Genomic DNA, 40,593 nt, shown 5'->3' on the forward strand with positions numbered 1-40,593 from the left:
ACGCTTGACGACCCGGCGTACGAGATCCGTCAACTCCTCGTCATCAGAGAGGAGCAGCAAAAGGGGCGCGAGGCGTACATCTCTAAAATCGGTGTTCACTTTCAATTGAGACCGTTCCTGGCCGCGTGGCATACACGAAAAATCGTGATACTGTTAGGCAGCCTTACTTGCTATGCGAGAGCAGCAATTGTGCCAAGGCTGCCGCCCGTTTTACTTAGCACGGGAAGAACAAAAGGAGGCAATTTAGCCTGTATGTCTCCATCGGAAACACCGGAAAAGAGCCAATTGATTAAAACCCAAGCTCCCGAGCGTGGACCTCGACACTACCACCTGCTGTGGGACGAGGAGCTCGAGGCGCTGCAGCCGATCCTCAGACTGGTGCTCGAGCATCTGGAGCAAGTCGTAGAGCATTGGTATCAGCTCTACTTTCTTCACTTCGGCGATCGGCGGAGCCTGTCGGAGCCAGAGTTTCGCGACCTCTTCTTCAACGCGCTTTCGCGAAACACGAAGGACCTGCTTGAAGGAGACATGGATCGTTACGCGATCAATACGATCCGGACGGGCGAGATGTTGTGCGAGCGCAACGTGCCGTTTGCGGAGATCGTCGCGTCGCTGCATCTGTACGAGGAAAGCGCCTACACGGCGTTTCCCACCGATCCGCCGCCGCCGCTGGAGATCTACACGGCTTTCGACAAGCTGAGCCACATTCGCATGATCCTGCTGGCCGACGCGTACTTCCGCTCCGCTTCGGCAAGCGCGGGCGCGCGCATCCAGGCGCTCGAACGTCAGGCAACCTTGCTGTCGCGAGAAAAGCGGAGCATCTTTCACGGCTTGGTTGGTTCCAGCCCCATAATGCGCCGCCTCTACGACCGGATTGAGGCCGCGGCGGGGACGCGAGGAACGATCCTGATTGTCGGCGAAAGCGGGACCGGGAAGGAACTGGTGGCGCGCGCGATTCACGAATGTGGCGTGGATTCCACCGCCCCCTTCGTCGCGCTCAATTGTGCCGCGATTCCGAAAGACCTCATCGAGAGCGAGCTGTTCGGCTACCGGAAGGGCGCGTTCAGCGGTGCAAATGCCGATTACCTGGGACTCTTCCGGGCGGCCGAGGGAGGCACGCTGTTTCTCGACGAAGTTACCGAGATGGCGCCCGAGACGCAGAGCAAGCTCTTGCGCGCGGTGCAGGAACGGACTGTGCGGCCGGTCGGTTCGACAAAAGAGATGCCCGTAAATGTGCGCCTGGTTGCATCGACCAATCGCGATCCCGAGGAGGCTGTCCGCGCCGGCAACCTGCGTCAGGATCTCTACTACCGATTGCAGGCCGGAGTCCTCAGCGTGCCGCCCCTCCGAGAACGCTCCGATGATATCTCGCTTCTGGTCGAACACTTCATTGAGTTTTTCAATGAGAAGCTTCAACCGCGGATTCCGGTGCGGGGTATTGAGGAAGCTGCGATCGCCGCGATGGTGGAATATTCCTGGCCGGGGAATGTCCGCGAACTGTCCAACGCTCTCGAAGGGGCATTTACTTTTGGCCGCGCACCAATGATCCGGCCGCAAGACCTTCCAGTCGGGGTCGCCGCGAGTCGGCTTGACAGGCCTTCGCTTCAGTCGGATATGCCGCCGCCGGATATGCCACCGCCGGAGCCTGAACCATCGATTGGCACTTTTGCCGACGCCGAGCGCGAACTTATAGCTCGAGCGCTCAACGCTACCGAGGGCAACAAGGTGCAAGCCGCGATCCTGCTTCGAATCTCCCGCAAGAAGCTTTACGCAAAGATCGAAAAGTACGGCCTGTAGCAAACGCCGGGCACGCTCGCGTGCCCAGTGTGCATCCTTTTAGGCTTCCGCCAGCCATCGCGCTGGCGCTTTACGATACAATCTGCGCGGGCCCAAACCCCTCGACATAGCTTTCATCCGCGTTGTTTGGCCGGGCCCGCCGTGGCACAGGTGATGCTGCCTAACAACTGAAACCTCCGGAGAGCACAATGAACGAGAAATCTTTTGTGCGTGAAGTCGCCACGCTGGCGGACTGCGATGAGCGCCGGGCCGAAACCCTGATTTTTGCTGTCTTCCAGGAGTTGCGCGATCGACTCACCCCCAACGAGGCCGCCAAGGTTGCCGCGCAGCTTCCGATCTCGCTGAAAATGCTCTGGATGTCATTTGATCGGCCCGATCGGCAGGTCCGGCGCATTCATGAGCCCCAGTTCCTCGGCGACGTGGCGCGAATGACCGGACTCGGCTCCGAGGGTGAAGCCAAGCAAGCGGTGGTCGCGGTATTCAGCGCGCTTCAGGATGCTTTGGGAAGTTCGACCGGGACTACTGGCTTGGCGGGACATCTTATGGGCCAACTTCCTACCGATCTTAAGCAACTATGGCTGGCCACCGGCGGCGAATTTTAGATCAGTTAGTACAGTTTGGAGACGGTTCGACTACATTTCGTTTTCCCCGAAGAAGTTTCCGACCAAGAGTAAAAGCCTGCTCGCGACGCGTGCTCCCAAAAACTGCCGAATTCAACCGGAGGCAGGAGTTTTATGCCCAGTTCATATTCCAATCGGTGGGGACTCGTTCTCGCGGGCGGCGACGGATCGAGACTCAAGTCGTTCACGAAGAGAATCGCCGGCTACGAACTGCCGAAGCAGTTCTGCCCGATACTCAGCTCTAAGCCTCTGCTCGAGGAAACTATCGATCGGGTCAGCCGAATGATTCCACGCGATCGGACCCTGGTTTCGTTGAATCGCGAGCACCGGCGCTTTTACGCCCCGATGTTTCAGGGAGCGGTGAATTCACTGGTAGAGGAGCCACGCAACCGGGGAACTGCTCCGGCAATCCTGCACGCTTTGATGCAAATCTGCGAACGATCGCCCTCTGCGATCGTTGGACTGTTTCCTTCCGATCATTACTTCGGTAATGAAGCTCGATTTATCGAGTATGTAGGTTCCGCCTTCGACGCCGCCGGTGATTCGGACGACGCGGTAGTGCTGCTGGGAGCGGAAGCTACCGGTCCCGAACAGGCGTACGGGTGGATCGAGCCAGAGATCTCGCTGACCTCGGCTCAACCGCGTCTGCTCTCTGTGCGGAGCTTTGTCGAAAAGCCCGACGCCCGACTCGCGAACGACTTATGGCGTAGCGGCGCCCTGTGGAACACCTTCGTACTGGTGGCCCGCGCGTCGGCGCTGATGCAGATGTTCATCCGCGCGATGCCTCGACTGTACAGTTCTTTCAGCACTGTCCGTCCTGTGCTGGGAACCATGTTCGAGGCCGAGGTGCTGACGCGCCTGTACAACGAGCTTCCGACATCGTGCTTCAGCGAGGTTGTACTGCAGCGATGCGCCGCGAATTTGATGGTCATGCCGATGCGTGGTGTCGAATGGTGCGATCTTGGCGAGCCCGCGCGAGTAACGAAGGTCGCCCGGCAGATAGGAGTCTCTCCCCAGTGGGCGGTCGCGTAATATCGCTAATCGATTATCGCGGGCTTCGCCTCGCGAGGAATGGGCAAACGGCGAGAGAGCCGTCTCTCGGCGTCCGCTTGAAGAAGCCGCATCCACGTCCGCCGAAGGCACGCCAGCGGCTGTTGGGTTCGTACGTCGACTCAATCGATCGAGTCGAGATGAGTCTCACGTTCCCACGGACGAAAGTCAGTCCGAAGTGGTGGGACTCCGGATTTATTGTTCCGGTCCTTGCTCTTCTCTGCTGCGTTGCGGTCGTAGCAATCGTGCTGTGAGGATCAGCGAACTTCGAAGTAGAGCCGGTAAAGGGTCTATTTTTTGCGCCCAGGCGTCGGGGTTTTCCGCGCCGACTTGCGCTTCGCCTGGTTCTCAGGCTCCCCCGGCGGAAGGGGCTGACGAGCAGAGATCGTCAACTGTTCTTCGGGATCGGTGGACTGATATAGGCGATCCGTCGGGACCTCCATTTCTTCAGGCAGGGTCCATTGGTGATCGAACGGCGCAATTGTGGTTCCTTGACCCCAGCCGCCTCTCGCGCGATGGAGCTCTTTTTGGCAATCGACGCAGTACGACGCGAACGGAATCGCCATCAGACGCTCAATCGGAATTGCGCCGCCGCATTTGAGGCATCGGCCATACTTGCCCGCGTCAAGCCGTGCGAACGCTTCATCGAGGTACCTGAGTTTCTCTTCCGCACGCGCGATCAGTCCTGCGTGAGTTTCGATCTCTTCGGTGGTGCTCGCCGAATCCATCTCGTCGGCCGGCCCTGCGTCGGACTCTTGCTCCTGGTCTCTTCGGAGATCTATTATTCGCTGCTGGGCTTCTTTGCGAAGCCGGGTCAGCAATTCTCGAAGCATCTCGCCACCCTCGATCGGGTCGGTCTTTAGATCGGAACTCATTTTAGCATTCTCCTCGCCCTTGGCTGGGTCTCGTTCATTCCGGAAGCGCAGTGCCGCGCTGATTTTTTTCCTCTCGCACTTCCGTCAGGGTCGCTTCGCTGAGCAACAGGAGCGTCGCGGCCGAGGCTGCATTCTCGAGTGCGAGGCGAACCACCTTGGTCGGATCGATCACACCGGCCTCGACCAGATCGACGTACTTTCTCTCAGCGGCGTCGTAACCCCAGTTGCCCTGGTGTGCCAGCATCTCATGGATGACCACGCCGCCGTCTTCGCCTGAATTCTCGGCGAGCTGACGCGCGGGCTCCCTCAGCGCATGCTTGAGGATTTGCAAGCCGGTGCGTTCGTCGCCTGCGCACTTGTCTTCTTCGCGCTCGACCGCATCGATTGCTCGGAGCAGGGCCAGTCCGCCGCCGGGCACGATCCCTTCGGCAATCGCGGCGCGGGTCGAGCTGATCGCGTCGTCCAGCGCCTCCTTGCGGCTCTTCATCTCTGATTCCGACGGCGCGCCAACGCGGATGACCGCGACACCGCCGGCGAGCTTCCCGAGCCGCTCTTTCAGCTTGTCGCGGTCGTAATCGCTGGTGGTCTTGTCGATCTGCTGGCGAAGCTGCTTCTTGCGCGCCTCGATCAATTCCTTCTGGCCGCGACCGCCGATAATTTTGGAATTCTCCCGGTCGACGACCACCCTCCGCGCGCGCCCGAGTTCCGCCATCTCCACCTTCTCAAGCTTTATCCCGACATCCTCAGAGATCACGCGCCCGCCGGTCAGAATCGCGATGTCTTCAAGCATCTCCTTGCGGCGATCCCCGAACCCAGGCGCCTTGACCGCGATGCACTTCAGAGCACCGCGGAGCTTGTTGACCACCAGCGTAGCCAACGCCTCGCCATCAATGTCCTCAGCGATAATCACGAGAGCCTGTCCGGCGCGAACGATCTGTTCCAGCAACGGAACCAGATCCTTCATCACGCTGATCTTCTTGTCGGTGATAAGGATTACCGCATCTTCCAGTACCGCCTCCATTTTTTCGGGATCGGTAACAAAGTAGGGCGACATATATCCTCGGTCGAAGGCGAGCCCTTCAACGATCTCGAGTTGGGTCTCGGTGGTCTTGGATTCTTCGAGCGAGACGACCCCCTCGGCTCCGACCTTCTCGAACGCATCGGCGACCAGTTCACCGATCGTTAGATCATTGTGCGCGGAGATGGCTGCTATCTGAGCCTTCTCCCGGCGGCTCTGCACCGCCTTCGATAAGCCGCGCAAAGACTCGACGGCGATCTTGATTCCGCGGTCGATACCGCGCTTCAGATCGATCGCGCTCGCGCCCGCAGCTACGTTGCGAACGCCCTCTGCAAAGATCGCGTAAGCGAGAATCGTGGCGGTGCTGGTACCATCACCAACCGCATCGCCGGTGCGCTCGGCGGCTTGCCGGATCATCTGGGCGCCGAGATTCTCGCAAGGATCCTTGAGCTCGACTTCCCTGGCGATCGTGACGCCGTCGTTGCAGACTACCGGCACCCCGAAACTCCTCTGGATGAGGACGCACTTGGACTTTGGCCCCAGCGTGATTCTGACGGCGTCAGTCAACGCTTTTGCACCACGGAGGAGGCGTTCCCGAGCCTCCGACTGAAAATGCAGTTCTTTATACGCCATCTGGCACCCTCGCAACTTAGCTAGTGCGCGCTCCCCGGATAATCCACGGATGTGGAATTATCCGGGGAAGCAACGCTAGTCGTTTGAATACCTGACGGTCAGTCGATTCTCGACCTCGGCCACGCCCGGTGCGGCCCAAGCCGCCGTCTCCGCCTCGTGTAGTTCGGCCCAGGAGCGGACGGTTCCGCGAAGAATGACCTTGTCGTCGTGAGCCTCGACCGAGATCTGGCGTGCGTCAATCTGGGCGCTCCGCTTAAAAGCCTGTTCAATCTGACTGCGGACCTCTATCGGTATCACCTTGGGCGCTATGACTATCGCATTTCTGACCCCTTTTACGCCCGCAAGATGCCGGACTACACGTTCGGCTGACGATTTCTGATAGTACCAGTCAACCTTTCCCTCTAGGGTGATCCAACCTTGCTTCACGATGACTTTAACGTGGTCCGGAGGTATGGTTGCATCGACTTTAAGTGCTAATGCCGCGGCCTGAGCGATATCGGTGTCAGTCCGTTCGTTGCTGAGCCTTACCTCAATGTCGTTGGCCAATCCCACTACGCCTGCGACGCGCTTTGCAATCCGCTCTGCTCGCCACTTTTCGCTGTAGTTGGACACTTGGCCAGTCAGGGTAACTACGCCATTCTTTCCGGAAACGCCAATGTCGCGGGCGTCAATGCTCGGATCCCACTGAAGTTCCATCTCTACGTCGCGACGCAGTTCGTTGTCAGTTTTCATGTTCATCCGCTCCTTCATGGAAGAAGACCTGCTCGAGCCTCAACCAGGAAATGCGGTCCTCTGTCCACCATTTTGCCATCTCACAAGCCTGACTAAATAGGCCGCGGCTACTACGCGGCCCAAGCCTGAATGATGCGGTGGACGTAGAGCGCAGACCGCTGCCCGAACGCCTGTGATTTCGGCGTCGCTGACCTAGCACGCGGTTCTCATCTCCGCCTCTCGATCCAGAATCACCAAACTCGCGGCCGGTAGCTACTTCCTGGAAATCTCGACGTTCTTTTCTGCTTCGGCCTCGATCGGCACCTTCGTCGCCACAGTCTCCTTCGCCAGCGGAACAGTGATCTCGAGAACTCCGTTCTTGAAACTGGCTTTGACCTGGTCGGCGGCTGCTCCTTCGGGCAGGCTCATCCGGCGCTCGAAGGCGCCGTAAGAAACCTCGCGCCGCAGGTAATCTTCCTTTTTCACCTCTTGCTCGCTCTTGCGTTCGCCCTTGACGCTGAGGATGTTGCCCAGAATGGTGACCTCGATGTCTTTGAGCTCCAGGCCCGGCACATCCGCGCGCACGACGAGATTGCCTTCCTTCACGAAGCTCTCGATGGCCGGCGTGAAGACCTCATCGTAGTTATCCTCGAAGTCCTCGAAGATGCGCGGGAAAGTCGATTCCCAGCGTCGCGCCATCCGTTGAAGATCCCGAAACGGTCTCGCAAGGAATAGTGCTCCCATTCTTCTGTCCTCCATATTTGATTTTTTTGTGTGACGGGAATGGTTCAGTCGTCACTAGCTTCAGCAAGCAACGCGCCATCCAAATTCAGGCGACTGGAAACGAAGCATCGCCAAGCGATGTAGCCGATCGCATCACCGCGCCAGGACCCGCTGCTGCCAATGGACCCAGCGACCGCCGCAAGGGGCACTCGCGCGCTTGTCAGCCACGGCTGCCCGACTAGGGTCATGCATCGAAACTCTTGCCACAGAGGCGCGTATTGGGGGAGCACGATCCGCCATGCTGGGTTGGCATGGCAGTAGCTAGAGGTTCAGGAGGATTCATGAGATGCCCGTGAATGTGGTTAGAACGCGCGAGGAGGAGATCGCGTGGGAGCGCGCAAAGGCTCGCGCTCGCGAAGAATATCCCGACGCTACGGGCGAACGCTTCTATCGAATCGTGATGGCCATCTACAAGAAAATGGCCCATTACCAGCCCCAATCCGCGCGCCATCACCGGAGTGCGCGCTAGCCGAGCGGTCTGGGAAGATACAAGGGGGAAGAGAATGTCCAAGGCATCTGATGACGACGGCACCCTCCTGGCGACGGTGAGAATCGCGTCGAGCCAGGCGGAAGCGAAAAAATCGAAATGATCGAATGGACATTTGGGCGGCGCGTCTTAAACTCGGCGGCATCTGGTCCGCGGCGAAAAAGAAGCCTCGCAGCGCTTTTTCTCGTCGCCGCGGCTCTCTGGTGGGCTCGGCCGCCAATCCGGGCGGCTTCAAACGCTGCCTCAGAGGCGGTCTGCGATGTCAGCGCTGACTACGCCCTTGGTAATGAAGACTACCCTGAGGCAATCCGCCTGCATGAAGAGGTCCTACGCCACGATCCGAACGATGCCCTTGCCCGATATCACTTGGGTTTCGCGTATGCAATGAACCACGATGCGCCGGGGGAGTTACGCGAATATCGCCGCGCCGAAGACTTGGGCCTGCGCCAATGGGATCTCTTCCTGAACCTTGGCCTTCTTTACCTGGAGCGTCACGAGCTCCGCGCCGCACTAAACGCTCTGACGGCGGCGACGAAGCTCGGTCCGCAGCATGCGGAAACGCACTTGAACCTGGCTCTCGCGTATGAGCGCGCGGCGCTGCTCCCTCAGGCGCTGAGAGAAATTTTGGCGTCGCTGGAGCTTGGCCCCGATCAACCGGATGCGCAGAACACGCTCGCGGTAATCGATGCGGAGATGGGCAATTATGAAGGTGCGCGCGCGGTCTGGGTGAAACTGGTTCGAATCGATCCGGATTATCAACCTGCGCGCGTGAACCTGGCCGTCCTCGAGCGAGTAGCTACAGACGGTGCGTCGCCACCTCGCCTGAGCTGGATCTCTGAATCGCCGGGAAGTTCGCGGTGAGTGGAGGATATAGCAAGATGTCCGCAGGTCTGCATCACATAGTCTGGTTCTCCGATCCGGAGTCCTCCGACGTAACGCAGATGGGAGGGAAGAACGCCTCACTCGGGGAAATGACGAGGAACATGCGCCAAGCGGGCATCCCGGTGCCTGAAGGCTTCGCGATCACCGCCGCGGGTTACTGGGCTTTTCTCGACGCAAACGGCCTCAGGCCGAAGATCGCGGCACTCCTTCAGGATTTGAAGAAGGAAAAAATCACCCTTGGTCGTGCGGGGCGCTCGATCCGCGCGCTGATTGCCACGGCAAAGTTTCCGGCGGAAATGGAAGACGCGATCAAAAAGGCGTACCAGGAGCTGTCTGCGAAGGCCCGTCGCCAAAATCTCGACGTCGCCGTCAGGAGCAGCGCGACCGCCGAGGACCTGCCCGATGCGAGTTTCGCGGGCCAGCACGAGACCTATCTCAATGTGCGGGGCGAACGCGATCTGCTCGACGCCTGCCGGCGCTGCTTCGCCTCGCTCTTCAAGGATCGTGCGATCGTCTATCGAGAAACCCACCACTTCGAGCACATGAAAGTCGGGCTGTCAGTCGGCGTTCAGCGGATGGTTCGCTCCGACCTCGGCAGCGCGGGCGTAATGTTCTCGATCGACACGGACAGCGGCTTTCCGAGGACGATACTGATCGATGCCGCATGGGGATTGGGCGAAGCAGTGGTTCAGGGCCAAGTCGATCCCGACGAGTACATGATCTTCAAGCCACTGTTGGCGGAGCCGGAGCTGCATCCGATTATCGAAAAGAATCTGGGCACCAAGGAAGAGAAGATTGTTTACGGCGGGCGTGGCGGCAGTAATCCCACGCGCACGGTTCGTACTTCATCGAGGGAGCGATTATCCTTCGTTCTGAAGGACGAGCAGATCCTCAAGCTTGCGCGGTGGGCAGTGGCGATCGAGGAACACTACCATCGCGCGATGGATATTGAATGGGCGAAGGACGGCAAGACCGGCGAGCTTTTCATCGTGCAAGCTCGGCCGGAGACCGTCCAATCGCGCAGAGAAGGCGCAGCAACCAAGACCTATACCCTGAAAGGCAAGGGCCGCCGGTTGGTAACCGGACTCAGCATCGGCGAGGCGATCGCTTCCGGTAAAGTTTGCAAACTCAAGAGTCCTGCAGAGATCGCGCGATTCGAGAAAGGAGCAATCCTGGTAACCGCAACCACCGATCCGGACTGGATGCCGATCATGAAGCGCGCCGCCGCGATCGTCACGGACCACGGCGGGCGCACCTCGCACGCAGCGATTGTGAGCCGTGAGCTCGGCTTGTCGGCGATTGTCGGGACTGGCAATGCGACATCAATACTTCACACCGGCCAGACCGTCACAGTCTCGTGCGCAGAGGGTGAAGCGGGGTACGTTTACGACGGTGCAATTCCGTTCGAGGTTCGTGACCTCGCCTTCGACGATATAGCTCAGACGCACACCAAGGTCATGCTTAACATGGCCAATCCGGCCGCGGCGCTCCGGTGGTGGCGGCTGCCGGCCGACGGGATCGGTCTTGCGCGAATGGAATTCATCATCGGCAACATCATCAAGATTCATCCGATGGCGCTGGTGTCATTTGCAAAACTCAAGGATCCGAAAGCGCGGCGGCAGATCGCCCAATTGACCCGTGGCTATCGGGACAAGTCGAACTATTTTGTCGACAAACTGGCTTTCGGTATCGCGCAAATTGCCGCATCCCGCTATCCCGATCCGGTGATCGTGCGCCTGAGCGATTTCAAGACCAACGAGTACGCGCGCCTCATCGGTGGTGCGCAGTTCGAACCGACTGAGGAGAACCCCATGCTGGGATGGCGGGGTGCGAGCAGGTACTACAGCGACGGCTATCGCAAAGGGTTCGCACTCGAATGTCGCGCCATCCGAAAAGTCCGTGACGAGATCGGGCTGCGCAATGTGATCGTAATGATTCCATTTTGCCGCACCCTCGATGAAGCCGACAAGACGCTTCAGACCATGGCCGACTACGGTCTCAGGCGAGGGCACAACGAACTCGAGGTGTACGTGATGTGCGAGATTCCATCGAACGTGATCCTGGCGGAGAAATTCGCCGAGAGGTTCGACGGTTTCTCGATCGGCAGCAACGATCTGACGCAGCTCACTCTGGGAGTTGATCGTGACTCCGAGCGGCTGGCCCCACTCTTCGACGAACAGAACGAAGCGGTAACCACCCTAATCAGCAATGTGATCCGATCTGCGCACAAGCTTCGGCGCAAGGTCGGCCTGTGCGGAGAGGCGCCGAGCAACCATCCGGAGTTCGCGCGCTTCCTCGTGCGCGCCGGGATCGATTCAATCTCCGTGAGTCCGGGTAGCTTTGACCGCGTGAAGCGAACGGTCGCTTCAGCAGAGTCCGAGGAACTGGCTACCGCCGCGGCAAAATGAAGGCCCAATGGGAGGCCCAGTCATGCTTGACCTGGCAAACGAACGCCTTCGGATGGTCAAAGATCAGATCGCCGCGCGCGGAGTGCACAATCCGGCAGTGCTCGAGGCGATGCGACGTGTCCCTCGCGAGGCTTTCCTGCCGGATCAACTCGCCGAGTTCGCATACCAGGATACGCCCTTGCCGATCGAGGCCGACCAGACCATTTCGCAGCCCTACATCGTCGCCCTGATGATCGAGAGCGTCGCGCCGCGCGCGAGTGATCGCGCGCTGGAGATAGGAACCGGCTCCGGATACGCGGCGGCGGTGCTATCGGAGGTCGTTGGCGAGGTCTATACCGTCGAGCGCCACGAGCAACTGGCCAAACTGGCAACGAGACGTTTGGACAGTTTGGCATACTCGAACGTAAAGGTTCTTCATGGCGACGGCACCCTCGGCTGGCCCGAGCATGCTCCCTACGACGTGATCCTGGTGACCGCCGGCGGTCCGCAGGTGCCCAAGGCGTTGCTGCAACAACTGGCGATCGGCGGCCGCCTGATCATCCCGGTAGGCGATACCTCGCGACTGCAACGTTTGGTTCGAGTTACCCGGACTAGCGAGGACCAGTTCGATGACGAGGATCTTGGCGAGGTCCAATTCGTCCCATTGATCGGTGCCGAGGGCTGGGACGCCGGCCTCGCCAAAGGCGAGCGCCCGTCTACTCAGCGCAGCCGTCCAGTGACGATCGCCAAGCTGATCCGCGAGACGGCCGAGCCTATCACAGACATCGAGCAGGCCGACGTGAGCTCCTTGATTGACCGGATAGGCGATGCTCGAATCGTTCTGCTCGGCGAGGCGACCCACGGAACCTCGGAGTTCTACCGCATGCGCGCTCGCATCACCAAAGAACTGATCTTGCGCCACGGCTTCAACTTCGTCGCCGTTGAGGCTGATTGGCCCGATGCCGCGCGAGTCAACCAGTATGTGCGCCATGCTCCGGTGCGCCAGGAACAATGGAAGGCCTTCACCCGGTTCCCGACCTGGATGTGGCGAAACCATGAAGCGTTGGACCTGATCGAGTGGCTTCGCGCCTGGAACGCAGAGGTGCAAGAACCGGAGCACCGTGCAAGCTTCTACGGGCTGGATCTATACAGCCTCTTCACTTCGATCGATGCGGTTATCACCTATCTGAGCGGCGTCGATCCGGCGATGGCCGAGGTCGCGAGGCGCCGGTACGGATGCCTCAGTCCCTGGGAACATGATCCCGCAGTGTACGGGCGGGCCGTGCTCAGCGGGCGCTATAGAGACTGCGAAGCCGCAGGTGTTGCGATGCTGCGCGACATGCTGAATCGGCGAATCGAGTACTCACAGCGCGACGGCGATCGCTTCTTCGACGCCGCGCAGAATGCTCGATTAGCGGCCGCGGCGGAGCGCTATTACCGCGTGATGTACTACGGATCGGTCGAATCATGGAATCTGCGCGATCAGCACATGTTCGATACCCTCGAGCGACTGCTGGAGTTCCACGGTCCCGGCAGCAAAGGCATCGTCTGGGAACATAACTCACACGTTGGCGACGCGGCGGCTACGGAGATGGGCGCGCGTGGTGAACACAACATTGGACAGCTATCGCGCGCACGGTTCGCCGAGTCGGCATTTCTGGTTGGCTTCGGTACCGACCACGGCACTGTCGCGGCCGCCTCGGACTGGGACGGGCCGATGGAGGTTAAACGGGTGCGGCCGTCGCACGAGGCCAGTTACGAGCGGCTATGCCACGACTCCGAGGTCAAAGCCTTCATGTTGCATCTTAGGGATCCGGTGAGACAGGCGGTTCGCGACGAACTGGAAGCGGCCCGCCTCGAACGCGCGATCGGCGTAATCTATCGGCCCGAATCCGAACTCCAAAGCCACTATTTCCAGGCTTGTTTGCCCCGACAATTCGACGAGTACATCTGGTTCGATGAAACGCGTGCAGTTTCGCCGCTTCCATCGGTCGTCGCCCCTGGAGTCCCGGAGACGTTTCCGTTCGGGGTTTGACTGTCCACGAGTAGGCCGACGGAAATACGAGATGGCTGCGACCATTGCGAAAGTATTGAGCAAGCTCGACTGGATGCGCGAACAACGCATTTGGCCCAACGGCTTGCGATACCTGTGGACCGACGCTTTCGGCGTCACTCTGCTGGTTTCGCTCTACCACGAACTGAAGCAGAACAAGTTCCTGGACGAAGCTCAGTGGGTGGTGGCAGACGTCGAGCGTGTCCTCGGGCGTCGGCGCGGTTATCGAATCGGGCAAGCTGCGGATCGTGATGGCCAGTACTTTCACTATCTGGCGATGTGGATTTACGCGCTAACTCGCCTCGGCAAGATAGTTCCCGAATACCGCGCGAAGGCGATTCAATTGGTGAAGGACATCCATCCCGCTTTCCTGGTTCCGGGCCGGGGCGTGTACTGGAAAATGCTCGAGGATTTAAGCGCACCGCATCCTGGTTTCGGACTCGGCTCGCTCGATTCGTTCCACGGATACGTTGTTTACCGGCTGCTTGACGAAGATGCGCTCGCGGGCGAAATCCGGGAGATGAAAACCATCGTCGAACGAAGCTATGAGGACCTGGTCATCAACCAGGACCTCGGTCTTGGGATGATGCTCTGGATGACGAGCTTCTTTCCCGAAGAGCGTTGGGCGCGCCTTCAGCGTGAGCGGAGCCTCGCTATACTCGACCGGATGTGGATCGATCGGCCGGGCTACTTCTGCCGCGAGCTGGGAGCATCTTCGGTCAAATTTGCTTTCACGAACTTCGGCGTCTCTGTCGGTCTCCAAGCCGTCGAGGCATGGCCGGAGCGCGTCGCGCGATTGAATTCATTTTTCGAAACGTACCGCTCGGGAGACGAATACGATACCGATGCGATTACGCACGTGATGGCGTGCGTGTCATCTTTCGCCGGCGAGTTCTTACCACCCCTCGCGACGTAAGTATTGCGCGGGCTTAACCTGCGGCTACGCTTGGGCCGCACGCAGATGGTTGATGACGCCATCGACGCCGAAGATGTACCAGGCGTCCGCTTCGGCCATCTGCGCCTGACGGTTGTTGGGCACTGCGCCCTCGAGAGTCACCACCGAGTTGCGCGTGCTAACCTTGATAGAGTCGTGGGTGAGGAGGCGATCCTTTTCCAACGCCATAGTGACAGCGTCGCTGATCTCGTCGTCGCGATCGTCCTCGAATGGCTTAACTTCGATCCCGTTTACGACGTCGCGAGTTCCCGGCACCCACCATGCGAGCAGTCCGGCGAGCCGCTTGTGCGACAGGCTTTCGACCTTACCATTGAGCGTCACGACTCCGTCAGCGACTGCGATCTCGATATAGTTGTCGCCGTCAGTGGCGGCTTCGACGGAAGCTCCCACGCGCCGCTCTTCGGCAGTTTGAATCCTGCAATCGGTGAAAGCTCCTTCCTGCAACATCGCAGCGCGCAGGTGATCCCGGATCGCGCCATCACCCATCGGTTGTGCCGGAGCGACGCGGAGCCTGTCGATGATTCCTCTCGAACCGCGAATCGAAGCCGCCAGTTCCAGCGCGATCTTCTTGGCCGCAAGACTTTCGGTTTCGCCTTGAAGGACCAGGCTTCCGTCGGGTTGATGTTCGATAACAATCGGGTACCGACGAAGATCAACGCGCAGATCGCGCTCCAGAGCCGCATGAACCTCGCGAACGATTTCCGCTGATTCAACCATGAAACGTCTAGACCCCGGATGGATTGACCGTCTGATGCCGGCGCTGCGCTTCGGCCCACAGTTTCTTCAGATCCTTGGGAAGCTGGCTCATCACGTCCCACGCCTCGCCTTCCTGCCCGGTCGTGCTGCCGAGCAACTTCTGCAATCCCGCGAAAACGGCCGATACCGCACGTTCCGCTTCCGCATCATCGGTGAGTCCGGCCATCCGGCGCACTTCCCATATGAACTGATCCCCGCTGACACGATGGACCTTGCGGTCGGGGTGCTCCAGAGACATCCACATCATCTTGAGGCGCTTGGGGAGTTGCGCGGCGACATGCGCCGCTTCCTGCGGCGTGATCCGATCGCGCAGTTCCTGGAAGACCGCGAAGGTCAGCCCCTCCGCGCGGCGCAGGTCGCATCCGATGCGCCCAATCACATCCTTGAAGAATTCCTGATCTTGCATAATGAATCACTCCCGCTAGTGCTCTTGTAATTCGTTGAGCATGGCATGTGCCAAGTACCAAAACCCCGATTTGTTCGCGGGGCCTCCCGCCTGGCTTCCGCGTTTCGATAGACAGCTACGGGACTCGTTTGCCGCCAACGATCGCGACGGTGCTCGCCTGCGGACCTTCGTCGCCTTCCTCCTCGGCAAAGCGCACCGCAGTTCCTGGCGTCAGATCGTCGAAATGCTCATGCAGGACACTGTGGCGATGGAAATAGATCTCGCGATTATCCTCCGTCTCGAGGAAGCCGTACCCTTCCTTCGCGAAAATGCGGGCAACGCGGCCCACCGACGGCAGCTCGTGCGCCTTTACGTCGCGTCTGAGCTCGCGAAGATGATCCTCGATGCGACGCCGGGCGGCATCGAATGAATCTCTGATCGCGATGGCCAAATCATCGGCCTCCTGCCGGTCGACCGAGATGTCCGCCCCGGGCACCCGGAGATCAATCCGCACATTGAACGGGCCTCCTTTGCGGTGGTGATGAACCGGCGCTTCGACCACGACGTGGCATCCGGTGAGCCGTGGGAAGTAGAGCTGAAGATCGTCGGCGCGTTCGCGGATCTGCGCCTCCATGGCCGGGGTCAACTGGAAATCGCGTGAAGTAATTTGAAGCGGGCGCTGCATTTGAATTCACCATCTCGGGGGTCGAGTTTTGAGATACGCGCTGAAGGGTGCATCGGATGTGCCAACCCGAGGCCTTGCTTGTTTGCTGCTCATCACGTCATTCGCGAGCTTTTGCGGCCATCTAATATCCCGCTTCGATGAGAGTCTCGAAGATCGGGCGTCCTGGACCGGCGTGGGGTCTTGAAGAGGGTGTATCCGAACGCAACATTCGATCAGCGCCCGCTCTTCTGCGTTGCCGCGATTCGACTTACTAATTCGATGGCATGACCGATGCTTCGTTACCTTGACGTTAAGCAGATCCACGCGGATATGCGAAGCCAGACGACGACCAAGGAGGAGAGGCTAGCGGCTCGAACTCGGCCATCGAGGCTGGTTCCCGGACCTCCGATAGCGCGGCAGTAAGCGGCTCCCTCAGAGGAGGACGAAATGATAGTTGCTGAGCTGATGACCGCAAACCCCGTCACCGTCGAGCCGAGTGACACAGTGCAAGCAGCACGTGAGAAGATGGAAGGTGGCCGATTCCGACAGGTTCCTGTTGTGGATCAGCAAACTCTGGTCGGTATTCTGACCGACCGGGACGCGCGCCGACACCTCGAGCAATCGGCGCGCATGCGGGTCGATGAGGTCATGAGCGCCCACCCGTTTTCGGTCGATCCTTCGACGCCGGTGGAGAGAGCGGCACACTTGCTGACGACGAACAAGATCGGCAGTCTTCCTGTGGTTGAACACAAAAAGCTGGTCGGCATCATAACGGCCACCGATATGCTGAAGGCGCTGGAGGCCGTGCTCGGAGCTACTACCGAGGCCAGTTCCAGAATTGATCTCGATCTAGATGGCTCCGGCGACATATCGGCCGCGACCAGCCTCGTCCGGTCGATTTGTCCCCTCCTCGGTGTCGGGACCTACCGGCGAAGTCGCTCGGAAGGTGAGGTTCTATATGTGCTGGTTCCTTCGACGAATGCGCAAAGCGCGGCACACGCTCTGAAGGAGTATGGCTTTAAAGTCCTTGCGGTCCATTACTGACGGACAAATCCTATGGCCTGATCACTGCGCCGCGCAGGAGCTCCTCTGTCGCGGCAAGATACAGTGACGATCGAAAACTACGAAGTCGCCAAGATCCTCGACGAAACCGCCGATATGCTGGAGGTGGCGGGCGAGAATTTCTTCCGGGTACGGGCCTACCGCAATGCCGCTCGGTCGATTCGCGATCAAACGGCGCAGGTGGCCGATCTAAGCGAAGAGCAAATCGATGAGATTCCCGGTATCGGAGCCGATCTGGCGGGAAAAATATCGACCATCGCCAAGACCGGCGATCTGCCATTGCACCACAAGCTGGCTTCAAAGTTCCCGCCCCAGCTACTGGAGTTGAGAGATGTTCCAGGCCTGGGTCCGAAACGATTGAAGCTCCTGATCGACCGCCTGCGGATCCGCGACCGGAACGATCTCGAGCGGGCAGTTAAATCGGAGAAGTTGCGAAAAATCCGCGGCTTTGGACCGAAGCTAGAGCAACAAATCCGGGAATCGTTGTTGCGGCGCGGGACTGGCCAAAGCAAACGGATGCTGTATGCGGAGGCGGAGGGGATCGCGACTCGCCTCGCCACCCATTTGCGAAAATGCACGGCAATCCAAGAGCTTGAGCTGGCGGGCAGCTTTCGTCGGCGGCAAGAAACCATCGGCGATCTGGACGCAGTCGCCGCCGCTGCTGATTCCGCTGCGGTCATGGAGCATTTCACCGCCTTTCCCGGTATCACCCAGGTCATCGGCTCGGGCGAGACCAAGACCAGCGTTGTACTCAAAGGCGGACTGCAAGTTGACCTGCGGGTAGTGCCTCCAAAGAGTTTCGGCGCGGCGCTCGCCTACTTCACCGGATCGAAGTCCCACAATGTGCATCTGCGGCGCATCGCCCAAGCGCGCGGACTTTTGCTTAACGAGTACGGCCTCTTTCGCGATGGCGCTGCCATCGCCGGCAGAACGGAAGACGAGATTTACCGCGCTCTGGGGCTTTCGTGGGTGCCTCCAGAGTTGCGCGAGGACCGCGGCGAAATAGATGCGGCAGCGTCCGGCAAGCTGCCCAAATTGATCGAGCGTAAAGATCTTCGCGGCGACCTTCATACTCATTCCCTGTACACGGACGGTCGCGCATCGATCGAGGAAATGGTGCGTCAAGCTCGTGAAAGCGGCCTCGAATATGTTGCAATCACGGATCACTCTCGGCGGATAGCGATGGCCCATGGCCTGGATCCTGAGCGCCTGCGCGAACAGAGGCGCGAGGTCGCGCGCATCAGAAAAAAAATCTCCGGCATCGCACTGCTTCATGGCATCGAGGTCGATATCCTGGATGATGGGAAGTTGGATTTGCCCCCTGATGCGCTGGCCGAGCTCGATTGGGTAGTCGCTTCAGTCCATTATAAGCTCGAACAAAATCCCGCCGAGATGACTCGCAGGCTAATCAAGGCGATTCGCAATCCCAACGTTGACGTAATTGGCCATCCAAGCGGGCGTTTGCTTGGGCACCGCGAGCCCAGCAACTTCGACCTCGGTGAAATCCTTCGGGTCGCCCGCGAGGAGGGATGCGCCCTGGAAATCGACTCCCAGCCCGACCGTTTGGACCTGACCGATACTGCCTGCATCGCCGCAAAACGGGCCGGCGTGAAGGTTGTCATATCCAGCGACGCTCATTCGACTCGGGAGTTCGCGTTGCTCGAATACGGAATCAATCAGGCGCGGCGGGGCTGGATCGAAAAGGAAGACGTTCTCAACACACGACCGCTGAAAAATCTACGGCCACGCCGCTGAGCCGGCCCAACGACTCACTTTTGGCAGCATGTCCAGATTCGATCAACATCGGTTCCGCCTATCGAATCGAGGTCACGTACCTGGCTTTGCCGGGGGTGCGCTCGAGGGCAGCATGAATATAGCTATCAGCGCCAGTGCTGCACCTAGCATGAAGGCAGGCTCAGCGCCCAAATGCTGGTAGATTATGCCAAAAATTACGCTAGCCGGGAACAACGCAACTCCCACCGCAGCTTTGGAAGCTCCGAGCGCTCGTCCGCGCCACTCCTCGGCGACCAGATCGATCACCAGTGCCCGCTCGGATCCTTCAGTCAAGCCAGAAAAGAAGCCGTAAACGGCGAACAGCAACCATATTGCCTGCGGAGCGGAAACGAAAGCAAAACCCAAATACACCGCTGAATAAATGAGCCATCCGCTGATAATCGTTTTATTGCGTCCCCATCGGTCGCTCAGCGCCCCTCCTGGGGTTGAACTGATGACCCTGCTGAACGCGAGAACGAACCACAGCAGCGGAAGATGAGCCGCGGAGACTCCTACTTCTCGGGCGCGCCATAGGAGGAAGGAATCAGACGAGCTGCCCAGGGTAAAGACAAAGATCGCGGCAAGGAGCTGGCGGAATCCAGGCGCTTCAGGGATACCAATTTCGACTCTTTCATGTCCGATGGACTCGATTTCTTGAACACCTCCGCCGAGTACCAGCAGCGATAACAATCCCGGAACAACGGTCCATGCAAAGATGCTTCGCGGGTTCATGCCGAGCGTCAACATCCAGTAGGCGATTAAGGGGCCGCCGAGCGCGCCGGCATTGTCCATCGCGCTATGGTACCCGAAGGCGCGACCGCGAATCTCTGACGGCGCGGCGTCCGCTATGAGGCGATCGCGAGGCGCCCCGCGAACAGCTTTTCCCAATCGATCGCCAAAACGGACGAGCAGGATTTGCCACCACACTGCGGTAACCGCAAGGAGTGGGCGCACGACCGCAGCGACTGCGTACCCGACGAAAGTGGTTGCCTTCAGGCGGCCCACTCGGTCTGCGATATAGCCGGAAGCGAGCTGGAAAAGACTTGCAGACGCGTCCGCAATTCCTTCGATGATGCCGAGAACTTCCGGACCACCCCCGACCGAAGCAACGAAGGCGGGCAGCAAAGGATTGATCATATCTCCCGCGGTATCGTTGAAAAGCGAGACGATACCGAGAGCAATGATATTCCTCGGCAGACGCTGGGGTCTTGCTGATCGAGCACTACGGTTGTCCATACAAGTCCGCTTGTCTTTGCCACCGTGACGATTGGCACTCGGTCTGCTCTCAGCCGCCGGAGAGCCAAATGCACAGACGCCCTATCTCTGTGTCCTTCGGGAACAGTTTAACTGAGCCATAAGGGAACAGCTGCATCGCATCTGTTTTCGCACGTCGTTATTCAGAAAAGCGACCTGAACGGAATCTCAAGACCTTACGGACACCTCAAGCGCGGCACGCCTGATGCACGTAAAAGACCAGATACCGATGAGGGATAATTTCTCAATGATACAGCCTGTCACTGTCTCGATATCTTCCGATTCCGTCCAGTTGGAAGGCGAGTTGATGATTCCAAAGAACGCCGTCGGAGTGGTCCTCTTCGCCCACGGCAGCGGCAGCAGCCGCCTGAGCCCCCGCAACCAATTCGTGGCGGAGGCGCTGCAAAAATCGGGGATCGGTACGCTGCTATTCGACCTTCTCACAGAAGCAGAGGCCTCGGATCGCGACAACGTCTTCGACATCGATTTCCTCGCGCACCGTCTGTCAGACGCGACGCGCTGGCTGAAGGGCAGAAGCGAAATCAAGGGCCGTTCTTTGGGATATTTCGGCGCCAGCACCGGAGCTGCCGCGGCGCTGGTCGCCGCGTCACAGGATCACTCGATTCGCGCCGTGGTTTCACGCGGAGGTCGGCCGGATCTCGCCATTCGTCAGCTTGCCGATATGAAATCGCCTGTCCTGCTTATTGTCGGCGGCCACGACTACGGCGTAATCGAGCTCAACGAGAAGGCTTACCGCGTCCTGCGCTGCGAAAAATCCCTCAAGATCGTGCCGGGCGCGACGCATCTGTTCGAAGAACCGGGCGCGCTGGAGCAGGTAGCCGAGCTTGCCAGCGACTGGTTCAAGCGCCACCTGAAAACTCAAGCGACCGAGGAACCCGTAACGCGAGAGCCAACCGTTTATTCAAACCGCCAGCAGGCCGGCCGGATGCTTGCCCAGCGTCTTAAGCCTCAGGCCGGCGCCGATGTGGTCGTGCTTGGCGTCCCGCGCGGCGGTCTGCCGGTAGCCAAAGAGGTCGCCGACGCGCTAGGTGCTCCGCTTGATGTAGTGGTCGTCCGCAAGCTGGGAGCTCCGGGCCAGCCGGAGTTGGGAATTGGAGCGGTGGTCGACGGCGACCATCCGCGCGCGATTTTCAACCAGGACATTGTCGAGCACCTCGGCGTCTCAGACGAATACATCGAGGCTGAAATCGCGCGGCAATTGAAGGAAGTGAACCGCCGCGAGATCGCGTATCGGGGCGGCCGCGCCAAGATTCCGCTCGCTGGCAAAACCGTGATTCTGGTCGATGATGGAATCGCGACGGGCTCTTCGGCGAGAGCCGCTCTGCGCGGAGTCCGCCGGCAGAAACCAAAGCGACTCGTGCTCGCGGTCCCGGTCGCGCCGACGGAGACTATTGAGGCGTTGCGTAGCGAAGCCGACGAAATTGTCTGCCTCGAAACGCCTCAGGATTTCTTTGCGGTTGGCCAGTTCTATCGCGATTTTCACCAGGTTACCGACGACGAAGTAAGGGCGATTCTACAAACAGAACAACCCGCCGAGGCGCATTCCGAATCATAGGCTGAACATAGAGAAAGTCTGAAGCTGCTTGAGGTCCTGAGAGTCTCGATTCACTGCGGGAAATAACGGACCCCGGGCTAAGGAGGATCAAAGGTGAAAGTCGAACAATTGATGAAGCGCGAGGTCAAGGTCTGCACCGAAGGCGATACCCTCAACCGAGCTGCTGAACTGATGTGGGAGTCTGATTGCGGCTGCATCCCTGTCATCAGCGCCAACGGCGATGGCCGAGTAATCGGCGTCGTCACGGATCGCGATATCGCAATCGCGGCGTACACGCAGGGTAAACAGCTCTGGGCAATCCCGGTTGGCGCCGCGATGGCGCGGAAGGTGATCACCTGCCACGCCAACGACGGCATCAGCCAGGCCGAGGCGTTGATGCGCGACAGCCAGGTGCGTCGGCTCCCGGTCGTCGATCAGAACGAACACCTGGTGGGGATACTCTCGCTCAACGATATCGCCCGTGAGGCTCAGCGTGAGGCTGCGACTGGCAAGCGAGCGGAGGTCGCTGGAGAATCCGTAGCGGAGACGCTCGCCTTCGTCTGTCAGCCTCGCTCCTCGCACGAAGTGGCGCTGGCGGCTTGAGAAGTAGCGCATATGGTCAACGGGATCTGAATGGGGCATGGTGGCGCGGCTATGCCAAGCCACCTGTCCCCTCAGGTGAACGCGTGCGAACCGCCACCCTCAGCGCGAGTTCCGTCGAAGAGTAAGCAATCAGCCCGCACTCGTCATCGGAACCAGAGAATTTGCGATGCTTCGAGCGGTACACTGACGCCAGGCTTTCTGGGTACGATGCGCGGGGTGTAATGGTCTGGAGGATGATCGGCGGCGACCGTCGCTCGGTATATGAAGCCATTTGTCGCGCCGGCAAGTTTTTCGACTGGCTCCATGGTGGTGACAGCGCACGATTGGCTATCGGTAGGTTCAACCCAAATCTCTACTTGTGCGTCCGCCGGCTCAATTTCACCCAAATAGACCTGAAGATCGAACGTGAGGCTCGAGTCCGACTGACTCACGCTCAGGCGGCCGAAATGCAGCGTTCTCCAGTGCTCGGCCAACCGCCGCCGCCATTCTTCGATGGCGATGCCGACTTGGCCTTTCGGGGCCATTCGGCGCTCAAGCTCCCTGGCCGCAGGAATGTAGTAGCCTTCGGTATACTCGCGCACCATCCGGTTGCTCGAAAAGCGCACGGTGAGCCGCGCCATGCTCGCGCGCATCTTTGCCACCCACTCCAGTGGAATACCTCGCGCATCACGCGCGTAGAAGGTCGGCACTACTTCTCGCTCCAGTAGTGAATAGAGTGCCTCCGCCTCGGCCGCATCCCATCCCGGCTCGTTGTGTTCCTTGCCATCGCCCAATGCCCATCCAACGTCTGGTGAGTAGGCTTCGGCCCACCACCCGTCCAGCTCGGAAAGATTGAGACCGCCATTAACCAGCAGTTTCATCCCGCTGGTTCCGCACGCTTCCCACGGACGGCGTGGCGTATTGATCCACAAATCGACGCCCTGGACCAGTTCGGCAGCCATCGCCATATCGTAATCCTCGAGAAAGACTGCGCGGCCACAAAACTCGGGACCGCCCGTGTGCTCGGCCCATTCACGCACCATCCGCACACCTTCGAGGTCCAGCGGATGAGCCTTACCGGCAACCAGTAATTGAACGGGGCGCTTGGGGTTGGTGAGAATCTGAGTCAGCCGCTTCCTATCGTGGAGCAACAGAGTCGGGCGCTTGTAGCCCGTGAACCGCCGGGCGAAGCCGACCGTCAGAACGTTATCATCGAGCAGCGATGCAGTTGCGGCAGGATCGGCCGGGGGATCTTGTCCTCGGGCGGCCCGCTGTCGCGCCACCCGCTGACGCACATGCTTTATGAGAGCCGCGCGCCCCTTGACGCGGACGGCCCAGAGCGCCTCATCACTGGCACGACTCAAGTCCTGTTCGAGGCTTTCCAGCATGCCAAGCCACCGGCCCTTGCCACAGCTCTCGGTCCAGACCGCATCGGCGGCAGCCGAATCCCAGGTTGGCGCGTGCACGCCATTGGTCACGTGCTCGATCGGCACCTCGCTCTGTGGCCAGCGGGGAAATAGCGGTTGAAACAGGCGCTGGCTGACCTCGGCGTGAAGACGGCTCACCGCATTAACCCGCCCGCAGCATCGCAGCGCCAGATAGGCCATGTTGAAGGACTCCGCCGTATCGTGCGAATTGGCGCGTCCAAGCGCGAGCAGTTCCTCGCCGCTAACGCCCAGCGCTTCGGCATATGTACGGCCATATTGGCGCAGTAAATCCACCGGGAATTGGTCGAATGCCGCCGCGACTGGCGTGTGCGTCGTGAATATGTTTCCCGGCCGAGTGCAGTGTAACGCGGACGCAAAACTCTGACCTGAGCGGATCATGAAGCTGCGAATCCGCTCCAGCGCAGCGAATGCCGCGTGCCCCTCGTTCAGGTGGCAGATCCTGCAATCGATCTTGAGCTTCTCGAGCAAGCGCCATCCCCCGATTCCAAGCGCGATCTCCTGCTGCAGGCGTAGCTCTGGACTGCCGCCATAAAGCTCACCGGTGATCCCGCGATCGGCCGGTGAGTTGAGAGGGTCGTTGCTATCGAGCAGGTAAAGCGTGACCCTTCCGACCTGCACCACCCAGGTAAGTAAGTGGAGCGTGCGCCCCGGCAGCTCGACCTCTATTCTAAGCCACCGGTTTGCTTCATCGAGCAGCGGGGCCAGCGGCAGCAGGTGCGGCTGGTTAGATGGGTAGAACGCTAGTTGCTCGCCCTGCGCGTTTAGTACCTGCCGAAAGTAGCCGCGATCGTAAAGCAATCCGATCCCAACCATCGGCACGCCCAGATCGCTCGCGGTCTTGAGAAAGTCGCCCGCCAGGATCCCGAGACCACCCGAATATATCGGAAGCGCCTCGCTCAGCCCGAACTCCATGCTGAAATATGCGATCGTGCCGAGCGGCGCTTTGCAGGTCGCGGCGAACCAGGTCGGTTCGGCCAGGTACTGCTCGCGCGCAGTCAGTTGCCGCCGTAGCTCTGTAGCAAATTCCGAGTCTCCTGCTAACTTTTCGAACCGGGTCTGAGATACGCTCCGCAGAATGAGCCATGGGTTCCCCGTCGCATGCCACATTTCCGGGTCTACCATCTCCCAAAGTGCGTCCGCGCTGTGGTTCCAACTCCAACGCATGTCCAGGGCCAGGATGGCGAGTCCGCTCAGTTCTTCAGGCAAGGACAGGGGCGGATGATGGGCAAGATTCATGAACGCGTTTGGGCCTTACCCACCGTTACCCAGATCGTGTTCGTGCATGACTCTGTCGATCCGAATCGAAGCACAGGAAAATCGTTCAATCCGCATGTCTCGATCTTCCCTTTCGAAGTCGTCCGATACTCAAGTCCGCACTGTTCCGGCCTTCAAAATTTGAACGAATGAATCAGGGTCAAGGCTCGCTGCACCGACCATCAGCCCATCGATGTCTGGTTGCGACAGGTACGCCGCCGCGTTGGTGGGAGTGACGCTGCCGCCGTAAACGATCCTGACTCTCCGCGCGGCGTTACGGCCACAGAGATCGCCGAGGCCGCTCCTGATCGAACCGTGAACCAACTCGGCTGCCTGCGGCTGGGCGGTTCGCCCTGTTCCTACCGCCCATACCGGTTCGTAAGCCACCACCACCTGCGCGAGTCGGCTTCCGTCGATTTCATCGAGTCCGCGCTGAAGCTGTCCTAGCACAACCTCGAGCACGCGTCCGGCGTCGCGTTCGTCTGCATGTTCCCCCACACAGAGCACTGGCGTCAGCCCGTCGCGCAGAGCGGCCTTGAGTTTGCGGTTTATCAGCCCGTCGTCCTCATGGAACAGATCGCGGCGCTCGGAATGGCCAATCAGCACATACGAGGCCCCGACTTCCTTGAGCATCGATGCCGATACCTCACCCGTGAACGGACCCTTGTCTTCGCAATACATATTCGCTCCGGCAATCGCGATGCGCGAGCCGGCCAGCTCCTGCGCGAGCGTGGGCATGGCGAGCATCGGGGGTGCGATGACCACTTCGCAGGCCTGCAAAATAACGGCATCGATCCTGTCGCGAAGGGCTGCAGCAAGCACCCGTGCTTCGCGCACAGTCACATTCATCTTCCAATTGGCGAGGAAGAACCGCCGCCGCACCTCGGTTCCGATCGTCGCGGTCCTATTCCTCGCCAAGAGCCAACACTCCAGCTAGCGCGCGTCCTTCAAGAAATTCGAGCGTCGCTCCGCCCCCTTTCGGGATCATATTTCGAAGCACACCGATTTTGGCGCCGCCCATGATAAGAATGCATGGTCGCATGGTGTACGTCCACCGATGCGCACCCCGAGGCGCATCGAATATGCCAGTCGCATGGGGGGAGCGGCGCCAAATGAATGTATGCGGCATCGCTAATGGTTGGTCGAAAGCTGGCACGCAACGTGAACCTATTCACGAGGACAGGGAGGATTTGTGAGGTTGCCTGCCACACTCTTGCCCGACACGATCACCTCGATCGGACTGCTCGCTGGATGCCTCTCGTTTGTCTCGGCTGTATCGGGCCAGCTAACTCGCGCCGCGGTGATGATCGGCGTTTCGATCGCATGCGACATAGCCGACGGATTCGTTGCGCGTTCCGCCCACAGCGCGAGCCAGTTTGGCGTTGAATATGACAGCTTGTCTGATGTTGTGGCGTTTGGCGCGGCTCCGGCAATCCTCGCCTACGCGTGGGCGTTGGCGCCCCTGCAGCTCTGGGCCTCATTAGTAGTCGGCGCATTCGTGATATGCGCTGCCCTTCGCCTCGCGCGCTTCAACATCCAGACCGAGACTCCTGGTGGAAGGAAGCACTTCGTTGGCCTTCCGGTCCCCGGCGCCGCGGCGATGATCGCCGGCGGCTTCTTAGGCGGCAGCTATTTTCGATTTGATTCGCCGCGCGCGCTGTCCGCGGCAATAACCGCGCTGATGCTGACACTCGCGGCCCTGATGGTATCGCGCGTGCCTTATCCGAGTATCAAGGAAATCGATCCCGCGTCTCTGAAATCGCGATCCGCGATCGCGTTGACGGTGATCGCGATCGGGTTATTTGTCGCCCTCCCGCAATTGACTGCCCTTTTGGCCGCTACCGGATATCTGCTATCAGGCCCTCTATGGCTCGCGTTTGGAAAGGACATCAAGCGCGCGCGGTAATTCGGGCGCAGCAAGACGTGACTCGAATGGCTACGGCTCTGTATCCAATCGCACCAGTATCTGGATCACAATATCGAGGGTAACATCTGGAACAGCCTCCTCTGATCGAGAACCGTCATGCCAATCGACCTGAGATTCGATCCAAACGAGATTCCTCTGCTCACCGATCTTTACGAGCTTACGATGGCTGCAAGCTACTTCGCGCTTGGATTCAATCGACCGGCATGTTTCGGCATCAGCGTCCGCCGCCTGCCTGCACGCCGCGGCTTCCTTGTGGCAGCCGGCTTGGAACGGCTGCTGGAAGCGCTTGAACAGTTTCGATTCGAACCCGCCATACTCGACTACCTGGCGTCACTGAAGCTGTTCAAATCAGACTTTCTTGATTTCCTCGGCAACCTGCGATTTATGGGCGAGGTCCATGCCATGGCCGAAGGCACGGTTTTTTTTGCCGGGGAACCAATCATCGAAGTGCGCGCTCCGTTAATCGAGGCACAACTGATCGAGACGCTGGTCATCAACCAGATCGGAATGGCCTCACTTATCGCGAGCAAGGCGGCGCGTAGCGTGATCGCGGCGCGCGGCAAGCGGCTCGTTGATTTCGGACTCAGACGCAGCCAAGGCGAGGCCGCAGGCCTGATAGCGGCGCGTTCGAGTTACCTCGCGGGCTTCGATGGCACCTCCAATGTCCTTGCCGGCCGGCGTTACGGTATCCCGCTCTATGGCACCATGGCTCACAGCTACATCATGGCGCACGACCGGGAGCGCGACGCCTTCGAGCACTTCGTCCAGGATTTCCCAAAGCTCAGCACGCTTCTGGTCGACACCTACGACACCGTCCGCGGCGTCCGGAATGCCGTCATTGTCGCGGAGCAGATGCGTCGGCAGGGCTTTGAGCTGGAGGGGGTACGGCTCGACAGCGGCGATCTCGCCGACTTAAGCCTCAAGGCGCGGGCCATCCTCGATGGTAACGGTCTCAAGAATACTTCGATCTTCGCGAGCGGGAATCTTAACGAATACAAGATTCACGATTTGATCACGAGAAACGCTCCGATCGATGCTTTCGGCGTCGGCACCGAGATGGTCGTTAGTGGCGACGCTCCATCGCTCGACCTCGCCTACAAGCTGAACGAATATGACGGCATTCCTCGAATCAAGACTTCCGAAGGAAAGCTTACCCTGCCCGGGAAAAAGCAGGTGTTCCGTGCAATCGACGCGGACGGCCGCTTTTATGCCGACCTGATAGGTCTGGCCGGCGAGACCGCGTCGCTCGTCGCGCCCCAATTCAATCCAATTCCTTCCGAAGTCGCGAAACTCCTGTCGCTGCAATTCAGCGGTGGCCGGAGGCTCATGCCGCGTCCCACGCTCGCCGAGTCGCGCGAGCGTTTTCTCAGCACGCTCGAGCGGCTCGATCCGCGTTACAAGGAACTCGAGCAGCCGGGGACGTATCCGGCACGGTATACGTCCGCCCTCAGCGCGATGCAGAATGAACTGAAGCAACGCGCCGAGAAGTATCAAGAATAAAGAGTGGAGTCCCTGGCGCTGTGCGCAGTGGCACATCTCGTGCTGACAGATGAACAACCGCCAAGGACTGCGAATGAACTGATATGAATCTCGTTATCGTAGCCGGCTCCGGAAACCCGTCGCTTGCCGACTCTATTGCCGAAAGGCTCGGCACCCGGGTCGCCCGTTCTTCTCTGAACCGATTTCCCGACACCGAGCTACACGCAGCGCTGGACGAAAGCGTGCGAGGCTGCGATGTTTACGTGGTTCAGCCGACCGGTCCTCCGGTAGATCTTCACTTGATGGAATTGCTCTTCCTCGCTGACGCCTGCCGGCGGGCAGGTGCAGCCCGCCTTTCCGCCATCGTTCCATACTTCGGATATGCGCGCCAGGATCGCCGGGCAAAGGGGCGGGAAGCGGTTGGCGGGCGGCTGATTGCGGATATGTTGTCAGGGGCCGGCTTCGAGCGAATTGTCGCCCTCGATCTTCATACCGTTTCACTCGAGGGCTTCTTCAGCATGCCACTGGAGCACCTGAGTGCGGTATCGCTCTTTGCAAATGCGATCGAGGAATTGGTCACTGACAAGAGCGTAATCGTCGCGCCAGACCTGGGGGCGGTCAAGCTCGCCGAAAGCTATGGGGAACTGCTAGGCCGGCCGATCGCGATTGCCCACAAGACCCGCCTGAGCGGCGAAGAAGTAAGAGTGCGTGGCATCGTTGGCGAGGTCGCCGGACGCGCGCCGATTATCGTGGACGACATGATCTCGACCGGCGGCACCATCGAGGCAGCCGCGGCCGCTATGATTGCCGCCGGGTGCCTGCCCGAGATCACGGTGGTTGCCAGCCATGCATTGCTGGTTGGCTCCGCGATCCGCCGGCTTTCAGCTTTGCCGCTGAAACGAATCGTGGTGACTGACAGTCTGCCAACTCCAGAGCACGGTTCGCTTCCGCTGCAGGTAGTGAGCGTTGCCCCCATGCTCGCCGAGACATTGAGTCGCCTGAACATTGGCGAGTCGATGACCGAACTGCTGAGCCACCGATAATCCAGCGGACGAATGGAAACCAGATTTTCCGATCAGCGAACTCTCATATTGGCGGACAAAGTGAGCGCAAGAAAGAACATCAAGAGGAATACGCTGACCATGCTGCCGGTGCTACTGTTCCTCACCGCATTCGGCAACGCTTTCGCGCAGCCGTCGGGCAAAGCCGAATACATGGACGACTGCGCGCGCTGTCACGGCGTCGATGGAAAGGGAAGCGTAGCGTCGATGCGGGAGGTGCGGGGCTATATGTCGGTTGACCTTACCCGGCTCAGCAAGGCTCACGACGGCCGGTTTCCCCGCCAGGAAGTTTATGACGCGATCGCCGGCCGCGAGCGCTATCCAGCACATTTCGCCGGCAGTATGCCGACATGGGGCCTCAAATACCAGGATCGTGATCGAGAGAGTACCGAAGGGGAAGTCAGGCGCAGGATTTCGGCGCTCGTGAGTTATATTGAATCACTTCAGGAGAAGTAGTTTCACCAGCGGTCTGTGCGGGCTGCAGCATCCTTGTCCCCGCCGAAAATCCGCATCTGGTGCGAACAGCGGGACGACGTATGGTGGTGAAGCAGCGGGGTCGAAACCGAACCGATGATTTCGATCTCCTCGCGGGCATCTATGTGAGGGAGACTCGATTCCCTTGTCATCTGCCGCGATCTTCCGTCAACGGATTTTTGCGCATCACAGGCCGCCCAAAAGGTCACGTGGACCCAGACTCAGTCCTCTGCAGTCAGCGCGTCGAGCACGTCAGTGGTGGTGATTACGCCGATCAGCTTGCCGTCTTCGACTACCGGGAGTGCTCCGATCTTGCGCTCGCGCAATAGACGAGCCGCGTCGCGGACCGTAGTCGAGGGAGTCACGGTTATAAGCGCTTCGCTCATCGCCTTGAACGCCTCGGTGTGCTCCAGATAACCGATGTGATTGCGGATATCGCGATCGGTAACGATTCCGACCGGGACGCCGTCCTTGAGGATCGGTACGCAGCGGAATCCGCCTTCAAGCATCTTGTTGTGAACTGAGGAAAGCTTTTCCTCGGGGGCGGCCGTAACCGGATTTCGGGTGATCCAGGAGCCGACCAGGTATTTTTGCGGCGCCGTGTACCGCACCGTCAGCACCGGGCAGGTTGACTCGCGCAAGACAAGTTCCGCGACGCTGCCAAGCAGAAAGCGTGAAAAGCCTCGACGACCGTGCGTAGCCATCACGACTAGATCGGCGCGGGTCTTTCTCTCGGCGTTGAGTATAGCCCCAGCCGGCTCACCGACAGGCGTCAGTAGTTCGTACTTGATGCCGGCGAGTCGCTTACGAGCGATCTCTTCGAGCTTCCCACGCGCGGTCTCTTCCTGGCCCTTGTACAGATCGACATATCCGACCATCCCGGCGGGCGGGACAATCATCGGCACTATGTGGATGACGAACAGTGTGCCGTCGTTTTGGCGTACAATGTTCGCCGCAGTGTCAAGCGCCTCAAGCGAGTTGTCATCGAAGTCCACCGGGCAAAGAATATTGCGAAACGGGAACGCCATAATCGTTTCCTCCAAATCTGAAAGTCAGCTTGGTCTAGCGAGACACATGCCAAAACGCTCAGTCGGATTTTTCAGCCCAGAACATCCCAAGGCGATGAACTTGGATGACCCTGATCTATCTATGTTGTATCCGATCGCACCATTTCACGAAACGCGTGGGCCGATCGGACCCGATCGATGGCGCATCTCATCTCGAAAATCATGCACAACTCACTAAGATTGGTCTCATCCTGGGTGGCAGGCTGATTGCACCTTGAGTCTGCGTATCCGGAGGCATGACCGGATGATTCGCCTCAGGCAGAAGTATGGACCTGATCAAACTAAACGATCATCTGTGGGAGATTCCGCAAACCGGCGCAATGCGCGTACCCGGGCGAGTTTATGCCAACGCGAGGATGATCGAACAAATGCGGGACGATCCGGCCCTCACGCAGGTTGCCAACGTTGCCTGTCTGCCGGGAATCGTCGGCTACTCCCTGGCGATGCCCGACATCCATTGGGGCTACGGCTTCCCCATCGGCGGGGTGGCGGCCGTCGATGCCCATGAAGGTGTCATATCGCCAGGAGGAGTCGGTTACGATATCAATTGCGGCGTGCGCCTGGCGCGCACGAACCTGCATTTCAATTCAGTCGAACCGAAAATAGACCGGCTTGCCGACGCGCTCTTCAACAAGATTCCGGCCGGCGTCGGCTCTTGGGGCGCGATACCGGGATTGTCGATTGGGCAACTCAAGGACGTGGTGCGTGACGGCGCCAAGTGGGCGCTTCGCAACGGATATGCTACCGAACGCGACCTTGAACATACCGAGGAAGGCGGCAGGCTCCCGGGCGCGGACCCCGACCGCATAAGCGAACGTGCCTACCAGCGCGGTTCGAAGCAACTCGGCACGCTCGGCTCGGGCAATCACTTTCTCGAAGTCGGCCGGGTCGATGAGATCTATGACTCGAAGCTCGCCGACGCGTTGGGTCTCGAACTCGATCAGGTCACGATTATGATCCACTCGGGCTCGCGCGGCCTAGGCCATCAAACCTGCGATGACCATCTCAAAGTTATCCTTGGTGCGATGGCCCGTTACGGAATCAGCTTGCCGGATCGCCAGCTCGCCGCCGTTCCAATCAGCTCGGCGGAAGGGCAAGCGTATCTCGCTGCCATGGCCGCAGCCGCGAACTTTGCCTGGTGCAACCGGCAGGTAATGATGCATCTCGCCGAGCAGGCGTTCCTGGAAGCGCTTTCGATCACACCGAAAGAGCTAAACTTCGAGCTGGTGTATGACGTCTGCCACAATATCGCCAAATTTGAAGAACACACTGTGGATGGCCACAAGCGACTCGTCTGCGTACATCGCAAAGGCGCCACCCGCGCATTTGGCCCCGGCCACGCCGCGTTGCCTGAGGCACTGCGTCCAGTTGGGCAGCCCGTGCTGATACCCGGAGACATGGGCCGCTATTCGTTCGTCCTGGTGGGCCTTGAAACCGCGATGCGCGAGACTTTCGGCTCATCGTGTCACGGCGCTGGACGATTGATGAGCCGAACGAAAGCAAAGAGAGAGGTCGGCGGGCGCGACCTGCGCGCCGAATTAAAGGCGCTGGGTGTTACAGTCAGAGCCCACACCCGCGCCGGTATCGCCGAGGAGATGCCGCACGCCTACAAGGACGTCGCCGAGGTGGTTGAGGTCATGGAAGCCGCACGCGTAACTCGACGAGTCGCGAGACTCAAGCCTTTTGCCGTCATCAAAGGCTGATGCCGACGAAACCGACTACGACCCAGACCGAGGACGACGCTCTATTTCGGGAATTCGAGCACACCGGCGACATCGGTATCGAATTGACTGCTCCCACTCGCGCCGAGCTGTTCCGCCGCGCGGCCATTGCCTTGGCTGCGCTGTTGGTCGAGAGGGCAAGCGTCGCGGAGATCGAGCAGCGGGAAATTGCAGTTGAGGCCGACGCCGATCTCGATCTCATGCATGACTTGCTCGGGGAGTTGCTCGCTCTTTTCACAGTGGAGGGGTTCATCTGGCGCGACGCTTCGGTCGAGGAGGCCGATCGATCTCTCCGCGTGACGGTTCGGGGCGAACCCTTTGACCCCGGTCGCCACGAATTCCGCGGTGAAATCAAAGCTGTCACTTACCATCAACTGATGGTCGAAAACTCACTGGACGGGTGGCGTTCACGCATAATTTTCGACGTTTGAAACCGGGCGATAGCACGGTTGTGAAGCGGAAGTCAGTCTTCAGTTCCAGCAGCGACGAGATAGACCGAACCGTCGGGCAGGCGATACGCCTGGGTGTACGGAGACCATCCTTCGATGGGTTCGATTAGTTGGGGCTCTCCTTCGATCGCATCCAGTAGTTCTTCCCAATCTTCGACCTCAGCGTCCGGAATTCTGTGGTAGCTGCCGTCTCGCTCAAAAACCATTAGACATTGGATCATCGATGGCACCTCTCTTCATCGTCGGCAGGCATTTCTATTTCTTTGTATCGTCTCGGCGTAACGAACGATGTCGGACTCGCACCTACAAATCAGCACATGACCCTCGGCGAAGGCAAGTTATGCTTTGTGCGGAATGGAACCATCGGATCAAGCCGACAGTGCCTCGATCGGCGTCAGCAGAGATCTCAGCGTTCGGGTTGGTCCGCCTTCGAGCCTCAAGTTTCCCGATATCCTGCTCAAGTCCGGTTTAGGAAGCGGCTGGCACGGGTGATGCTCCCTGTCGGCGAGTCGCGCGGCGACACTATCGTCGACCGTCGCAGATTGCTGCGCTGAATCGTCTCTAGGTGGATGCTCATGCTTCGTTTCAGAAATCTTTGGCTCGCAATCCCGCTGCTGTTGGTCGTCGTTGCTGCCCCATCAGCTCAGGCAGAACCAGTAACACCGAAATACGCCAGCGCGCAGCAAATAGAATCCGCATTTCGCGGACACAGTTTCATCCTCGGCGATGACAATCACATCGCCGATGTGAGGGCGCTGGATTGGAGTGCTGATCGCTCCGTCAAACTTCCTTTCTGGTTTGGAACGGGACAAATGGTGCCACCTGAACATCGGCCAGAGCAGGGCGCCTACTACGTGATCAGCGAATCATGGATCGTTCGCAAACTCGCCGGCAAGGAGCTGCTGATTCAGGCCGGCAGCCAACTTCAGAAACCCGACGCCGTGCTCGTTACCACCAAGACGCACTACCAGGGCAGTGGCATGCTGCTGCCGACGATCGTGCAGTACTCCGGCACGCGGACCTTCACGCGTGACAACGGCAGTGTGGTCGATATCGCAGTGCTCGAGGAAGTATCGCTCCCCGCGCAGTGGACCACGGGACGGATACCGGCGAAATATGCGCGATTCGGGGTGAGCCCGGCGGAAAACCTGCAGTGGAAATTCTGATACTGCTGGCGCGCGGCTGACTGTTCGGCGAAAGTTCAGGAGTGATCAAGCAAAGGGGGCGCTTCCGTCTGGTCGTTTCGATTCTGGCGCTGTGCCTGAGCGCGGTGACGTTGGTCGCGATCGCGGCGTCGGCGTCAGAGAGCGCAACTGCCGCGACGATTCTTGTGTACCATCGCTTCGGCCCAGTGGTTGCCGATAGCATGACGGTCACCACTGAGGTCTTCGCATCGCAGCTCAGGTATCTTCACGACCATGGCTACACTGTCGTGCCGCTTCGCGATGTCGTGAATTTCGCCGCAGGTTACGGCGAGTTGCCGCCGCGCGCGGTTGCGATCACCGCCGACGACGGCCATCGCACAGTGTTCAGCGACATGAAGCCGTTGGTCGAGCGCTACCGAATCCCGGTGACACTGTTCATCTATCCATCCGCGATTTCGAATGCCTCGTACGCAATGACCTGGGAACAGCTCGTCGAGCTGAAGGCGACCGGACTCTTTTCGGTTGAATCGCACACCTATTGGCATCCCAATTTTCATATCGATAAGCGCCGGCTCTCGGCTGAGAATTACGAGAAGTTCGTGGACACCCAGCTCAACAAATCGCGACAGGTCCTCGATCACCGGCTCGGTGGCCGCGTGACGATGCTGAGTTGGCCATTCGGCATCTATGACGATGAGCTGATTGCCGCCGCCACAAAGTCCGGATACGTGGCGGCCGTCACCATCGAACGACGCAAGGTCACGCGCGGCGACAACGTCATGGCGCTTCCCCGCTTCATCGTTACCAACGGCGATGTCGGACAGAGATTCGAGAGTCTGCTACCCACTCAAACGCCAATAACCAGTCGGTGATAATTGATGTCGAGAGTGATTATTTTCGCGCTGACGTTGTTCGTCTTCACAACTTTAGTCAGCCCTCCATCGACGATGGCCTACACCGGGACCGTCATCGATAGCTCGACCAAAAGGCCGGTGGAGGATGCGATCGTGACACTCGAGGATGTCGAGGTGCGAACCGATCGCGACGGCAAGTTCCAGATCAGCGGCCACGGCGGCGCGATCGGCCTGCGGGCGTACGGCTACCAGCGCAAATCGATTTCCGCCGGCGAGTTGAAAGATCATGCCGGGCCGATTGAGCTCACGCCGATACTTCCGAAGGCGCTCTATCTTTCATTCTATGGCATCGGCAGCACCAAGCTGCGCGAGGCGGCGCTCGGCCTGATCGACAAAACCGAACTTAACGCCGTGGTGGTCGATGTCAAAGGCGATCGCGGTATGATCGCATTCAAAACCTCGCTTGCGCTGGCGGAGCAGGCTCATTCGAATCAACTAACGACGATCCGCGATGCGAAGGCGCTGCTTGACCGGCTCCATCACGATAACATTTACGCTATCGCACGAATTGTCGTCTTCAAGGATGATCCGCTCGCGACCGCCCGGCCCGATTTGGCGGTCAAGCGCGCCAGCGGCGCAATCTTCAGGGATCGCGAGCGGCTCGCGTGGACCGATCCCTTCAACCCCGAGGTGTGGGACTACAATATCTCGATCGCGCTCGAGGCGGCGCTCCTCGGCTTCGACGAAATCCAGTTTGACTATGTGCGCTTTCCTGACGCTCCGGGGCTGAAGTTCGCCAAGCCCACCGACATGAAGAGCCGCCTCGCCGCGATCTCCGGCTTTCTGGCCGAAGCGCGGCGGCGCCTAACTCCCTACAATGTGTTCCTCGCCGCCGACATCTTCGGCTACGTGACGTGGAACCTCGACGACACCCATATCGGGCAGCGGCTCGAGGAACTCGCGCCCATCGTCGATTACATCTCGCCAATGCTGTATCCGTCGTGCTTCCAGTTCGGCATTCCAGGCTATCGCAATCCGGTCGCGCATCCTTATGAAATCGTTTTTCTCTCGCTGCAGAATGCGCGCGAACGCGGCATCCCCTCGAATCGGTTTCGCCCGTGGCTGCAGGCGTTTCGCGATTACGCCTTCGACCGTCGACAGTTCACCGGAACACAGATAAGGGCGCAAGTTTCGGCCGCCGAAAAGTTCGGCTCCGACGGCTGGATGCTGTGGAATCCGCGCAACCAGTACACCGCCGACGGGCTGAAAATCGAGGGCGCGCCGTGCAAGCATGACGCTCCGGAAGTGATACAATCGGCGCAATGAGGATCCTGGCGGCGTCTTTCTCGCACCGTCTGATCGCGGCGCTCGCGTTGCAGTTGCTCGCCGCTATTCCTGCAACATCGGCATCTGCCGGTACTGCTTTGTCCGCGCGCTTGCGCGCCGCGGACCTGCAAAGAATCGACCCCATCGTCCAGTCTGAAATCGAAGCAGGAAGAATCCACGGCGCCGTCGTCGAGGTCGGGCAAGGCAACCAGCTCGTTTATCGCCGGGCGTTTGGAGATCGCGAGCTCGAGCCCCGGCGCGCCGCGATGACCGCGGACACAATTTTCGATCTCGCCTCGCTGACCAAACCCATTGCAACCGCGGTCGCGATAATGCAGCTTCGCGAGCGCGGCAGGATCGACCTCGACGCACCGGTCGCGACTTATTGGCCCGCCTTCGCTCGCAACGGCAAGGAACGCATCACGATTCGCCAGTTGATGACGCACTATTCCGGCCTCGCGCCAGACCTGGACCTAAACCGCAAATGGACCGGCTACTCGACCGCAATCAAGCTGGTCGAGGATGCGCAGCCGCTTCATCCCTCCGGCGCGCACTACGAATACAGCGACATCAACTTCGAGGCGCTTGGCGAAGTGGTTCGGCGCGTCGCGAAGGTTCCCCTCGACGATTACTGCCGGATCAACATTTTCGCGCCGCTCGGAATGGCTGACACCGGCTTCAGGCCGCCAGCGCGACGACTCAATCGGATTGCGCCAACAGAATACATCGACGGCAAGTTGCGCATTGGCGACGTCCACGATCCGACTGCCGCGCGGATGGGAGGCCTCGCGGGTCATGCCGGACTGTTCTCTACCGCGAGCGACCTGGCGATTTTCGCAAGAATGCTGCTCGACGGCGGGCGCGCGGGCACGGCCACGATTCTCTCTGCGCGTTCGATCGATGAAATGACGATTCCTCAATCGCGGGCCGACGTGGTCGATGCGAGCCACCCGCGCGGGCTGGGATGGGATCTGGGCGCGCCACTGTGTGCGAATCGTGAGCAACTCTTGCCGGTCGGCTCCTACGGCCATTTCGGATTCACCGGCACGATGCTGTGGATCGATCCCATATCTTCGACCTATGCGATCATCCTGACCAACCGCACGTATCCGAACGACGCGGGTGATGCGGGCCCGTTGCGCCACGCAATTCTCGCGCTGATATCGAATCGCCTCGGTTCCCTTTCCGAGGATCGCATCGTCGAGGGTCGGCCTTCCTTGAACTCCTTCTGCGCGTTGGTTAAGCGCCCTTCCGCTCAAACCACGGTTGTGAGCGGCGCCGACGTATTGGCGGCTAACGGATTCGCCCAACTCAAGGGGACGCGCGTCGGATTGATCACCAATCAAACCGGCGTCATTCAAGCCGGCACTCGCGATATCGAGGCGCTCTCACACGCGAGCGGACTGACGCTGCGCGCGATCTTCAGTCCCGAGCACGGCCTGCACGGCGACCTCGATGAAAGCGTCGCGCCGGGCATCGAGCCACTAACGGGCCTGCACTTCTTTAGCCTGTACGGAGAGACGCGGCGACCGAGTGACGCGATGCTCGAGGGCGTCAATGTGGTGGTGTTCGACGTTCAGGACTCCGGCGCGCGTTTTTATACCTACGTCACGACTATGGCCTATGCGATGGAGGAAGCGGCGCGCCGCGGCATCGACTTCTATGTGCTGGATCGTCCGAATCCGATTTCGTCCGCCGTCGTGCAAGGCCCGCTCATGGATGCCGACTTGAAATCGTTCACCGGATATTTCCCGCTGCCGACGCGCCACGGCATGACGGTCGGCGAGTTGGCCGGGATGTTCAATCGCGAAAACCACATCGGCGCGCGCCTGCACGTGATTAAGATGCGCGGCTATGCGCGCTCCGAATGGTTCGATCAAACGGGGCTGCGATGGACGCCACCCTCGCCCAACCTCCGGACGCTTGCGGAAGCGACGCTTTATCCTGGCGTTGCGATGATCGAGGGCGCCAATGTGAGCGTCGGGCGCGGGACCGACACTCCATTCGAATTGGTGGGCGCGCCATGGATCGATTCTGCCGCGCTGCTCTCTTACCTCGACCAGCGAAAGATTCCGGGCGTTCATTTTCAATCAGCCGATTTCACTCCGTCCGCTGACACCTATGCGGGCCGGAGCTGCCACGGAGTGCGGATTTCCCTCGACGACCGCCTCGCGCTCGATTCGCCCGCGCTTGGAATCGAGTTGATTGCCGCGCTGCATCATTTGTACGCGAATGATTTCAAAATCGACGCGACGCTCTCGATGGTTGGTTCGCGCCGAACGCTCGAGGAAATCAAGTCGGGCGTGGATCCCGGGCAGATCGTCGCGCAGTGGCAACCAGAGCTGGAGAATTTCCGCATCCTGCGCGCGCGCTATCTGCTCTACTAGCCTTCGCTTTCATCTTTCGCCTCGAGCGCCGCCAAATAGAGCGAGCCATCTGGAAGCCGATGAGTGCGCGTGTACGGGGACGATGCCGGGTGGGTCACATCCGCGCAAACGCGCGAGTATTTCGGTCGGGGTCGCGGTCATAGTTACCCATACCGCCGATACCCGACGATAGAACAGGCCAAGTGAAGGTCAAGTTTCAGGATATTATCGGCGGTCAAACGGAATCGGCCAAGTCACCCCAGATCTGGCGCTTGATGGCCTCGGAAATCACCTCAGCCAATACCTTATTTGCAGCGTGAGTAACATCGGTCCCGGCTACGTTCAAAAGTTTCTTAACGCTAATGACTGCCAGAGGTGTTCTGGCAGACTCTTGGACCAGTTCACGAATCCCCGATTTGAGTTCGTCACGCTGCTCGATGGATAATTTGTCTGAATCATCTGAGAGTTGGAATGCAAGTTCAAGGGCAAGAGAGGTCCATGGGTATGGCGATCCACAATGCACGCAGAATTTTGGCGGTGGGTCTTCGCTCAAGCGCAACACCTCCGGGAATCCGCCGGGAATCGCGCGACCACACTTCAGGCATTCTGTGATTGTATTGCTTCCGCACCGTTCGCAAAATGCCTTGTTGAACTCTGGCATATCTCGGAATCTCGTATTTGCGACGTGTCCAGCAATGCAGATTTGCGCGATGTCTCGCGTTCCACGAGCTGATTGCATCGAATTGTCCTCTACTGAATCGATTTCTGCGCGAAAGCCACGGAGAAATTCACTAAGCATTTCGATTTCGGTCTGGAATATACTCTCACTGTCTGTGATCGCGAATGCCCTCTTCTTAAACTCAAATGCCTGAGCTTCTTCAGTCGAGACTCGCCGCAACTCGGTGAGAGCCCTTCGTTTCCATCTGTCGAGCCGTTCATAGGCGGCGGTCAGCGAATCACTTTGTGCCAGCTCTAAGAGTGCCTGCAGCAATTCATCGACAATGCTAGCGCACTGGGCTGCGGGGAGTAGGAGATGACTGGTTGTGCTCACGGGCCTCCTAGAGCTTCGGTTGTACGGCACCGCCTTGTGGCATTTCCGTGTGCAAACCTTGACCCGACTCGAATTGCTTGTCGTTTGAATGCTGGATTGCCTCGAAATAATTTCCGATTGCTTACCACAGCGATCATGCCACCGCCTCCAGACAAACTTAGCCGATTTTACACTCCAGTGTAAGAACGGCCGCAATTACTTTGCACAGCATCAAGATCGCACCGCCTCCTCCTTCTCGCCCGCAAGGCCAGTCTAATCGCGGACTGCGGACGACTGTTCCGGCCGTTTCTCGAGAAATGCTCGCAGCGGTCCTCGGATTGGTGGAACGATTCGAACTTCGAGCGGCTTGCACTACCAGTTTCAGGAACTTGACACTTCCTGATGTGCGCCGAAAACTATTGGCTGCACTCGATTATCTTGCTGGCAATTGCTACGGTCTAAGGAAATGAGCTCGCGGCCTCAAAGGTTATACCACTATCAGCCGATCGGTACATCCGAGATGATGGGTTGGATCGAGCGCGCATTGTTGCGCCATGAGATTTACCTTTCTAGTGGCCTGTAACAGTGACATTGGTATCGGGTTAGTGTATCGTAAGGGATGCTTGATGGAGAGCTTGGATTGGCCCCGAGGGAGCGCAAGGAACTGAGGGATAGAGTGCGCTCGCGCACCCTGCCAGCCGAGGATGTGC

35 protein-coding genes and 1 pseudogene are annotated in these 40,593 nt (G+C 59.4%); 22 read left to right on the forward strand and 14 right to left on the reverse strand.

Annotation, left to right across the window (positions count from 1 at the left end; all coding sequences use genetic code 11):
• The 3 genes from Q7S58_RS01145 to Q7S58_RS01155 all read left to right on the forward strand — a co-directional run.
• A partial coding sequence (locus Q7S58_RS01145; RefSeq protein ID WP_304819938.1) for a sigma-54-dependent Fis family transcriptional regulator occupies positions 1-1,797 on the forward strand: 1,797 nt, incomplete at its 5' end.
• Between the two features lie 188 nt (positions 1,798-1,985).
• Positions 1,986-2,399, forward strand: a complete 414-nt coding sequence (locus Q7S58_RS01150) for a DUF2267 domain-containing protein (protein WP_304819940.1) — start codon at positions 1,986-1,988, stop codon at positions 2,397-2,399.
• A gap of 132 nt (positions 2,400-2,531) precedes the next feature.
• Positions 2,532-3,449, forward strand: coding sequence for a sugar phosphate nucleotidyltransferase (locus tag Q7S58_RS01155; protein ID WP_304819942.1), 918 nt, complete (start codon positions 2,532-2,534; stop codon positions 3,447-3,449).
• A gap of 308 nt (positions 3,450-3,757) precedes the next feature.
• Here the strand turns inward: Q7S58_RS01155 and Q7S58_RS01160 are convergent, their stop codons facing one another.
• The 4 genes from Q7S58_RS01160 to Q7S58_RS01175 form a co-directional block, all read right to left on the reverse strand.
• Complete coding sequence (locus tag Q7S58_RS01160; RefSeq protein WP_304819944.1) at positions 3,758-4,342, reverse strand: TraR/DksA family transcriptional regulator; 585 nt, start codon at positions 4,340-4,342, stop codon at positions 3,758-3,760.
• A 34-nt stretch (positions 4,343-4,376) separates the two neighbouring features.
• Positions 4,377-5,993, reverse strand: coding sequence for a chaperonin GroEL (gene groL, locus Q7S58_RS01165; protein WP_304819946.1), 1,617 nt, complete (start codon positions 5,991-5,993; stop codon positions 4,377-4,379).
• A gap of 75 nt (positions 5,994-6,068) precedes the next feature.
• A complete protein-coding gene (locus Q7S58_RS01170; protein WP_304819948.1) occupies positions 6,069-6,725 on the reverse strand; it encodes a BON domain-containing protein in 657 nt (218 codons plus the stop codon).
• A 252-nt stretch (positions 6,726-6,977) separates the two neighbouring features.
• Positions 6,978-7,403 carry an Hsp20/alpha crystallin family protein gene (locus tag Q7S58_RS01175; RefSeq protein WP_304819950.1) on the reverse strand — a complete coding sequence of 142 codons (426 nt, stop codon included), beginning with the start codon at positions 7,401-7,403 and terminating at the stop codon, positions 6,978-6,980.
• A 370-nt stretch (positions 7,404-7,773) separates the two neighbouring features.
• Between Q7S58_RS01175 and Q7S58_RS01180 the strand changes: the two genes are divergently transcribed.
• From Q7S58_RS01180 to Q7S58_RS01200, 5 genes are all read left to right on the forward strand, one after another.
• Positions 7,774-7,956: a hypothetical protein gene (locus Q7S58_RS01180; protein ID WP_304819952.1), complete on the forward strand. Its 183-nt coding sequence runs from the start codon at positions 7,774-7,776 to the stop codon at positions 7,954-7,956.
• A gap of 117 nt (positions 7,957-8,073) precedes the next feature.
• The gene (locus Q7S58_RS01185) at positions 8,074-8,835 is read left to right on the forward strand and encodes a tetratricopeptide repeat protein (RefSeq protein ID WP_304819954.1); all 762 of its coding nucleotides are present in this window, start codon (positions 8,074-8,076) and stop codon (positions 8,833-8,835) included.
• A gap of 17 nt (positions 8,836-8,852) precedes the next feature.
• Positions 8,853-11,264: a phosphoenolpyruvate synthase gene (ppsA, locus tag Q7S58_RS01190; RefSeq protein WP_304819956.1), complete on the forward strand. Its 2,412-nt coding sequence runs from the start codon at positions 8,853-8,855 to the stop codon at positions 11,262-11,264.
• A gap of 22 nt (positions 11,265-11,286) precedes the next feature.
• Complete coding sequence (locus Q7S58_RS01195) at positions 11,287-13,278, forward strand: protein-L-isoaspartate(D-aspartate) O-methyltransferase (protein ID WP_304819958.1); 1,992 nt, start codon at positions 11,287-11,289, stop codon at positions 13,276-13,278.
• Between the two features lie 31 nt (positions 13,279-13,309).
• The gene (locus tag Q7S58_RS01200) at positions 13,310-14,212 is read left to right on the forward strand and encodes a hypothetical protein (RefSeq protein WP_304819959.1); all 903 of its coding nucleotides are present in this window, start codon (positions 13,310-13,312) and stop codon (positions 14,210-14,212) included.
• A 24-nt stretch (positions 14,213-14,236) separates the two neighbouring features.
• Here the strand turns inward: Q7S58_RS01200 and Q7S58_RS01205 are convergent, their stop codons facing one another.
• The 4 genes and pseudogenes from Q7S58_RS01205 to Q7S58_RS01215 all read right to left on the reverse strand — a co-directional run bounded on the left by Q7S58_RS01205 (position 14,237) and on the right by Q7S58_RS01215 (position 16,077).
• Entirely contained in the window at positions 14,237-14,737 is a 501-nt protein-coding gene (locus tag Q7S58_RS01205) for a BON domain-containing protein (protein ID WP_304819961.1), read from the reverse strand.
• A gap of 21 nt (positions 14,738-14,758) precedes the next feature.
• Positions 14,759-14,968, reverse strand: a pseudogene (locus Q7S58_RS21935) (transporter); the annotation flags it as partial.
• Positions 14,969-14,975: 7 nt separating this feature from the next.
• Complete coding sequence (locus Q7S58_RS01210) at positions 14,976-15,413, reverse strand: DUF2267 domain-containing protein (protein ID WP_304819962.1); 438 nt, start codon at positions 15,411-15,413, stop codon at positions 14,976-14,978.
• Positions 15,414-15,528: 115 nt separating this feature from the next.
• Positions 15,529-16,077, reverse strand: a complete 549-nt coding sequence (locus Q7S58_RS01215) for an HPF/RaiA family ribosome-associated protein (protein ID WP_304819964.1) — start codon at positions 16,075-16,077, stop codon at positions 15,529-15,531.
• Positions 16,078-16,503: 426 nt separating this feature from the next.
• Between Q7S58_RS01215 and Q7S58_RS01220 the strand changes: the two genes are divergently transcribed.
• Both Q7S58_RS01220 and polX read left to right on the forward strand, forming a co-directional pair.
• Positions 16,504-17,100, forward strand: a complete 597-nt coding sequence (locus tag Q7S58_RS01220) for a CBS domain-containing protein (protein WP_304819966.1) — start codon at positions 16,504-16,506, stop codon at positions 17,098-17,100.
• 63 nt (positions 17,101-17,163) lie between these two features.
• Positions 17,164-18,873, forward strand: a complete 1,710-nt coding sequence (gene polX, locus Q7S58_RS01225) for a DNA polymerase/3'-5' exonuclease PolX (RefSeq protein WP_304819968.1) — start codon at positions 17,164-17,166, stop codon at positions 18,871-18,873.
• A 72-nt stretch (positions 18,874-18,945) separates the two neighbouring features.
• Here the strand turns inward: polX and Q7S58_RS01230 are convergent, their stop codons facing one another.
• On the reverse strand, positions 18,946-20,127 hold the full coding sequence (locus Q7S58_RS01230) for an MFS transporter (protein ID WP_304819970.1): 1,182 nt from the start codon (positions 20,125-20,127) through the stop codon (positions 18,946-18,948).
• A 310-nt stretch (positions 20,128-20,437) separates the two neighbouring features.
• Here Q7S58_RS01230 and Q7S58_RS01235 point away from each other — a divergent pair, with 310 nt between their 5' ends.
• Positions 20,438-21,721, forward strand: coding sequence for a phosphoribosyltransferase family protein (locus Q7S58_RS01235; RefSeq protein WP_304819972.1), 1,284 nt, complete (start codon positions 20,438-20,440; stop codon positions 21,719-21,721).
• Between the two features lie 93 nt (positions 21,722-21,814).
• Positions 21,815-22,303, forward strand: a complete 489-nt coding sequence (locus tag Q7S58_RS01240; RefSeq protein ID WP_304819974.1) for a CBS domain-containing protein — start codon at positions 21,815-21,817, stop codon at positions 22,301-22,303.
• A gap of 143 nt (positions 22,304-22,446) precedes the next feature.
• On the opposite strand, the gene glgP is transcribed toward Q7S58_RS01240, so the two are convergent.
• Both glgP and tpiA read right to left on the reverse strand, forming a co-directional pair.
• Positions 22,447-24,966: an alpha-glucan family phosphorylase gene (glgP, locus tag Q7S58_RS01245; protein WP_304819976.1), complete on the reverse strand. Its 2,520-nt coding sequence runs from the start codon at positions 24,964-24,966 to the stop codon at positions 22,447-22,449.
• Positions 24,967-25,095: 129 nt separating this feature from the next.
• Positions 25,096-25,866 (reverse strand): triose-phosphate isomerase, encoded by a 771-nt coding sequence (gene tpiA / locus Q7S58_RS01250; protein ID WP_304819978.1) that lies wholly within the window; start codon positions 25,864-25,866, stop codon positions 25,096-25,098.
• Positions 25,867-26,182: 316 nt separating this feature from the next.
• Between tpiA and pssA the strand changes: the two genes are divergently transcribed.
• From pssA to Q7S58_RS01270, 4 genes are all read left to right on the forward strand, one after another.
• Positions 26,183-26,890 (forward strand): CDP-diacylglycerol--serine O-phosphatidyltransferase, encoded by a 708-nt coding sequence (pssA, locus tag Q7S58_RS01255; RefSeq protein ID WP_304819979.1) that lies wholly within the window; start codon positions 26,183-26,185, stop codon positions 26,888-26,890.
• Between the two features lie 117 nt (positions 26,891-27,007).
• Positions 27,008-28,411, forward strand: coding sequence for a nicotinate phosphoribosyltransferase (locus Q7S58_RS01260; protein WP_304819981.1), 1,404 nt, complete (start codon positions 27,008-27,010; stop codon positions 28,409-28,411).
• A gap of 83 nt (positions 28,412-28,494) precedes the next feature.
• On the forward strand, positions 28,495-29,433 hold the full coding sequence (locus Q7S58_RS01265; protein WP_304819983.1) for a ribose-phosphate pyrophosphokinase: 939 nt from the start codon (positions 28,495-28,497) through the stop codon (positions 29,431-29,433).
• Positions 29,434-29,445: 12 nt separating this feature from the next.
• Complete coding sequence (locus Q7S58_RS01270; protein ID WP_304819985.1) at positions 29,446-29,907, forward strand: cytochrome c; 462 nt, start codon at positions 29,446-29,448, stop codon at positions 29,905-29,907.
• A 239-nt stretch (positions 29,908-30,146) separates the two neighbouring features.
• Here the strand turns inward: Q7S58_RS01270 and Q7S58_RS01275 are convergent, their stop codons facing one another.
• Positions 30,147-30,953, reverse strand: coding sequence for a universal stress protein (locus Q7S58_RS01275; RefSeq protein WP_304819987.1), 807 nt, complete (start codon positions 30,951-30,953; stop codon positions 30,147-30,149).
• 407 nt (positions 30,954-31,360) lie between these two features.
• Here Q7S58_RS01275 and Q7S58_RS01280 point away from each other — a divergent pair, with 407 nt between their 5' ends.
• On the forward strand, positions 31,361-32,695 hold the full coding sequence (locus tag Q7S58_RS01280) for an RtcB family protein (protein ID WP_304819989.1): 1,335 nt from the start codon (positions 31,361-31,363) through the stop codon (positions 32,693-32,695).
• The gene (locus Q7S58_RS01285; RefSeq protein WP_304819991.1) at positions 32,695-33,144 is read left to right on the forward strand and encodes an archease; all 450 of its coding nucleotides are present in this window, start codon (positions 32,695-32,697) and stop codon (positions 33,142-33,144) included. The genes Q7S58_RS01280 and Q7S58_RS01285 overlap by 1 nt, the downstream gene beginning before the upstream one ends.
• Before the next feature lie 32 nt (positions 33,145-33,176).
• Here the strand turns inward: Q7S58_RS01285 and Q7S58_RS01290 are convergent, their stop codons facing one another.
• Positions 33,177-33,368 carry a hypothetical protein gene (locus Q7S58_RS01290; protein WP_304819993.1) on the reverse strand — a complete coding sequence of 64 codons (192 nt, stop codon included), beginning with the start codon at positions 33,366-33,368 and terminating at the stop codon, positions 33,177-33,179.
• A gap of 606 nt (positions 33,369-33,974) precedes the next feature.
• Here Q7S58_RS01290 and Q7S58_RS01295 point away from each other — a divergent pair.
• From Q7S58_RS01295 to Q7S58_RS01310, 4 genes are read left to right on the forward strand one after another with little or no spacing between them, the layout of a single operon-like run.
• On the forward strand, positions 33,975-34,328 hold the full coding sequence (locus tag Q7S58_RS01295) for a hypothetical protein (RefSeq protein WP_304819995.1): 354 nt from the start codon (positions 33,975-33,977) through the stop codon (positions 34,326-34,328).
• Between the two features lie 41 nt (positions 34,329-34,369).
• The gene (locus tag Q7S58_RS01300) at positions 34,370-35,179 is read left to right on the forward strand and encodes a polysaccharide deacetylase family protein (RefSeq protein WP_304819997.1); all 810 of its coding nucleotides are present in this window, start codon (positions 34,370-34,372) and stop codon (positions 35,177-35,179) included.
• 6 nt (positions 35,180-35,185) lie between these two features.
• Positions 35,186-36,487 (forward strand): putative glycoside hydrolase, encoded by a 1,302-nt coding sequence (locus tag Q7S58_RS01305; RefSeq protein ID WP_304819999.1) that lies wholly within the window; start codon positions 35,186-35,188, stop codon positions 36,485-36,487.
• Entirely contained in the window at positions 36,484-38,874 is a 2,391-nt protein-coding gene (locus tag Q7S58_RS01310; RefSeq protein ID WP_304820001.1) for an exo-beta-N-acetylmuramidase NamZ domain-containing protein, read from the forward strand. Before Q7S58_RS01305 ends, Q7S58_RS01310 begins: the two co-directional genes overlap by 4 nt.
• A 214-nt stretch (positions 38,875-39,088) precedes the next feature.
• Here Q7S58_RS01310 and Q7S58_RS01315 read toward each other — a convergent pair whose 3' ends face one another.
• Positions 39,089-39,844, reverse strand: a complete 756-nt coding sequence (locus tag Q7S58_RS01315; protein ID WP_304820003.1) for a DUF2321 domain-containing protein — start codon at positions 39,842-39,844, stop codon at positions 39,089-39,091.
• Positions 39,845-40,593 lie beyond the last annotated feature (749 nt).

This window comes from Candidatus Binatus sp., assembly GCF_030646925.1.
Taxonomy (GTDB): Bacteria; Desulfobacterota; Binatia; order Binatales; family Binataceae; genus Binatus.

Coding starts and splice junctions, on each gene's coding strand:
- Q7S58_RS01150 (WP_304819940.1), top strand. CDS start 1,986: ATGAACGAGAAATCTTTTGTGCGTGAAGTCGCCACGCTGGCGGACTGC.
- Q7S58_RS01155 (WP_304819942.1), top strand. CDS start 2,532: ATGCCCAGTTCATATTCCAATCGGTGGGGACTCGTTCTCGCGGGCGGC.
- Q7S58_RS01160 (WP_304819944.1), bottom strand. CDS start 4,342: ATGAGTTCCGATCTAAAGACCGACCCGATCGAGGGTGGCGAGATGCTT.
- groL (WP_304819946.1), bottom strand. CDS start 5,993: ATGGCGTATAAAGAACTGCATTTTCAGTCGGAGGCTCGGGAACGCCTC.
- Q7S58_RS01170 (WP_304819948.1), bottom strand. CDS start 6,725: ATGAAAACTGACAACGAACTGCGTCGCGACGTAGAGATGGAACTTCAG.
- Q7S58_RS01175 (WP_304819950.1), bottom strand. CDS start 7,403: ATGGCGCGACGCTGGGAATCGACTTTCCCGCGCATCTTCGAGGACTTC.
- Q7S58_RS01180 (WP_304819952.1), top strand. CDS start 7,774: ATGCCCGTGAATGTGGTTAGAACGCGCGAGGAGGAGATCGCGTGGGAG.
- Q7S58_RS01185 (WP_304819954.1), top strand. CDS start 8,074: ATGATCGAATGGACATTTGGGCGGCGCGTCTTAAACTCGGCGGCATCT.
- ppsA (WP_304819956.1), top strand. CDS start 8,853: ATGTCCGCAGGTCTGCATCACATAGTCTGGTTCTCCGATCCGGAGTCC.
- Q7S58_RS01195 (WP_304819958.1), top strand. CDS start 11,287: ATGCTTGACCTGGCAAACGAACGCCTTCGGATGGTCAAAGATCAGATC.
- Q7S58_RS01200 (WP_304819959.1), top strand. CDS start 13,310: ATGGCTGCGACCATTGCGAAAGTATTGAGCAAGCTCGACTGGATGCGC.
- Q7S58_RS01205 (WP_304819961.1), bottom strand. CDS start 14,737: ATGGGTGATGGCGCGATCCGGGATCACCTGCGCGCTGCGATGTTGCAG.
- Q7S58_RS01210 (WP_304819962.1), bottom strand. CDS start 15,413: ATGCAAGATCAGGAATTCTTCAAGGATGTGATTGGGCGCATCGGATGC.
- Q7S58_RS01215 (WP_304819964.1), bottom strand. CDS start 16,077: ATGCAGCGCCCGCTTCAAATTACTTCACGCGATTTCCAGTTGACCCCG.
- Q7S58_RS01220 (WP_304819966.1), top strand. CDS start 16,504: ATGATAGTTGCTGAGCTGATGACCGCAAACCCCGTCACCGTCGAGCCG.
- Q7S58_RS01230 (WP_304819970.1), bottom strand. CDS start 20,127: ATGGACAACCGTAGTGCTCGATCAGCAAGACCCCAGCGTCTGCCGAGG.
- glgP (WP_304819976.1), bottom strand. CDS start 24,966: ATGAATCTTGCCCATCATCCGCCCCTGTCCTTGCCTGAAGAACTGAGC.
- Q7S58_RS01260 (WP_304819981.1), top strand. CDS start 27,008: ATGCCAATCGACCTGAGATTCGATCCAAACGAGATTCCTCTGCTCACC.
- Q7S58_RS01265 (WP_304819983.1), top strand. CDS start 28,495: ATGAATCTCGTTATCGTAGCCGGCTCCGGAAACCCGTCGCTTGCCGAC.
- Q7S58_RS01270 (WP_304819985.1), top strand. CDS start 29,446: ATGGAAACCAGATTTTCCGATCAGCGAACTCTCATATTGGCGGACAAA.
- Q7S58_RS01275 (WP_304819987.1), bottom strand. CDS start 30,953: ATGGCGTTCCCGTTTCGCAATATTCTTTGCCCGGTGGACTTCGATGAC.
- Q7S58_RS01280 (WP_304819989.1), top strand. CDS start 31,361: ATGCGGGACGATCCGGCCCTCACGCAGGTTGCCAACGTTGCCTGTCTG.
- Q7S58_RS01285 (WP_304819991.1), top strand. CDS start 32,695: ATGCCGACGAAACCGACTACGACCCAGACCGAGGACGACGCTCTATTT.
- Q7S58_RS01290 (WP_304819993.1), bottom strand. CDS start 33,368: ATGGTTTTTGAGCGAGACGGCAGCTACCACAGAATTCCGGACGCTGAG.
- Q7S58_RS01295 (WP_304819995.1), top strand. CDS start 33,975: ATGGTGCCACCTGAACATCGGCCAGAGCAGGGCGCCTACTACGTGATC.
- Q7S58_RS01305 (WP_304819999.1), top strand. CDS start 35,186: ATGTCGAGAGTGATTATTTTCGCGCTGACGTTGTTCGTCTTCACAACT.
- Q7S58_RS01310 (WP_304820001.1), top strand. CDS start 36,484: ATGAGGATCCTGGCGGCGTCTTTCTCGCACCGTCTGATCGCGGCGCTC.